A 57,671-nucleotide genomic window follows, 5' to 3' on the forward strand; every position below is an offset into this window, starting at 1 on the left:
CAACCTGGCAACTTCCGGTCAACGCACCGTCCGTCGGGCGGGATCGGCACCACGGTGTCCAACAGTCGCGAGAAGAGAAACGGGGAAGCCTGAATGTCGGACCGAGAAAAGTGGGATGCGATCGTCGTCGGTTCCGGGCTGGGCGGACTGGTGTGCGCGGCCTATCTGGCCGTCGGCGGCCACCGGGTCCTCGTCCTGGAGCAGCACGACGTCGCCGGCGGGAACAGCCATGTGTTCCGCCGCCGCCGCAAGTACGAGTTCGACGTCGGCGTGCACTACCTCGGCGACTGCGGGCCGGAGGGCATCCTGCCGGCGATCTTCGCGGGGCTCGGTCTCGACAAGCGGGTCCAGTACCGGCCGATGGACCAGGACGGGTTCGACCGCATCGTCATCCCCGGCCTCACGATGGACATGCCGGCCGGTTGGTCCGCCTACCGGGCGCGGCTGAAGCAGGCGCTTCCCACCGACGGGCCCGGCCTCGACCGGTTCGTCGACGTCATCGCCGGGCTCGGCGAGGAGATGCGGCAGGCGCTGCTGTCGCCGAACGACCTGACCATCACCGAACTCGTCGCGCGGACGCCCGTCACGGTGCAGTGGGGCCGCCGGACGCTCACCGAGCTCTTCGACCACTGCGGCCTGTCGCAGCGCGCCCGGACGGTGCTGGCCGCCCAGTCGCCGAACTACGGCATGGGCCCGGACCAGGCGAGCGTCACCATGCACGCCACGGTCACCGACCACTACGTCCGGGGCGCCTACTACCCGGAGGGCGGCGGCCAGACGCTGGCGGCCGGGCTGGTGGAGACCATCGAGGCGCACGGCGGTGAACTGCGCACCCGCTGCCGGGTCGAGCGCATCCTGGTCGAGGACGGCAAGGTGACCGGCGTCGGCCTGGAGGGCGGCGGCATCCTCCACTCCCCGCTGGTGGTCTCCAACGCGGACTACCGCCGCACCGTGCTGGACCTGGTCGGCCCCGAGCACTTCCCCCGCCGGCTGGTGGCCAAGACCACCGACGCCACGATGGGCCTGCCCTTCGCCACGCTGTACGTCGCGCTGGACATGGAGCTGCCGCCGCGCCCGAACGCCAACCTGTGGTGGTACCGCGGCGACGACATCGGCGCCTACTACGACGGCCTGGCCACCAGCGAACTGGACCCGGTGGACTTCCTGTTCGTGTCCTTCGCGTCGCTCAAGGACCCGGGGTCGCGGACCGTGTGCCCGCCGGGGCACACCAACTTGCAGGTGATGACGCTCTGCCCGTCCAGCTACGACCGCTGGGGCGTGACGAACGGTCCCGCGGACGGCGAGCGCTACCGCCGCAGGACCGTCTACAAGGAGCAGAAGGCCCGGCTGACCGAAGCGATGCTGACCGCCGCCGAGGAGGCCATCGGGCCGTTCCGCGACCACATCGTGCACCTGGAGGCCGCCACGCCCCTGACGCACGAGCGCTACACCCTCTCCACCGGCGGCACCCCGTTCGGCCTGGCGGACTGGGGTGGTTCCGGCAGCCGCCCGGACACCCGCACCTCCGTCGGCGGGCTCCACGTCGTCGGCGCCAACACCCGGTACGGCAGCGGCATCACCGGCGTCGCGGTGGGCGGCATCGCCTGCGCCTCGCAGATCCTCGGCCGCCGGCTGATGCACGAGGTCCACAGCGGCGCCGTCCTGGGCGACGCGGACCTGCTGCCCGAGCGCCCCGAGGACTGGGACCCGCTCGCCGTCTCCCGCGGTACCGGGCGCCGTTCCGCCCGCGGCCTGGCCCGGATCGGCTGACCCGGTCCGGCCTCCCGGTGCGGGCCGCGACGCCGGTCCGCACCACGCACGTTCCCAACGACGCAGCGCCCGGCGTCCTCAACGGGCGGCATCCATCGGACACTTCCCGTGAGGTGGGGCACATGAACGACCTTGCCATCGAGGCAGCAGGACTACGCAAGAAGTACGGCGACCACCAGGCGCTGTCCGGCATCGATCTGTCGGTGCCGGCCGGCACCGTCCTGGGCGTGCTGGGCCCCAACGGCGCCGGCAAGACCACGGCGGTCCGGATCCTGGCGACGCTGCTGGAGGCGGACGAGGGCCGGGCCACGATCGCCGGCTACGACGTCGCCCGCGACCCGCAGGAGGTCCGCAAGCGGATCGGCCTGGCGGGGCAGTACGCGGCCGTCGACGAGCTGCTCACCGGCCGGGAGAACCTGACCCTGATCGGGAAGCTGCACCGGCTCGGCCGCAACGGCGCCAAGGCGCGCGCCGCCGAGCTGCTGGACCGCTTCGAGCTGACCGACGCCGCGGACCGGGAGGTCAAGACGTACTCCGGCGGCATGCGCAGGCGGCTGGACCTGGCGGCCTGCCTGCTCGGCGAGCCGCAGGTGCTGTTCCTGGACGAGCCGACCACCGGCCTCGACCTGACCAGCCGGATGACGCTGTGGCAGACGGTCCGCGAGCAGGTCGCCGCCGGCGTGACCGTGCTGCTGACCACGCAGTACCTGGAGGAGGCGGACCACCTCGCGGACCGGATCGCCGTGATCGACAAGGGCACGGTGATCGCCGAGGGCTCGCCCGACGAGCTCAAGACGAAGGTCGGCGGCGAGCGCCTGGAGGTGACGGTCGCCGACCGGACCGTGCTGGCCGAGACGGCGCGGGTGCTCGGCAAGATCGCGACGGCCGAGCCGTCGGTGTCCGAGGACGACCGGATGGTGTCCGCGGCGGTGGACGCCGGTATCGACACCATCGCCGAGGCGGCCGCCGCCCTGCGCGAGGCCGGCATCAAGGTGACCGACTTCGCGATGCGCCGGCCGTCGCTGGACGACGTGTTCCTGAGCCTGACCGGCCACACCAGCACCACGACCGAGGAAGAGGAGACGGCGGCATGAGCGACCTGGCGTACGACACCATGGCGCTGACCGGGCGCCACATGCGGCACATCGCCCGCGTCCCGGAGAAGCTGATCGGCGTGACCGTCGGCCCGGTCGTGCTGGTGCTGGTCTTCGGCTACCTCTTCGGCAGCGCGATGTCGGTGCCGGGCGTGCACTACCGCGAGTACATCATGGCGGGCATCTTCACCCAGGTGATGTTCTCCGCGATCGGCACGAGCGCGGCCGGCGTGGCCGGGGACCTCAGCAACGGCCTCGTGGACCGGTTCCGTTCGCTGCCGATGTCGCGGTTCGCGGTGCTGCTCGGCCGGACCGTGTCCGACCTGCTGATGACGGCGCTGAGCTGCGTCGTGATGGCCGTGGTCGGCGCGCTCATCGGCTGGCGGGCGCACCACGGCGTGCTCAAGATCGCCGCGGGCTTCGCGCTGCTGCTGCTGCTCGGCTTCACCATGTGCTGGCTGGGCGCGCTGCTCGGTCTGGTGGTGCGCAGCCCCGAGGCGGTGAACTCGGTCGCGATGCTGCTGACGATGCCGTTCATCTTCCTGTCCAACGCGTTCGTGCCGCTGGACGGGCTGCCCAAGTGGCTGCAGGTGCTGGCCGAGTGGAACCCGATCAGCGCCGTCGTCGCCTCCTGCCGCAACCTGTGGGGCAACCAGGCGCAGGTGACCAGCCACGCGTTCCCGACGGACCACCCGGTCCTCGTCTCCTGCATCGTCCTGGGCCTGATGCTGGCCCTGGTGGTCCCGCTCACCGCGCGCGCCTACCAGCGGGCCGCGGCACGTTAGGCGTGGCGGGCCCGTCCCCGCTCCCGCGCCGGCGGCAGAAGGCCGGGCGGCCCCTGTGATCCAGGGACCGCCCGGCCTTCCGGTGTATGCGGCCGGCGCCGGCCGCCGGCGGGGTCAGGACCCGGTCGTCCCGGGCGACTGGAAGGCCGGGCCGAGCACCGTGCTCGCGCCCGCCGACGAGGGCGTCGCCACCAGGTTCTTCGCCAGGACCTGGACCTTCGACATCAGGCCGACGATGTTGTCCATCTCCTCGGGATGCCCGTCGACCATTCGCCCGAGCGCCCCCAGGAGGTTGGTGTAGGCGTCGTCGCAGAGCTGCGAGGCCCGCCGCTCGGGGGAGTCCGCCGGAAGGGCGTAGGTGTCCGCGTCGTCGATCACCGGGTACACGCCGTCCGGGTCGAAGGGGATCTCCGGGCCCTCGAAGACCCAGGCGCCCTTGGCGTTCCTGACCAGCTCGTGGCCCTTCACGATCTCCTCGAACCGGTAGTAGTGGCCGAGTTCGTGCGCCGCGGAGGTGTGCCCGATGTCGGTCGGCGTGCCCTCGCCCTGCTCGATGATCTGGTAGACGGCCAGCAGCGCGGAGCGCTTGTCGGTGATCTGGTACAGCGTCTGGGGGGCGTCGGGCCAGGACACCTGGCGGGCCGGGTCGCCGGTGAACAGCGTGCCGCCGTGGTCGAGCCGGACGATCGCCCGGGCGATCTGGTTGTAGAGCCAGCCGATCGTCTGCGGCTTGTGCTCGGCCCGGACGAACCACCGCTCCAGGGTGTCCATCGCCTTGGGGTCGGCCGACAGCACCCGGCCCCGGTGGTCCAGCCGGGCGCTGTCCGGGCTGATGACGGCGCCCTTGAACACCTCGCCGTCCACCACCGGGTACTCCGGCTGCTCGATGGCCATGAACACGTCCTTGACGTGCTCCAGGGACAGCCGGCGCAGCCTGACCTGGAGGTCGGGCAGGACCGGCCCCGGCAGCTTGCCCGGGTAGGTGGGCACCCGGGCGGGGCGCCCGATCCGCGGCGTGCCGCCCACGGCGTTCAGCAGGTTGCACACCTGCGCCATGTGCTGCATCTCCTCCAGGACCACGCCGCGGATCAGCTCGGCGATCCTGACGTTGCGGTCCGGCTTGATGGAGATCAGCGCCGCCAGGTACGGCGGGATGGTCGCGAGCTCCACCAGCGCCGCCTGCTGCAGGACCTGGCGCAGGTCGTCGACGGTGGCGATCTCGAGCAGCGGTGGGGCCGGTGCGGTGTTCAGCCAACTCACGATCATGTCTCGCTTTCCTGGGGAGAGGTCTCGGGTCACCGGCATGTGGTTGGGGGACTCCTGCGGGGCCGTCAGGGTGCGCCTGATGTAGGTGGCGTGCCGCAGCACGTGGTTGTAGTTCCCGAGGTCGAGGATGTCCCGCATGACCGGGTAGAGGTTGGCGTACTGCCGGAAGACGGGCTCCACGTCGCGCACCCACGTCGGGCGTTCCGGCGCCCGGTACACGTCGAACACCCGGAAGTGGATCTGCCCGTCCGGCTCGCCCGGGCGGCGCACCGAGCCGTAGGCCACCTGCGCGAGGTCGCCGTCGATGTAGCCGCGGGGGTTGCCGGGGTCCTGGCAGGTGAAGGTCAGCGTGGCGCGGCCGGCCGCGTCCGTCACCACCTCCTCCGGCAGGGTCAGCGCCTTGCCGGGGCTGACCGGGGTGAAGGAGATGCGCAGCCCGGCGGCCGGTTTGCCGTACCGGGTGGCGTACACCGGGGCCGAGCCCGACTCGCCCGCGCCGGTGCCCGCGTAGAGCTTCTGCACGCTCCCGTCGACGTGGATCCAGGTGGCGTCCGCGTTCTCGCTCAGCACGGGCGCCGCCGCGTCCGAGCCGTCGACGAGGGCGAGCCGGTGTCCGCCGGCGAGCGCCACCTGGTCCGGGGTCAGCCGGGCCGTCGCGATGCCCGCGTCGCGCTCGTAGAAGTCCGCGTCGCCCAGGCCGGCGAGCGGGGCCAGCACGGTCGGCTTGTCCGCGTCGTCGAGCACGGCCAGCCGCAGTTCCCCGACGTCCGTGAGCGGACCGTTGGGCTCGGTCGTCGGAACGCTGTTGCCGAGGTCGACGAAGACCGTGCCGGTCGCGTCGTCGATCCGGAAGCACGCGTCGGACAGCGGCCCGCCGTCGCCCACCTTGCGCAGCCGGCGGCCGGCCACGAACCGCTGGGGTTCGCCGGAGCGGTACGGTCCGATGGCGCCCACGATGCGTCCGAACGTCGTCCGGTCCGACGGGCCCGCGAAGCCCAGCTCCACGGAGTCCATCGCGAACCTGATGGACAGCCGGCCCTCCTCGGTGCGGGCGCGCAGCGCGGCCAGCACCGGGGAGTCGAGGTCGTCGGCCCACTCCAGGCCGGTCAGCACCGACTGGTAGGCGCCGGCCGGGTACGGCACGCCGCCGGCGCCCATCGACCGCAGCCAGATGTCCTCCACCGCCGTGGTGAGGACCTCCGCGCGCAGCACCTGGCGGCCCGACGCGTCGAGCAGCCGCGGCCGCATCGCGTACAGCTCGGTGATGAGCTGGTCGGACGGGTCGAGGTCGACGAACTTGCCGTTGGTGCGGACGTCGTCGTCGACCAGCCGGCCGCCGACCAGGCCGTCCTCGCGGGCCTCGGTGGCCCGCGTGCCGTCCGGGGAGTGGCAGCTCGTCACGCGGACGTCGGTCAGGCGGATGTCGCCCGTTCCGCCCGGGTTCCACCACCCGTTGACGTCGGGGAGCTGCATGGCGCGGGCCAGGCGGGGCTCCCAAAGGTCACTGTCGAAGTACTCCGGCGTGTTGTTGGCGGTCGGCACATCGGCCTGGAAGGTCCCCGCGAAATTCAGCCGGGGATACCCGAGATAGGACACGGCTCTCTTCTCTCCGAGCGAGCGACGGGTGTGCGCACGGACGGGCGGAGACCGGATGCCGGTCCCCCCGCGGCCGTGGTCGTTCCCGGTGGTCACGTCCCGATCGCCACCAGCACGAACGCACTCGTCGACGACCTGCGGACCGACGCGGACCGGCTCACGCGAGAGTAGGGAGAAGCGTCCCCGGCGGCCCCCGCGCTGTCCGCTAGCTGCCAGCCGCCGCGCCGCGGCGGCCGCCCGCGCCGGGCTCCGGGCCACTTGCGGTCAGCCGCCGGTGAGCGGCCGGTCGGCGCGGTGCGGCTGTGGTGCACTGCGCACCGGCGGCGGCAGTGCTTCGCCGTCGCACTGGTTCCGGCACCTTCACCAGCACCGCCGACATCCCGGTGCGCCGACGAGGAGACGACAGCAGTGAATGCCGAGCTCGGGAGAAGGACGTTCATCCGCACCGCGGCCGCCACCGGCGTCGCGGCGGCCGGCACGACGTGGGCGGCGGAGGCGGCCTCGGCCGCTCCGGGCGGCCCGAACGGCGGGGCCACCGGATCCGCCGCAGGACCGGGCGCGCACGAGAGCGCGCTGCGGGACGCCCGGATGGTGTGGTCCCAGGCGCCGCGCGACCGCTCCGGCGCGCCGTTCCTCGGCGACAACGCGCTGGCCGTGCAGGTCTTCCTGCGGCCGGACGGGAAGGCACTGCGGTTCTCCCTCGGCACCGCCGGACCCGGCTGGGACAGCGCCCCCGCCTTCCTCGATCTGGTGCCGGCCGGTGCGGTGACCTCGGTGCGGCTGGAGCTCGACCTGTGGAACGCCGAGCTCACCGGGATGGTCGGCACGACATCCGGGGCGGTGGCGGTCCGCGCCTTCGTCCCCCGCGGCCGCGGCGTGCTGCTGGTCACCTCGACCGCCGCCGGCGGCGAGCGGACCGTGCGGTACGCGACCGGCCCGGAGGGCGCCGCGGGCTCCGGAGTGACGCGGGCGGTCCGGCAGTCCGGCACCCGCGCGGTGGTCACCGCCACTGCGGGCCCCGGCGACGTCCGGGCGGCCCTGGAGGCGGGAGAGGCCGCGCTGACCGGCGACCACCGCGCCTGGTGGCACGCCTTCTACTCGCGCAGCCACCTGTCCGTGCCGGACCGCACCGTGCAGCGCTTCCACTGGCTCCAGCTCTACACCGCCGCCGCCCTGCTGTCGCCGCGCGCGCCGCTGGCGGCCAGCGCGCCCACCCTGCTCAACCGGTCCGCCCACACCGGCCTCGGCGGCGCCGCGGCCGCGGCCGCCGGCGGGGGGCTGCCGCCCGGCACCGGGCACCTCAACTGGGCCACCCCGGGGGCGGGTTCGAAGGCCGGCCCGTCGGAGAACCTGCTCCTCGCCTGGGGTGTGCCGCAGGCCTGGGACGCCTACCGGCACACGGGCGACGAGAACGTCCTGCGCGAGGTGCTGCACCCGCTGCTGCGCAAGGCCGTCGGCTTCTACGCGGGCTATCTCGTCCCGGGCGCGGACGGCCACCTCCACCTCCCGGCGACGTACTCCCCCGGCTACGGCGACGTCGTCGACGCCACCCACGACCTGGCGCTGCTGCGCTGGGCCGCCGCCGCCCTGGTCGAGTCGACCCGCCGCCTGGGCCTGTCCGATCCCGGCCTGAAGCGCTGGCAGGACGTGGCCGCGCGCCTCGCGCCCTACCACCAGGACGCCGACGGGGTCGCGGTGGGCGCCGGGGTCCGGCTGTCGCGCTCGCACGCGCGCGCCGGCCACCTGCTGTGGCTGTTCCCGCTGTACGAGAAGCGGTGGAGCCGTCCGGACGACCGCGCGCTGATGACCAGCAGCTTCGACCACTGGGCGAGCATGCGCCAGGACTGGGACGGCCGGTCCTACGCGGTCGGCGCCTCCATGGCCGCGGCCGTCCACCGGGGCGGGGAGGCGCACACGCTGCTGCGCCGTCTGCTCGACGGCGAGCCGACGGGCCTGACGGGCCTGCTGCCGAACGCGATGGGCCGCGCCAAGGACGGGACGAGCGACCTGGCGACCTCGTTCGCCGCCGGACAGGCCGTCCTGGACCTGCTGGTCGCCGGTGACCCGGACGTTGTGGACGTCTTCCCGGGCGTCCCGGACGAGTGGGCCGACGCCTCGGTCTTCGGACTGCGGGCACCCGGGGCGTTCGTGGTGGACGCCGCCCGGTCGCGGGGACGCACCGACTGGGTGCGGGTCGGCGGAGCGGCCGGCCGCACCCTGACGCTGCGTCACGGCGTCGAGGCCGACGTCGACATCCGCGTCGAGAAGGCGGGCACGAGCCGCCCGGCGGACGCCCGGAGCACCGCGCCCGGCACCTGCGTGCTGCGCCTGGACGCCGGCGAGAGCGTCGTGGTCGCCCGCCGTGGCGCGGTCCCCGGGGAGGCGGCGCAGGAGGTGCCGGCGAACGGCGGCGGACGCCACTGGGGCGGAGCGCTCTGACCGCGGGCACGCAGCGGGAATGCAGCAACCGGACAAGCTGATGGCCGAATCCGGGCGCGGCCGGAAAAACACGGCACTGTATGGGCAGACGAAATCTCTGGTTTCGCCGTCCCCGCAGAGAGTTCACCCGCCCGCGTATTCGGTTGAACTCCGGTGCGCTTCCCGCAAGTCCGCACATGGGCCACCCGGTCGACGAAATTCCCCGCTCACCGGGAGAACCGGGTGTGCCACTCTTCAGAGAGGTTTCCGGAATGATCAATTCTGTGGTAATCGTCGGCGGCGGAACCGCCGGCTGGATGACTGCCTCCTATCTCAAGGCGGCCTTCTCGGACCGCGTCCAGGTGACCCTCGTGGAGTCCGAGAAGGTCTCCCGGATCGGGGTGGGCGAAGCCACCTTCAGCACCGTCCGGCACTTCTTCGACTTCCTCGGCCTCGACGAGGCCGACTGGCTGCCCAAGGCCGCCGGCGGCTACAAGCTCGGCATCCGCTTCGAGAACTGGAGCATCCCCGGCGAGCACTTCTACCACCCCTTCGAGCGGCTGCGGGTCGTCGACGGCTTCAGCCTCGCCGAGTGGTGGCTGGAACTGGGCGACCGCAGCAAGCCGTTCGACCAGCAGTGCTTCATCACCACGGCGCTGTGCGACAACAAGCGTTCCCCGCGCATGCTCGACGGCTCCCTGTTCGTCGCGGGCCTGGACGGCACACTCGGCAAGTCCACGCTGGCCGAGCAGCGCGCGCAGTTCCCGTACGCGTACCACTTCGACGCCGACAAGGTCGCCGAGTACCTGGCCGGCTACGCCACCCAGCGCGGCGTGCGGCGGGTGCTCGACAACGTCACCGGCGTCGAGCAGGACGAGCGCGGCTGGATCACCGCGGTGCGCACCGAGGCGAGCGGCGACCTGACCGGCGACCTGTACATCGACTGCACGGGCTTCCGAGGCCTGCTGATCAACCAGGCGATGGGCGCCTCCTTCGAGTCGTTCGCCGACGTGCTGCCCAACAACCGCGCCGTCGCGCTGCGGGTGCCGCGCGAGAACGCCAACGACATGGACCCGTACACCAGCGCCATCGCCATGAACGCCGGCTGGCGCTGGAACATCCCGCTGTTCCGCCGGGACGGCACCGGCTACGTCTACTCCGACGAGTTCATCAGCCCCGAGGAGGCGGAGGCCGAGCTGCGCGCCGCCGTCGGACCCGCCGCGGACGACGTGTCGGCCAACCACATCCGGATGCGCATCGGCCGCAACGACCGGGCGTGGATCAACAACTGCGTGGCCATCGGCCTGTCCTACGCGTTCGTCGAGCCGCTCGAGTCGACCGGCATCTTCTTCATCCAGCACGCCATCGAGCAGCTCGTCCGGCACTTCCCCGACGAGAACTGGGACCCGCAGCTGGCCGCGGACTTCAACGGCCGTGTGCACCGCGTCGTCGAGGGCGTCAAGGAGTTCCTGGTGCTGCACTACAAGGGGGCGCAGCGCGAGGACACCCCGTACTGGAAGGAGGCGAAGGTCCGCAAGGCGCCCGACGGGGTGCTGGAGCGCGTGGCGACGGCGTCCTCGCACCTGCTGGACTCCGAGACGATCTTCCCGCACTACCACGGCTTCGAGCAGTACTCCTGGAACGCGATGAACCTCGGCCTGGGCATCATCCCCGAGAAGGCGCGCCCGGCCATCCGGCACATGGACCCGGCCAACGCGCGGCAGGAGTTCGCCAAGCTGAAGGCCGAGGCGGACGCGATGGTGGCCGCGCTGCCCAGTTGCTACGAATACCTCGCCAGCATCAATGACTGACGTCGAACGGACGCACCAGGTGCCCGACCGGGCCCCTGCGGTCGACTTCCGCGATTTCATGAGCACTTTCTGCACCGGCGTCGCCGTGATCACCGCCTTCGACGACTCCGGCCGCCCCCACGGCCTGACCTGCACCTCGCTGGCCAGCGTCACCCTGGAGCCGCCCACGCTGCTGGTCTGCCTGCACGTGGCGACCGGCACGCTCGGCGCGGTGCTGGAGCGCGGCGCGTTCCTGGTCAACCTGATGGACGAGACGGGCAAGGCCGCCGCCCAGACCTTCGCCTCCCGCACCCCGGACCGCTTCGACCGCGTCGCCTGGCGGCCCGCGGCGCGCTCGGGCCAGCCGTGGCTGTTCGAGGACGCGTTCGCCGCGGCGGACTGCGAGGTCACCCGCACCACTCCGGTCGGGGACCACGTCGCCGTCTTCGGCCGGGTCGTCGAGGTGACGAGCCGGCCGGGCAACCCGCTGCTCTACGGCATGCGGCAGTTCTCCGGGTGGACGGACGACCGCTCGCCCGTCTCCTGAACGCGGCAGAGCCAGGCCGGGCGCCGCGGGCCCGGCCTGGCTCCTCGTGCTCAGACCGCGCTGTCCGGCCCGGCCGGGCCGGGCGTGGCGCGGCGGCGGGACCGGCGGTGGCAGATCGCCGCCAGGAGGAAGAGGATCCCGCCGAGGGTGAAGTACAGGTCGATCGACGTGCCGGACCAGATGGTGTAGGCCGACGGGTGGGCGACACCGAGTTCCTGCTTGTAGGTGAGCCCGGTCAGGCCGTTGCGCACCAGGCCCGTGCCGCGCAGGGAGGTGTCGAGCACCCCCGAGAAGCCGCGGACCATCAGGAGGACGCCGCCGATCCAGCAGCAGGCGGCGAGCACCCAGGCGGGGACCCGCCGGCCCCAGTCCTGGTAGAGCGCGAGCGGCACCACCGTGCCCGCGGCGAACATTCCGAACACGACGACCGAGAAGATCAGTTTCGCGAGGCTGTCGACTTTCGGCTGCGTTTCCGTGGCGTCACCGAAACCGAATGTCCCGCCGCACGCCCAGTAGACGTGAAAGGCGATGAACACCACGACCCAGACGAATGCGGCCCGACCTGCTTTCCGGAGCGCATCGGACGGGGGCGGGGTGACGACCTCGGGTGCGCGTTGTGTTTTCCAGGAAATACTCATGGGACGGACTTCTCCTTGCGGGCGCGTCATCACGCGGCGGGCACGGTTAACGAATTCATGAGAACCAGCGTGGCAGGTCCGCCGGGAACGGACGTCCTACTCCTGGATGATCCGCGTCAGACCGCAGAGTTATCTTGCGGCCGCCACGCGCGGAAGGCATTTCTCCACGACGTCGGCCGCGGCCCGCGCACCGCCCGCCGCGCGCATCGCCGTCCCCAGCGCGGCCAGCCGCTCCGCCACCGCGGGGTCGGCCGCCAGGGTGTCCACCGCCTCGCGCAGCCGCCGCGGCGTCAGGTCACCGGCCGTGAGCGTCACGCCGACGCCCAGCCGCTCCAGCGCCTCCGCGTTGTGGAACTGGTCGAAGAACTGCGGCACGGCGACCATGGGCACGCCGTGGTGCAGCCCCTCCAGCGTCGAGCCCATGCCCGCGTGGGTGATGAAGGCGGAGGCCTGCGCCAGCACGCTCACCTGCGGAACCGAGTCGTGCACCTCGAAGTTCGGCGGCAGCTCGCCGAGCACGCTCCGGTCGGTCATCCGGCCGGCCGCGAGCACCACCTGCCAGGGCGAGTCGCCGAACGCCTCGGCGGACGCCCGGCAGAACTCCGGGCCCATGTCGGCCACCGAGCCGACGCTGATCAGCAGGACCGGCCGGCCGTCGGCGGGCGCCTGCCAGCTCCCGTCGTGGGCACGCTCGTCGATGCACGGCCCGACGAAGGTGAAGCGGCCCTCGTCCAGCCGGTCGGCGTCGCGCTGGATCTCCCGCGGGATGGTCACCAGGTACGCGTCGGCCCGACCGCGGTAGACGAACTCGTCGATGCCCAGGCCGACTCCGCCGGCGTCCAGGAACTCCCGGAAGGCGCGGCGGTGTTCGGTCCACGCCGGATTGCCCTCCAGTGCCAGGCTGATCAGGTCCATCTCGTCCTCGGCGTCCGGCCCGAAGACGTGCGTCGGTGAGGTGCGCACCGACGGAATGCCCCAACGCCGCGCCAGGATCTGCGCGTTGAAGGACGCGTAGTCGAAGAGGAGCAGATCGGGGCGGTCCGCCCCGAAGGCCGCCGTCTGCTCCGGCAGCGAGGCGACGGCCTCCTGGAGGAACAGGTCGGACATGGCCACCGGATCGCCCAGCGGGTAGGTCTCGCCGCGCTGCGCGGACGGCAGCACGGAGGCGCACACGACGGGTGTCGCCCCCGCCGCGGCCACCCTCGGGGCGTACTCCGCGCAGGTGGCGTAGCTGACCCGGTGCCCGCGTGCGACGAGCTCGGAGACGATGGGCAGGGTCGGGTTGACGTGGCCGGAAGCCGGGATGGAGAAGACCGCGATATGGCTCGGAGGGGGCGTCATACCGCTTGTCTACCGCCGTCCCGACGTGGGGTGTCGAGCGCCGGGACAGGTTCCTGCCAAGCCCCCCGGGCCGGACCTGCGGTCCGTCTAGCGTGGGCCGGACCCCCGCGCGGCCACGACCGCGGACGAGCCGTCGCGCACCGAAGGCGCGCACGGGACAACGAAGCGGAACGGAGGTCGATCCGGGACCATGAAAGCGGCCGAGTTCGTCAGCGCGTCCCTCGTCCTCGTCCTGTTCGTCACGGCCTTCGCCGTGGGCGCGCGCCGGCTGCTGGGCGTGCGGACCGGCGCGCTGCGCACCCTGTTCACCGGGTTCGTGGGCATCGGCGGCCTGGCCGTCTTCAGCCTGGTCATGCAGCGGCCCGAGCAGCGCGGCGTGCTGACCGGGGTGCAGGTGGGCAGTTCGCTGCTGGTCGCGATGGGCTTCCTGGCCCTCTCCGAGGTGGTCGTCCCCAGCGGCTCGGCGCGTCCCACCGTGTGGCTGCGGAGCCTGCGCTCGCGCGTCGTGCGCAGCCGCCGCTACTCGCACATCAGCTCCATCGTCATCCGGCACGGGCTGCGCCCCTATCTGCACGGCCGCGACCGGCGGTCCCCCGGCTACGGCAGCCGCGGCGACCGGCTGGCGCGACCGCTGCGGCTGGCGCTGGAGGAGGCCGGGGCGACGTTCGTCAAGCTCGGCCAGATGCTCTCCACCCGCGACGACCTGCTGCCGCCGGCGTTCGTCGCCGAACTGAGCCGGCTGCAGTCCCAGGTGACGCCCGCGCCCTGGCCCGAGGTCGCGGCGGTGCTGCACGAGGCCTACGGCCGGCCGGTCGCCGAGGTGTTCGCCCACTTCGACGAGGTGCCGCTGGCCGCGGCCTCGGTGGCGCAGGTCCACCTGGCCCGGCTGCAGTGCGGCGAACCGGTCGTGGTCAAGGTGCAGCGGCCGGGCATCCGGCAGGTGGTCGAGCGCGACCTGGACATCATCTGCCGGCTCGCCGGGACGCTGGAGGAGCGCACCCACTGGGCCGCCTCGCTCGGCATGGCCGACCTCGCCGAGGGATTCGCCCGGTCGATGCACGAGGAGCTCGACTTCCGGGTCGAGGCGAAGAACCTGGCCACCATCGGCAACGCGTGGGCGCGCCGCCCCAAGGACCCGTTCGTCCGGCTGCCCTCGGTCCACGAGCCGCTGTCCGGTGAGCGGGTCCTGGTGCTGGAGCGCCTGCCGGGCCGGCCGCTCTGCTCGGCCGGCGCCCTGCTGGAGGACCCGGGTCTCGACCGCGCGGAGCTGGCCAGGGGCCTGCTGGCGAACATGCTGCGGCAGATCATGGCCGACGGCACCTTCCACGCCGACCCGCACCAGGGCAACGTCCTGCTCCTCGACGACGGCACCGTCGGCCTGGTGGACTTCGGCTCGGTCGGCCGGGTGGACAGCCGGCTGCGGGCCGCCCTGCTGCGGCTGATCGCGCTGGTGCGCCTCGGCAACGCCACCGCGCTGTGCGACGCGCTGCTGGAAGTGGTCGACCGCCCCGAGGACCTGGACGAACAGGCCCTGGAACGCGCCGTGGGCCGCTTCATGGCCCTGCACTTCGCTCCCGGCAGCACCCCCGACTCCCAGGTGTTCGTCGCCCTCTTCCGGATGGTGGCCGCGCACGGGCTGAAGATCCCGCCGGAGATCGCCGCCGTCTTCCGGGCGCTGGCCACACTGGAGGGCACGCTGACCCGGATCTCGCCCGGCTTCGACATGGTCGCCGAGTCGCAGGACCTGGTGGCGGAGCAGCTCGTGGGCGGCGGGGCGGCCGCCGCCCGCGCCACGCTCGGCGCCGAACTCGCCGGAGCCGTCTCGGTACTGCGGCGGCTGCCCCGCCGGCTGGACCGGATCACCGGCGCGCTGGAGCAGGGCCGGCTGTTCGTGGGCGTGCGGATGTTCGCCGACCCGCGGGACCGGCAGTACGTCCGCTCGCTCGTGCACGACGTGCTGCTCACGCTTCTCGGTGCCACCACCGGGGTCATGGGCACGGTGCTGCTGAACGTCGGGCGGGGCCCGATGGTGACCCCGGCGATCAGCTTCTGCGCGTTCCTCGGCTACCACCTGCTGCTGGTCTCCGCGGTCCTCATCCTGCGCGTGCTGTTCTCCGTCTCCCGCCCCCGGCGGCAGTGACGGCCGGCCGGTGACAGCTACCTGTTGCCGGGCTTGTCGGCTCCGGTGGCCGCTGGTTTGTATGGGACGTCTCCAGCACCACCGCGATCGACGCCGAGGGGAATACCTGTGAGCAATCCATTCGAGGACGAGGACGGCTCGTTCTACGTCCTGGTGAACGACGAACTCCAGCACTCACTGTGGCCGTCCTACATCGAGGTGCCGGCCGGCTGGCGGGTGGCCTTCGGCGAGGCGCCCCGCGCCGCGTGCCTGGACCACATCAACGAGAACTGGACGGACATGCGTCCCAAGAGCCTGCAGGACGCCATGGGCTGACGCCGAGGCGGCCGCCGGCGCCATCGGCGGACGGCGGCCACCGAATTGTTCCGCTGTTCACTTTCCCGTTCACCATCCCCGCCACCCGCAATGCCGGCTACAGGAAACTGCCAAACGGGACGCCGTCTCGTTGACTCGGCCGAGGGGTGGGGGATAATCACGTCCGGCAGGCATGCGACGGCGCCGCTACCGTCCGGGACAGGGGACTTGTCCGGCGGGGCGTTCAACCGGTCCGCGGGAACCCGGTAAAGGCCGGAGTTCCCGAGATTTCGCTTGTATCAGTCACGGGGGCAACGTGGTCATCAATGCGACTTTACCTGCGCGCGTCCATACGCGTGAGGACGAGGACAACGACGGATTCGAACGGAGACTTCTGGAGGCGCGGTCCCTCATAGATTCGACCGTCATTGCTTATCGCTCCATTTCGGCGCAGCCCACCGCATCCGAGCGGGAATCGGGCCACCCCGCGAGCGACAGCCCGGTCCTGCGGCTCATGAGCGGCGCCTGCCGGCGCGTCAGCGTGACCGTGTCGGGCGACGCCGCTCAGGCCACCGAACTGGCGGCCGCGCTCGTCCGGCACTGCCGGGAGGGCGACCGTTCCGTCGCCATCCGGCTGCTGTGCACCCCCAGGGCGCTGGACACCCCGCTCGTGCGCCACATCGTGCCGCGCATCGTGAACTGCGAAGTCCGGGTCACCGAGGTCGAGCTGGACGAGGCCCTGGTGATCGACGGCCGGGTCGCCGTGGTCCGGCCGGCGCAGGAGAGCGACACCCGCAGCCGGGTGATGGAGGACCCCGCCGCGGCCAGGACGCTCGAACTGCTCCTCGCCTGCGCCTGGCGCGGAGCCGTGCTCCTGGACGACTACGAACGGCTCGGCGGCCACCTGAACGCCGAGCTGCGCCAGCGCGTCCTGGAGCGCCTCTACTCCGGGTGCACCGACGCCGACGCGGCCCGGGAGATGAAGGTCTCACTGCGCACCTACCGCCGGCACGTCGCGAAGATCATGCGCGACCTCGGGGTGAACTCGCGATTCCAGGCCGGAGTCCGGGCAGCGGAGTTCAACCTGCTGCCCGAGTGCGGCTGACCCGAACCAGCCCGCCGGCGACCCGCCGGGCTCAGCCGGTCACCCCCGGCCCCCCGGCGACCGCCAGCACCACCGCCACCACCGTCCCGACAACGCGGCGCAGGGAGCAGGGTGTGAACGACTGGACCACGACGGAACTCGACAGGGACCGCGCCCCGGGGCAGCCGCCCGGCACGGACGGCCGGCCCGGCGACATGAACGACGACTTCGAGCGGGACCTGCTGAAGGCCCGCGCGCTCATCGAGCGCACCATGGCGAACTACCGCGACCAGCTCGACAGGGACGCCCAGGTCAGCGAGATCAGACCCGGGGGCGGCCGGGTGGCCTCCTCGGCCCGGAAGCTGATCGGGGAGGCCACGCACTCGGTCGACATCCTGCTGTCCGGCTCCCCGGACGTGACCCGCGCGGTCAACACGGCCGTTGACGACCTGCTCACCGCGGACGCCGGGCACATCACCGTCCGCATGCTGTGCACCCGCCACACCCTGGACCCGCGGCTGGCGGAGCGCTTCTCCGGGGCCAGCGGGCCGCTGCGGATGCGGGTCTTCGTGATCTCCCCGCTGACCGCGGTGATCGTCGACCGCCGCAAGGCGCTCGTCTGCGCGGAGTCCGCGGTCGGCGTCCGTGCCTCGGTGATCCGGTCGGCCTCCATGATCCGGACCCTGGGCTCGCTGTCCGACACCATCTGGAAGAGCGCGACGGTCACCGGGGACCGCATCAGCCTCGGCGACCGGGCCCGCTCCGACACCGTCCGGCAGGTCCTCAGATGCCTGCGGCTGGGGCTCACCGACGACGTCGCCGCCCGCGAGCTGTCGGTCTCGGTGCGCACCTACCGGCGCTACGTGGCCGACATCATGGCGCTACTCGGGGCCAACTCCCGTTTCCAGGCGGGTGCGCACGCCTCCCAGCGGGGCCTGCTGGAACCGGCCGGGCCCGACGTTCCGGCCCCGGCGTCCTTCCCGTAGCCGCCCGGGCCGGCGCGGGCGCGGTCAGCCCGTCGCGGACGGCGCCGCCGCCGCGGCCCGGGGAGGCGGCGGCACGGCGCCGTCGGCCGGGCCCGCGGGGCCGGCCGGGGGGATGGCGCCGGCCGCGGTGCGCAGAGCCTCGAGGACGGGCCGCAGCAGCGGGTGCTCCTCGGACCCGCGGCGGATCGCGGCGAACACCCGGCGGGTGGCGACGACGCCGTCGACGGGACGCACCACGGCCTGCGACAGGTCCATGTCCCGCAGCGCGGAACGCGGCACGAGCGCGACGCCCGCACCGGCGGCGGCCAGCGTCACCACCGCCCTGAAGTCGTCGGAGAAGTGTTCCAGGCGCGGCTGGAAACCCGCGTACTCGCAGGCCAGGACCATCACGTCATGGCAGGGGTTGCCCGCGTAGGGGCCGACCCAGGGGTCCTCGGCGAGCGCCGCGACCGGCACCGTCTCGGCGCCGGCGAGCGGATGGGTGCGGGGCAGCACCGCGTCGAACGGCTCGGCGTACAGCGGCACGCGCAGCAGCCGGCGGTCGTCGGGGCTCGGCGCGCCCCGGTACTCCACGGCCACCGCGATGTCGGCCTGCCCCTGCAGCACCATCGGCAGGCTCTCGTCGCCCTCGGCGTCCCGGGCCCGGACCCGGATCCCGGGCGAGGTCAGCCGCAGCGCGGCGATGGCCGGGGCGAGCACGACCGCGATCCCGGTCGCGAAGGAGGCGACCGTCACCTCACCGGCCGCGCCGGAGGTGTACGCCGCGATCTCCGCCTCGGCACGCGTGAGCTCGGCGAGCACCGCGCTGGCATGGCTGAGCAGGATCTCGCCGACGGGCGTGAGCCGCACACCCCGCTTGTCGCGTTCCAGGACCTTGTGGCCGGTCTCCTGCTCCAGCGAGGCGATCTGCTGGGAGACCGCGGAGGGCGTCAGGAAGAGCGCGGCGGCCGCGGCGGTGACCGTACCGTGGTCGGCAACGGCCTGCAGGGTGCGCAGCCGCCGTGCATCGATCACCCGTTCATCCTGCCAGATCCGCGCGGGCGGCGACGAACGCCTCCACGGCACGGTTGACGTCCTCGGTCGAGTGGGCGGCGGAGAGCTGGACGCGGATGCGGGCCTGTCCCTGCGGGACGACCGGGTAGGAGAACCCGACCGCGTACACACCCCGCTCCAGCAGCCGGTCGGCGAGCGCGGCGGCGGCCGCGGCGTCGCCGATCATGACCGGGACGATGGGGTGGTCGCCGGGGAGGATGTCGAAGCCCTCCTCGGCCATGCGGGAGCGGAACAGCGCGGTGTTCTCGGCGAGCCGGGCGCGCAGGTCGCCGGCCGACTCCAGCAGGTCGAGCACCTTCAGCGAGGCGCCCGCGATCACCGGGGCGAGGGTGTTGGAGAACAGGTACGGGCGCGAACGCTGGCGCAGCAGGGCGACGATCTCGGCGCGCGCGGCCACGTAGCCGCCGGAGGCGCCGCCGAGGGCCTTGCCGAGGGTGCCGGTGATGATGTCCACGCGGTCCATCACGCCGTGCAGCTCGGGGGTGCCGCGGCCGCCGGGGCCGACGAAGCCGACGGCGTGCGAGTCGTCGACCATGACCATGGCGCCGTACTGGTCGGCCAGGTCGCAGATCTCCCGGAGCGGCGCGACGTGGCCGTCCATGGAGAAGACGCCGTCGGTGACGACGAGCGTGCGGCGGGCGCCACCGGCCGACGCCTCCTTCAGCCGGGCCTCCAGGTCCGCCATGTCGCGGTTGGCGTACCGGAAGCGCCGGGCCTTGGACAGCCGGATGCCGTCGATGATCGACGCGTGGTTGAGGGCGTCGGAGATCACCGCGTCCTCGGCTTCCAGCAGCGTCTCGAAGACACCGCCGTTGGCGTCGAAGCACGAGGAGTAGAGGATCGTGTCCTCCTGGCCCAGGAAGCCCGAGATCCGCGCCTCCAGCTCCTTGTGCACCTCCTGCGTGCCGCAGATGAAGCGCACCGAGGCCATGCCGTAGCCCCAGCGGTCCAGGGCCGCGTGGGCGGCGGCGACCACGTCGGGGTGGTCGGCCAGGCCCAGGTAGTTGTTGGCGCAGAAGTTGAGCACCTCGCCGGGGCGGCCGCCCGCGGTGACGTTCACGGTCGCGGACTGCGGGGTGTCGATGACGCGCTCGGGCTTGTGCAGTCCGGCGTCCCGGATGCCGTCGAGGGTGCTGCGCAGGTCCGCGCGGACGGAGTCGAACATGGAGGGCTCCCTGGGTTGTGCCGGTCGGCGGGCGCTGTGGCGGTTTCGGGTACGGACTCAGCCGGTCCGCTCCGGGCGCGGACTCAGCCGGTCCGCTCCGGGTGCGGACTCACTCGGTCCAGTCGAGGATGACCTTGCCGCCGCGGCCGCCGGCCGCGTCGGCGAACGCGGCCTCGTGGTCGCGGTAGCCGTAGCGGCCGGTGATCACCGGGCTGAGGTCGAGGCCGCCCTCGAGCAGCACCGACATCGCGTACCAGGTCTCGAACATCTCGCGCCCGTACACGCCCTTGATGGTGAGCATGTTCGTGACGATCCGGGACCAGTCCACCGGGAACTCCTGCGAGGGCAGGCCCAGCATGGCGATCCGGCCGCCGTTCGTCAGGTTGGCGACGAGGTCGCGCATGGCCTCGGGGCGGCCGGACATCTCCAGGCCGATGTCGAAGCCCTCGCGCAGGCCCAGCACCCGCTGGCCCTCGGCGACCGTGGTCTCGGCCACGTTCAGCGCCAGGCTCACGCCGATCTTGCGGGCCAGCTCCAGGCGGTCCTCGCTGACGTCGGTGATGACGACGTTGCGGGCGCCGGCGTGCCGGGCCACCGCGGCGGCCATCAGGCCGATCGGTCCGGCGCCGGTGATGAGCACGTCCTCGCCGACGATCGGGAAGGACAGCGCGGTGTGCACGGCGTTGCCGAACGGGTCGAAGATCGCGGCCACGTCGAGGTCGACGGGCACCTTGTGCACCCACACGTTCGTCGCGGGCAGGGCCACGTACTCGGCGAACGCGCCGTCGCGGCCGACGCCCAGGCCCACGGTCGCCCGGCACATGTGACGGCGGCCGGCCAGGCAGTTGCGGCACTTGCCGCACACCAGGTGGCCCTCGCCGCTGACCCGGTCGCCGACGGCGATGTCCTCCACGTCGCGGCCGGTCTCGACGACCTCGCCGACGAACTCGTGGCCGACGATCAGCGGGGTGCTGATCGCCTGCTGCGCCCAGCCGTCCCAGGCACTGATGTGCAGGTCGGTGCCGCAGATTCCGGTCCTGAGCACCTTGATCAGGACGTCACCCGGGCCGATCTCCGGCTCCGCGACGTCCATGAGCCGCAGACCCGGCTCCGCCTTCTCCTTGACCAGCGCTTTCACCGACGCGTCTCCTGTACGAGAGGAAGCCCGGGGCGGTACGGGGGGATATGAGCCGGGCGGCACCACCCTGCCTCCGCTTCCGGGGTCCCGTCCATCGATGAATTCTTAAACCGGGCATTAGGGTGGCTTCACGCCGCGCCGGCCACCGGCCCGGCGTACTCCGGGCCGGGGCGCCGAGGGCACCCGGGCGGGTCGGGAGCGCACCGCCGGGAGAAGCCGGGTGAGGGGCCGTTCGAGGGCCGGGCGCCGCGGCGTCACGGCGTGTTCACGTCACATCCAACGAGGCGCGGGACCCTGGCGGTTGCCCGTTACCGACTGGTAATACAGCGGGGGCGGCCGCACACGCCCACAGGACACCTCACCCCACAGGAGACCCTGGCATGCGCTCACCCAGCAGACGCCGCTTCCTCACCGGTGCCTCCGCCACCGCCGCGGCCGCGGCGATGTCGCTGCTCGACAGCGGGTACGCCTCCGCCGCCTCGCGGGACCGCGCCCTGGCCGCCACGGCCGCCCGGGCGGTACGCGTCGAGGGCACCACGCTGGAGCAGGCCGCCGCCGCGACCGGCACCGGCGGCTACCGCAGGCTCGCGGCCGGACCCGGCTGGCCGGTGGTCGTGCGCACCGAACTCGCGGCGGCCGGCGCCGCCCGCGACACCGCCCGCACCGGCGTCGCCTCCTTCGTGCAGTTCACCGACCTGCACCTGGCCGACACCGAGTCCCCGGTCCGGTTCGAGTACCTGGCCCGGTACATCGACTCCGCCTACCGCCCGCAGGAGGCGCTCACCGTGCGCGGCGCGTCCTCGCTCGTCGAGCGCGTCAACTCCCTTGCCGGCGGCCCCTGGACGGGCCTGCCGTTCTCGCTCGTGATGGCGACCGGCGACAACACCGACAACCACGAGCAGGTCGAACTCGACTGGTACCTGTCGGTGATGAGCGGCGGCCGCATCACCCCGAACACCGGTGACCTCACGCGGTACGAGGGCGTGCAGAACTCCGGTTCCGCGGCGTACTGGAACCCCGAGTCGCCGTACCAGGACACCTACAAGAAGGCCGGGTTCCCTCAGGTGCCCGGCTTCCTCGGAGCGGCCGGCGCGGCGTTTACCGCGCCCGGGCTGCGCACCCCCTGGTACACCACGGTCGGCAACCACGACGACTCCATCGAGGGCACCCTGCCGGACCTCGGGCTGCTCAGCTCGCTCTACACCGGCGGCGGCAAGATCGAGGGCGTGGACGACGCGACGGCGGCCCGGCTCGCCGACGCCGTCCAGCACGACCCGGCCGCCGCGGTCACCCTGCTCCTCGGCCTGCTCACCGGCGGCGCGCCGGTCCGCGAGATCACCCCCGACGCGCGGCGGGCGCCGTTCACGCCCAAGCAGTTCGCGCAGGCGCACCTGGACCCCGCCCGCACCGGGCCGGGCCCGTTCGGCCACGGCTTCACCGCGGCGGCGGCCGCCAGCGGCAAGCTGTACTACACCTTCAAGATCGCCGACGGTGTGCTCGGCGTCAGCCTGGACACCACCAACCGGGCGGGCTGGGCGGACGGTTCGATCGGCACCGCACAGCTCGGATGGCTGGAGTCGGTGCTGCAGTCGTACAGCACGCACTGGTACGACACCGACGGCAACGTGGTGCGGCGCGGCTCCCAGGACCAGTTGATCGTGCTGTTCAGCCACCACACCAGCACGACGATGGGCAACACGCTGCCCGACCCGTACAACCTGTTCGAGGGCCGGCACACCGGTGCCGAACTGGTCGCGCTGGCGCAGCGCTACCCCAACGTCGTCGCCTGGGTGAACGGCCACACGCACGCCAACCAGATCACCGCGCACGGCCACGCCGTACCCGAGCGGGCGTTCTGGGAGATCAACACCGCCTCGCACGTGGACTTCCCGCAGCACGCCCGCCTCATCGAACTCGCCGACAACGGCGACGGCACACTGTCGCTGTTCACCACGCTGGTGGAGTCCGCCGCCCCCTACGCCACCGACTTCGGCTCCACCTCGGAACCCAACCTGGCAGCCCTCTACCGCGAGTTGTCCTTCAACGACATCTACGCCACCCCCGCCGCCAAACTCGGCGCCGCCCCCGACCACAACACCGAACTCCTCCTCCCCAAACCCTTCTGACCCCAGGCGGGCCCGCGCCGGCGCTTCGTGACCGCAAGGGCGGCTCCCGCGGGGGGCGTTGGGCCTAGCCTGGGGGCGGAGGGCCGACGAGGGGAGCCGGTTCGATGCTTGCCGCGGTGCGAAGGTTCTGCGAACTGCGCTGGGTGACCCGGGTGGCGCCGAAGGTCGTGCCGCCGGTCGACCTGATGTCGCACCGGCTGACCGGCGGCCGGGTGGTGCCCACCCGGCTGTTCATGCGGACCGTCGTGGTCACCTCCACCGGCCACCGCACGGGTCTCCCCCGCCGCCACCCACTGGTCGCCCACCGCGAACCGGACGGCTCCTTCCTCGTCATCGGCTCCAACTTCGGGCAGCAGCACGACCCCGTCTGGGTCACCAATCTCACCCGCACGCCCGAGGCCACCGTCGAGTGGCGGGCGCGGACGATCCCGGTCCGCGCCCGCCGCCTGACCGCCGAGGAGAAAGCCGCCGCGCGGCCCGACATCCTGCGCGTGCTCCCCATGTACGACACCTACGCCCGCCGCGCCGCCCCCCGCGACATCCCGGTCTTCCGCCTCACCCCGACACCTCCAGACGGACCGAGCGGGACGTGGCGGAAAGGACCCGGACGGTGAGCCGGCCGAGGGTGAGGCGGCTGCCTGGGCCGCCGGAGGAGAAGAGGTCGCTTCCGTTCCCGTCGGCCTCGACGCCGACGCCGTCCGCGCCGATGGTGGTCACCCGGAAGGACGAGAAGCCGAAACGGCGCACGTCGAGGAGGACGCTCCCCGGACGCGTGACGGTCAGCACGCACGAGGCCGCGTAACAGGACGCGCCGCCGGGACCGGTCGTGTGCCGGGGGGAGGCCGTGGCCCCCGGGCCGCCGGGACCGGCCGCCGCAGTGGAACCCGCGGCACCGGCCGCCGCCGTGGACCGCGCGGGGCGGGCCTTCCCGGACGTGCCGCCGGGCGGCGACCCGCAGCCGGAGAGGACGGCGGCGGCGACCAGGCCGCCCGCCGCGAGAGCCGGGAAGCGCGGGCGGGGATGCGTCATGGAGTGCTCCGGATTCGGGAGGCGGACCTGCCGTGCTCCCTGTCCAACGGCACGACTCCCCCGGGGTCCCGCGCGCGCTCCGGCCCCCGCTCACGGCGTCAGGACGCCCCCTGCAGGTCTGATACGCTGAGCCAGCGACGTTCGGTCAGCCCGGTGTGATCATCCAATCACCCAGAGGCAACAAATATCGGTACGAAGCATGCGAGACGGTGTGCAAGAATTGTCTCGCGCAAAGCAAGGTCCTGTGGAGCAGTTTGGAGTGCTCGCCACCCTGTCAAGGTGGAGGCCGCGGGTTCAAATCCCGTCAGGACCGCTGCGGCTGGGTAGCTCAGTTGGTACGAGCGACCGCCTGAAAAGCGGTAGGTCGCCGGTTCGACCCCGGCCCCAGCCACCGCACGACGAAGGGTCCGTCCCCGCAAGGGAACGGGCCCTTCGTCGTTCCGTGATGCGGTTCCGCGATGCCCGCGGCGCCGCCCGCTCAGCGCCCGCCCGGATGCCGGTGCCGCCACCCCAGGAACACGGCCGTCGACCCCGCCGCCCAGGCCGTGAGCACCAGGAACGGGAACGCGTGCTGGTGCCCGCCGAAGTAGACCGCGGTGTGCTGCGCGTTCACCGACGCCCCCGGCGGCAGCCACCGGCCGATGAACCCGAGCAGCGACGGCAGCAGCGGCCAGGAGACCGCGCCGCCGGACGACGGGTTGCCGAGCAGCACCATCAGCCCCCACGTCGGCAGCATCGCCCACCGGCCGACCAGGGTGTTGAACATCGTGAAGACCATGCCGGAGGTGAACATGGTGAACAGCAGGATCGCCCAGGACTCCGCGAACGGCAGCCGCAGCGCTCCCAGACCCCAGTCCACGATCGCGGCGATCGCGAACCCGCCCAGCATCGAGTAGGCCAGGGTGAAGGCGATCCGCTCCGCCGGGTTCAGTCCCCGGGCGTGCACGCTGAGCTGGATCGCGCCGACGAAGCCGAGGATGACCGCGGCCAGCGAGATGTAGAAGACGGCCAGACCGCGCGGGTCGCCGCGCTGCAGCGGCTTGAGGTCCTGGACGGTGATCGGCACCCCGATCGACGCCGCCACCCTGGGCGCGGTCTCCGCCAGGAGCTGGGCGACGCTCGCCCCGGAGGCCGAGGAGACGTACAGCCGCGGATTCGGCACCGGCCCCGGCTCCTGGAGGATCGCGAAGACCCGCTGCGACTCGACCGCGTCGGCCGCGGCCGCGAAGTCGGGATAGGCGTGCAGGTCGAGCGAGGCGCCCAGCGCCTGTTCCATCGCGGCGACGAACCGCGCCCGCTGGAACTGGGACATCGGCACCCCGGTGACCGCGGTCGGGATGCTGCGCGGGGTGGGGTTCGCGAAGGCGTAGGTGTAGGAGCCGGCGAAGAGCCCGGCCGCGCCGGCGATCAGCAGCACCAGCACGCACGCCGGCAGGAAGGGGGACGCCCGGAAGGCCTTCCAGAAGCCGGGGGAGGCGTCGGCGCTGTCCATGCAGCCCACGCTAGGCGGGGCCAGCCCGGCGGACGCGCTGACAGGGCCCACCCGGGCCACGGCGGACGGGCCCCGGGCGACAGGCGGCGAAATGCGTTCGCCGCCGCTCGCCGCCGGATGCGATGCTGGACCGCGTATGTCTACGCAACCCTCCCTCGCCGATCTGGCCGGACGGCTCCCCGCGCTGATGCTGCGCGACGAGCAGCGCCTCGGCCGCCGACTCGACGGCGCGCGCCGGATCCGCAAGGCCGAGGCGCGGGCCGCGGTCCTCACCGAGATCGCCGCCGACCTCGACCGCGCCGAGCAGCGGATAGCCGCGCGCGCCGCCGCCGTGCCCGCGATCAGCTATCCCGAGGCGCTGCCGGTCAGCCAGAAGAAGGACGACATCCTGGCCGCGGTCCGCGACCACCAGGTGGTGATCGTCGCCGGTGAGACGGGCTCGGGCAAGACCACCCAGATCCCCAAGATCTGCCTGGAGCTCGGCCGCGGGCTGCGCGGCCGGATCGGTCACACCCAGCCCCGCCGCATCGCCGCCAGGACCGTCGCCGACCGGGTCGCCGAGGAGCTGCGGACGCCGCTGGGCGAGGCCGTCGGCTGGAAGGTCCGCTTCACCGACCAGGTGGGCGACTCGACACTGGTCAAGCTGATGACCGACGGCATCCTGCTCGCCGAGATCCAGACCGACCGCGATCTGCTGGCCTACGACACGCTGATCATCGACGAGGCGCACGAGCGCAGCCTCAACATCGACTTCCTGCTCGGCTACCTGGCCCAGCTGCTGCCCCGCCGCCCCGACCTGAAGGTGATCATCACCTCGGCGACGATCGACCCGGAGCGCTTCTCCCGGCACTTCGGCGACGCCCCGATCGTCGAGGTGAGCGGCCGTACGTACCCGGTCGAGGTGCGCTACCGGCCGCTGCTGGAGGAGGAGTCGCAGGACAGCGACCGCGACCAGGTCACCGCGATCTGCGACGCCGTCGACGAGCTGCAGGCCGAGGGCCCGGGCGACATCCTGGTCTTCCTATCCGGCGAGCGGGAGATCCGCGACACCGCGGACGCCCTGAACAAACGGAACCTCCGCCTGACCGAGGTGCTGCCGCTGTACGCGCGGCTGTCCTCCGCCGAACAGCACCGGGTCTTCCAGCGGCCGGGCGGCAACGCGACCCGCCGCATCGTGCTGGCCACCAACGTGGCCGAGACGTCGCTGACCGTGCCGGGCATCAAGTACGTCATCGACCCCGGCACCGCCCGCATCTCCCGCTACAGCCACCGCACGAAGGTGCAGCGGCTGCCGATCGAGCGGATCAGCCAGGCCAGCGCCAACCAGCGCAAGGGCCGCTGCGGCCGTACCTCGGACGGCATCTGCGTCCGGCTGTACGACGAGGACGACTTCCTGTCCCGGCCGGAGTTCACCGACCCCGAGATCCTGCGGACCAACCTCGCGTCGGTCATCCTGCAGATGACCGCGGCCGGCCTCGGCGACATCGCCAGGTTCCCGTTCATCGACCCGCCGGACAGCCGGAACATCAAGGACGGCGTCCAGCTCCTGGAGGAACTCGGCGCGCTCGACCCGCGGCAGAAGGACCCGCGCAAGCGGCTCACGGACACCGGCCGCAAGCTGTCGCAGCTCCCGGTCGACCCGCGGCTGGCCCGCATGGTGCTGGAGGCCGACCGCAACGGCTGTGTGCGCGAGGTGATGGTCATCGCGTCCGCGCTGTCCATCCAGGACCCGCGCGAGCGCCCCTCGGACAAGCAGCAGCAGGCGGACCAGCAGCACGCCCGGTTCCGCGACGAGACCAGCGACTTCCTGGCCTTCCTCAACCTGTGGACGTACATCCGCGAGCAGCAGAAGGCGCTGTCCTCCTCGGCCTTCCGGCGCATGTGCCGCTCGGAGTTCCTCAACTACCTGCGGATCCGCGAGTGGCAGGACATCTACACCCAGCTGCGCACGGTGGCACGGCAGTTGGGCATCGACACCGCTGAGCACAAGGGCGACGCGGCGGACCCGCAGCGGGTGCACGTCTCGCTGCTGTCCGGCCTGCTCAGCCACATCGGGCTGAAGGACGTCGCCGGTGAGGGCGGCAAGGGCACGGGCAAGAACGAGTACCTGGGCGCGCGCAGCGCCAAGTTCGCGGTGTTCCCCGGCTCGGCGCTGTTCAAGAAGCCGCCGCGCTGGATCATGTCGGCGGAGCTGGTGGAGACCTCCCGGCTGTGGGCGCGGGTGAACGCCAGGATCGAGCCCGAGTGGGTCGAGCCGCTGGCCGGGCACCTGGTGAAGCGGACCTACAGCGAGCCGCACTGGGAGAAGGACCAGGCCGCGGTGATGGCGTACGAGAAGGTGACGCTGTACGGCGTCCCGCTCGTCGCCCAGCGCAAGGTCAACTACGGGCGGATCGAGCCGGAGGTCGCGCGCGAACTGTTCATCCGCAGCGCGCTGGTCGAGGGCGACTGGCGGACGCACCACCAGTTCTTCCACGACAACCGCAAGCTGCTCGGTGAGGTCGAGGAGCTCGAACACCGCGCCCGGCGCCGGGACATCCTCGTCGACGACGAGACGCTCTTCGACTTCTACGACGCACGGCTGCCCGAACACGTAGTCTCCGGCGCGCACTTCGACTCGTGGTGGAAGCACAAGCGCCGCGAGGAACCGGAGTTGCTGAACTTCGAGCACTCCATGCTGATCAACGAGAACGCGGAGGCGGTCACCAAGGCCGACTACCCGGACTCCTGGCGGCAGGGCGCGCTGAAGTTCCGGGTGACCTACCAGTTCGAGCCGGGCGCGGACGCCGACGGCGTCACCGTGCACATCCCGCTGCAGGTGCTCAACCAGGTGGTGGCCGACGGCTTCGACTGGCAGATCCCGGGGCTGCGCGAGGAGGTCGTCACCGAGCTGATCCGCTCGCTGCCCAAGGCGATCCGCCGCCACTACGTACCGGCGCCGAACTACGCCAAGGCGTTCCTCGACCGTGCCGTGGCCGGACCCGATCCGCTGCCGGACGTGCTCGCCCGGGAGTTGCAGCGGATGGTCGGCGTACCGGTCACCGCGGACGACTTCGACCTGGCGAAGGTGCCGGACCATCTGAAGATCACCTTCCGGGTGATCGACGAGCGCCGCCGCCGGATCGCCGAGGACAAGGACCTGGGCGCGCTGAAGCTGCGGCTGAAGCCGAAGACGCGGGAGGCCATCACCAGGGCCTTCGAGCGCGCCTCGGACCCCGCGCTGGCGTCGGTGGAGCAGCGCACCGGCCTGAAGGACTGGACGGTCGGCACGCTGCCGCGCACCTTCCAGACCCGGCGGGCCGGCCAGCCGGTGAAGGCCTATCCGGCGCTGGTGGACGAGGGCGCCTCGGTCGCGGTGCGGCTGTTCGACACCGAGGCCGAGCAGGCCGCGGCGATGTGGCGCGGCACCCGGCGGCTGATCCTGCTGAACGTCCCGGTGAACCCCGCGAAGTTCGCCGCGGACACCCTGTCCAACCAGCAGAAGCTGGCCCTGTCCCGGAACCCGCACGGCAGCGTGCAGGCGCTCTTCGAGGACTGCGCGACCGCCGCGGCGGACCGCCTGATCGCGGACCACGGCGGCCCGGCGTGGGACGAGGAGTCGTACCGCAAGCTCTTCGACGCGGTGCGCACCGACCTGGTGGAGCTGACCTCGCGCAGCGTGCAGCGGGTCCAGCAGGTGCTGGCCGCCTGGCAGTCCTGTGAGCGCCGGCTGAAGGACACCACGAGCCTGGCGCTGGTCGCCAACCTCCAGGACGTCAAGGAGCAGCTGGCGGCCCTGGTGCACCCGGGCTTCGTGACGGACACCGGCCTCAAACGGCTGCCGGACCTGATGCGCTACCTGGTGGCCGTCGACCGGCGGCTGCAGCAGATGCCCACCGGGGTGCAACGGGACGCAACCCGCATGGAGAAGGTGCGCGAGATCCAGACCGAGTACGCCGAGTTGCTGGCCGCGCAGCCGCAGGGGCGCCCGGTGCCGGCCGCGATCCGCGACATCCGCTGGATGATCGAGGAGCTGCGGGTCAGCTACTTCGCGCATGCCCTGGGGACGGCGTTCCCGGTCTCGGACAAGCGCGTCTTCAAGGCGCTGGACGAGGGCTGGGCCCTCACCCGGGGCTGACCTCCCGAGCCCCTTCCGGTCCGCCTCCGCGCTCACTCCCCTTGGGTTCGACTTGGGTTCGACCGCACCGCCTGACCTGCTGTACAGTCTGTCTCGCAGCCGCGCACGAAAGTGCGGAACCGGCCGCGACACCAGGTCCTGTGGAGCAGTTTGGAGTGCTCGCCACCCTGTCAAGGTGGAGGCCGCGGGTTCAAATCCCGTCAGGACCGCAGTAGTTCGCCGAAGGCCCGGATCCCTCAGGATCCGGGCCTTCTCGCGTGCGCGGGACGCGGGGCCTCCCCCGGGTGCCGCTGTGAACCCGGGACGCCGCCGAGACCGCCGAGACCCAGCGCGGCAAACCCCAAGATCCGTACGGGCGTTCATTACCTCACTCTGAGCAAGATCCACAAGTGGCCGCCGTGTGACGGGAGTCACGCCAAGTCGTTTGAAAAAAGGGGAACCCCGGGCCCTTCCGGACACCCTCGATTTAATATGTGCAATGGCACCCCCTCTCGCAGGAGTCCCCAAGACCCCACAGACCACCCCGCTTCCCACCGCGCAGCGCCTGCCAACGCCTGCCAGCGCCTGCCAGCGCCTGCCAACACCGCCCAGGACGCACAAAAAAGGACCGCACCGGACCCGGCGGAGTCCGATGCGGTCCTGGTGGAACCAGGTACATCCATGAAGCTGAGCGTGCTCCCCGATGGCTCTCCCGTTGGGGGCGGGGAGACCACGGGGTCGGGCGGCGGGTCCGGGGTGGGGGCCCCGTCATCCGCCCAAACGGGCTGTCAGGCCTCGCTGCGCTGCTGCGGAATGCCCGCGAGCAGTGCACGGACCTCCGCCTCGCGGTAACGGCGGTGCCCGCCGAGCGTCCGGATGGACGTCAGTTTGCCGGCCTTGGCCCAGCGCGTGACCGTCTTGGGGTCGACGCGGAACATGGTCGCGACCTCGGCAGGGGTAAGCAACGGCTCGGCATCAGGGGTGCGAGCGGTCATGAGCGGCCTCCTCGAGAGAACCGAACCAACGCGGTTCTTTCCTCTAAATTCTGCACCTTGACCCACGTTGCCCGAAATGGGCGACGCGGGCCGAGTCGGTAATAGGACGAACGGCTTGTCCTCGGCACTACAACTACACCATCCGTCCAGCCGCGTCGGCCAAACCGATGGATTTGCCCTCTCAGGTGTTGAACCTCGACGGAAGCCGATGGACCATGCCATAGCGGACAGTCACACCAACGTGACGATCAGTCACAGCACAACCACCTGCAACATCCCCACCTTCGAAACGAGCCCGAGGCGGACCCGATGTCCCATTTTGGCATGACAGATGGTGATGCAGGCAAGAGTCCGGTTACGTGCTCTGCGTCACGCTTGGGCCAATACCGCCATCTCTGACGGCAGAAGGCAAGTCTGGAAGGTGAAGAGACACGGAGAGACAACACAGTGCACACAAGTCCTTCACAGACGCATGCGCCAGGCCACTCGCAGGGCACTTCCCGCGTCGCCCCGGGCACTCCCCGAGTCGACCCGGCCCGCCGTCAGTTGGAGAACTGAAGCTCCCGGACCGCCCGCCACCGGTCGGTGAGCCGCTCGTACGCGACCCCCGCGGCGGTCGAGTCGCCCTCGCGCAGGGCCGCCAGACCCTCCGCGACGTCGGCCGCCGAGTGATCCTCGGCCAGCCGCTCCGGTCCCATGGCGTGCACCAGGCCGCCGTAGTCGAGTTCGACCAGTGAACGCGGATGGAACTCTTCCAGCCAGCGGCCGACATCGATCAGCCCGTCGATCAACGGGCTCTCCTCCAGGGCGTCCTTGAGCACCCGCAGGGTCCGCGCGACCCGGCGGCGCGCCTGCACCATCGGCGTGCGGTAGCGCAGCAGCGGCTCCTTGGACTCGCCCGCGCCGGCCGGCTCGTACTCCCGCTCGTCGTCGCCGACGAGGGTGAACCAGCGCACCGGCACGTGCCAGGTCGCCGAGCGGATCCACGGCCGGGCGTCGGGGTTGCGCTCCCGCCACGCCTCATGGTCGGCCGCCGCCTGCCGCCGGACCACCGGCGGCAGCATCGCGTCGAGCACCGGCTCGGACACCAGGTCGCCCGCGTGCTCCAGCGCCATCCAGCCGCGCAGCCGGGTGCGCCACGGGCAGATGTGCGTCACACCGCCCACCACGGCCACGAACGCGTCCCGGCTCTCGTGCACCGGTACCGCGATCGGCGGCACCGGCACCAGATCGGCCAGGGACTGGCGCAGTTCGTCCTGTGCGGTGCGAACGGTGCCCGAGGCCGCGTACCGGTACCAGTGGGTGCGTTCGGGCTCAGGGAAGGCCGCCAGCGGCTCGTACACGCGCAGGTACGCCGCGTACGGGACCACCACAGCTGAACCGCCCACACCCGCTCCCTCGCCGCCCTGCAGAGCCCATGGCCGGCCCGCCGGCCGGTTCGGTACCTCGATCGTCCCACGCGGCCCGGCACCCCGGAGGTGATCCCGGCCACTGCGCCCGTGCGCCCCCCGCGTGGCCGGTCACGCCCTCTTGATCGGCCGGATCAGTGCTCATGATCGGGTCGCCAGGGCCTACCCTGAGGCCATCAAGCCCTCCGCCACCCCTTGGGGGGCGCGAGCCCCATGACTCATCACTCACTGGGACCGACTGGACTATGGGAGTCACCACCGTGACTGACGTACGACAGACCGCCGCCTCGAACGAAGGCGTCGTCGCCAAGCTGTTCCGATCGGAGCAGGGCGGGCACGAGCAGGTCGTCCTCTGCCAGGACCGCGCATCCGGCCTCAAGGCCGTCATCGCCCTCCACTCCACCGCCCTGGGCCCCGCCCTCGGCGGCACCCGCTTCTTCCCCTACGCCTCCGACGAGGAGGCCGTGGAAGACGCACTCAACCTCGCCCGCGGCATGTCGTACAAGAACGCGCTCGCCGGCCTCGACCTCGGCGGCGGCAAGGCGGTGATCATCGGCGACCCGGACACCCTGAAGTCCGAGGAGCTGCTGCTCGCCTACGGCCGCTGCGTCGCCTCGCTCGGCGGCCGCTACGTGACCGCCTGCGACGTCGGCACCTACGTCGCCGACATGGACGTCATCGCCCGCGAGAACCGCTGGACCACCGGCCGCTCCCCCGAGAACGGCGGCGCCGGCGACTCCTCGGTGCTCACCGCGTTCGGCGTCTTCCAGGGCATGCGGGCAGCCGCCAAGGCCCAGTGGGGCGAGTCCACACTCAAGGGCCGCCGGGTCGGCGTGGCCGGCGTCGGCAAGGTCGGCCACCACCTCGTCGAGCACCTGCTGGACGACGGCGCGGAGGTCGTCATCACCGACGTACGCGCGGAGGCCGTCGAGCGGATCACCGCCCGTCACCCGCACGTCACCGCGGTCACCGACGCTGAGGTGCTGGTCCGCACCCCGCTCGACGTCTACGCCCCCTGCGCGCTCGGCCACGCGCTGGACGACCCGACCGTGGGCGCGCTGACCGCCACCGTGGTGTGCGGCGCCGCCAACAACCAGCTCGCCCACCCGGGCGTGGAGAAGGACCTCGCCGACCGCGGCATCCTCTACGCCCCCGACTACGTGGTGAACGCCGGCGGCGTGATCCAGGTCGCGGACGAGCTGCACGGCTTCGACTTCGAGCGCGCCAAGGCCAAGGCCACCAAGATCTACGACACCACGCTCGCGATCTTCGAGCGCGCCAAGGCCGACGGCGTGCCGCCGGCGGTGGCCGCCGACCGCCTGGCCGAGCAGCGGATGGCCGACCGCACCCCCTCCTCCGAGTGGCTGCGGCCCTCGGCGTAGGGAAGCGGCGAGGAGTCCGTCCCGGTGTGTTCGTGGCACCGTGTGACGGGGGTTGCCGCGGGGGTCGCGAGAGGCGCCGACACGCCCTTGCGACCCCCTGGCGTGACCGAGAGCACGGCCCGATAGCAAGTTCGCGCTAGAAGAAGGTAAAATCGGGCCTGACCAGGCAGGACAGGGCCGCGATTGGCCCCTGTTCCGACGCGCGTCGTGCGGGCGACGTACCGTGCGGCGTCGGAAGCAGGTACCGTTGAGGCCCTACGGACCGGTTCTCCCCGGGAGACCGCTCCGAATTCATGAACGCGTGTCAAGACTCGGGGCCATCGAGCCCCGCCGTTGAGGGGGTCGAGCCATGGGGCGCGGCCGGGCCAAGGCCAAGCAGACGAAGGTCGCCCGCCAGCTGAAGTACAACAGCGGCGGCACGGATCTCTCACGTCTGGCCGAAGAGCTGGGCGCATCGCCGTCGAGGCCGGTTAATCCGGAGCCTGTCGAGGACGATGACGACGAGTTGGAAGACGACCCGTACGCTCAGTACGCGGATCTTTACAACGACGACGAGGACGACGAGGACGAGGACGAGTCCCAGCCCTCTTCGCAGCGTCGTCGCGCTTGACGCTGCTCACACGCTGACCCGGTCCGGTCCCCGGACCGGGTTTCGTCGTCGCTTCGGCACCGGGCCCCCGCACGCCCTCCCGGCCGCGGGGGATCCGGCCGCCGCTCAGTTCGCGTAGTCGCCGACCAGTTCCACCGCGGCCGCGCCGGCTTCGCGTGCCGTGATCTCGCCGGCCACCCAGGCCTCGGCTCCGCGGTCCGCGAGCACGGTCAGCGCGACGTCGACCGACTCCTGCGGCACCACGGCGATCATGCCCACGCCCATGTTCAGGGTCTTCTCCAGCTCCAGCCGCGCCACGCCGCCCAGCTCGCCGACCGTCCGGAACACCGCGTCCGGCGTCCAGGTCGACCGGTCGACCGTGGCGTGCAGGCCCTCGGGGACGACCCGGGCCAGGTTGTTGGCCAGGCCGCCGCCGGTGATGTGCGAGAACGCGTGCACCTCGGTGGTGCGGGCCAGCGCCAGGCAGTCCAGCGAGTAGATCCTCGTCGGCTCCAGCAGCTCCTCGCCCAGGGTGCGGCCGAACTCCGGCACCTCCCGGTCCAGCTCCCAGCCGGCCCGGTCGAAGAACACGTGCCGGACCAGGCTGTACCCGTTGGAGTGAAGTCCGGACGACTCGATCGCGATCACCGCGTCACCCATACGGATACGATCCGCGCCGAGCAGGGCGTCCGCCTCGACCACGCCGGTTCCGGCGCCCGCCACGTCGAACTCGTCCGCACCGAGCAGGCCCGGGTGCTCCGCGGTCTCGCCGCCGACGAGCGCGCAGCCGGCCAGCACACACCCCTCGGCGATGCCCTTGACGATGGCCGCGACCCGCTCCGGGTGCACCTTGCCGACGCAGATGTAGTCCGTCATGAACAGCGGCTCGGCCCCGCACACCACCAGGTCGTCCACGACCATGCCGACCAGGTCGTGGCCGATGGTGTCGTAGACGCCCATCCGGCGGGCGATGTCGACCTTGGTGCCGACGCCGTCGGTGGCCGAGGCGAGCAGCGGCCGCTCGTAGCGCTTGAGGGCGGAGGCGTCGAAGAGTCCGGCGAAGCCGCCGATGCCGCCGACGACCTCGGGGCGGGTGGCCTTGCGCACCCACTCCTTCATCAGGGTGACGGCGCGGTCGCCCGCCTCGATGTCGACGCCGGCGGCGGCGTAGCTGGCACCGGGTGTCTCAGACATGGCTGGCACTTTCGTGTCGGGTTGCTGCGGGAACCGGAGCGCGGGTCGTGCGGACACTCCCGGCGCTCCGGGACAAGGGGCGGGACCGACGGCTCACGGCCGGCGGAGGGCGTCGGCGGCGTCCGCGCCACCGGCCAGCTCGACCTCCAGCAGCTGCTTGCCGAGCAGCTCGGGGTCGGGCAGCTCCATCGGGTACTCGCCGTCGAAGCAGGCCCGGCACAGGTTGGGCTTGGCGATGGTGGTCGCCTCGACCATGGCGTCGATGGAGATGTAGGCGAGCGAGTCGGCTCCCAGCGAGGCGCCGATCTCCTCCACGCTCATCCCGTTGGCGATCAGTTCGGCGCGGGTGGCGAAGTCGATGCCGAAGAAGCACGGCCACTTCACCGGCGGCGAGGAGATCCGCACGTGGACCTCGGCTGCGCCCGCCTCGCGCAGCATCCGGACCAGCGCGCGCTGCGTGTTGCCGCGGACGATCGAGTCGTCGACGACCACCAGGCGCTTGCCGCGGATCACTTCCTTGAGCGGGTTGAGCTTGAGCCGGATGCCGAGCTGGCGGATGGTCTGCGAGGGCTGGATGAAGGTCCGGCCGACGTAGGAGTTCTTGACCAGGCCCGAGCCGTAGGGGATGCCGCTGGCCTCGGCGTAACCGACGGCGGCCGGGGTGCCGGACTCCGGAGTCGGTATCACCAGGTCGGCGTCGACCGGCGCCTCCTTGGCCAGCCGGCGGCCCATCTCGACCCGCGACAGGTAGACGTTGCGGCCGGCGATGTCCGTGTCGGGACGCGCCAGGTAGACGTACTCGAAGACGCAGCCCTTGGGCCGGGCCTCGGCGAAGCGCGAGGTCCGTACGCCGTTCTCGTCGATCGCGATGAGCTCGCCCGGCTCGATCTCGCGGACGAAGCTGGCGCCGCAGATGTCCAGCGCGGCGGTCTCCGAGGCGACCACCCAGCCGCGCTCCAGCCGGCCCAGCACCAGCGGGCGGATGCCCTGCGGGTCGCGGGCGGCGTACAGCGTGTGCTCGTCCATGTAGACGAGGCTGAAGGCGCCCTTGACCTTCGGCAGTATCCGCGCGGCGGCGGCCTCGACGGACAGCGGCGTGCCGTCCTCGTCGGTCTGCCCGGCGAGCAGCGCCGTGATCAGGTCGGTGTCGTTGGTCGCGGCGACCTTGGTGGCCCGGCCGGGCCCCTGCGGCAGCTCGGCGACCAGCTCGGCCAGCTCGGCCGTGTTGACCAGGTTGCCGTTGTGCCCGAGCGCGATCGAGCCCTGCGCGGTCGCGCGGAAGGTCGGCTGGGCGTTCTCCCACACGGACGCGCCGGTGGTCGAGTACCGGGCGTGCCCGACCGCGATGTGGCCGGTCAGGGAGCCGAGCGAGGTCTCGTCGAAGACCTGGGAGACCAGACCCATGTCCTTGAAGACCAGGATCTGGGAGCCGTTGCTCACTGCGATGCCCGCGGACTCCTGTCCGCGGTGCTGCAGGGCGTACAGCCCGAAGTAGGTGAGTTTGGCGACCTCTTCACCGGGGGCCCAGACACCGAACACGCCGCAGGCGTCCTGGGGGCCCTTCTCGCCGGGAAGGAGGTCGTGGCTGAGTCGTCCGTCACCACGAGGCACGATGACGAGTCTAGGGCAGGATCGCCCATCGTCCGAACGAGGGATCCTCGGATTCCACCGCTCTATGCGCGTAGCGCCATGGGGGACAAGGGATGTGACGTGCGTCGTGCTCGCTCGCGGAGACGGCGGGCGGCCCGGAACCGCGCGGGGCGTGCGAGTCCGGCCGGCAGCGGGGAGGGGCGGCGGGAACCCTGAGTAACCGGCTGCCGCCGGGGTGCGCGGCGTTCGGGTGGGGCCGGGCCGGGCGGCGGCTCCGGTGGGGACCCGGGGGCCGGAGGCCGGCGGGGGGCCGGCGGCCGGCGAGGGGCCGGCGGGGGGCCGGCGGCCGGCGGGTGCGCTCAGCCCATCACGGGGAGGTAGGAGCCGAGGTCCGCCCGTTCGCCGCTCGCCGCGACCTTGGCGGCGTCCAGCGCCTCGCGCCACGAGAGGCGGCCGGCGGCCAGCCGGATCCACGTCAGCGGGTCGGTCTCGACGACGTTGGGCGGAGTGCCGCGGGTGTGCCGCGGCCCTTCGACGCACTGCACGGCCGCGTACGGCGGGATGCGGACCTCCACGGAGTTGCCGGGCGCGGCGGCGGCCAGCGCGTCGGCGAGCACCCGGACCACGGCCGCGACGGCCTGCCGGTCGAAGGCGACGTCGACGCCGGTGGCCCTGGCCAGGTCGTCGCTGTGCACGACCAGCTCGACGAGCCGGGTCACCGTGAAGTCCAGGGCGCGCATCGCGGTGAACACGTGCGGGACGACGAGGTCCGCGCGCACCGCGTTCTGCTCCTGCCCGGCCAGCAGCCCGGCCTCGGCGGCGAGCGCGGCCTGCGGGTCGGGGGTGGCCGCCGCGCTCTCGCGGGTGTCCTCGTCCAGGAGGTCCGCGATGCCGGCGGTGGACCGCGCCCAGGTGTCGAGCCCGGTGACCGCGGTGCCCGGCGGCAGCGGGTCCTGCGCGAGAAGCTCCCGCACCGCGGTCACCTGCCGGACGATGTGCACGACCAGGGTGCGCACGTCCCACCCCGGCAGACCGCTGTCCGCCGCCCACTGCTCGGGTGTCAACTCCCGCACGGCGGCCTGCACATGCCCGACCTGCGCGAGCAACGCGGCCCAGGTGCGGCCGGGATCGTACGAACGGGCGCGGCGAGCGGCGGCGGAACGGCGAGCGGTCGGCATGCCCCGAGACTATCCGCGCCCGCCCGCCGGGTCCCCTCGCTCAGCTACGAGCGGACTTCACGAGCTGCAGCAGCTCCTGGGTGTCCAGGGTCAGTCCGACAGGCTCGGGCAGGGTGATCGGCTCACCGAAGACGACGGCATGCACGTCGCGGTAACACCCGTTCGAGGGCTTGCTGTGCGCGATGACCTGGCCGGCGTCCCGGTCCACGAGAACGAAGACGGGAACGCCGGCCTCCGCGTAGGCCCGCGGCTTGTCGACCCGGTCCCGCTGTGTCGTGTCGCGGTCGTACGAGGTGACCTCGACCGTCATGAGGACCCCGCCGGGCTCGGCCCAGTCGCCGGCGTCGAGGAAGTAACCGCGCGGCGCCAGGACACCGTCCGGGATGGCCCGGCCGTTGCGGTAGGTCTCGACCTTCAGCCCCATGCCCGTATAGAGGCGACTGGGTTTGAGCTGCATGCACACGTCCTGCAGCCAGGCGATGACCTCACCGTGAAGCCCGTCCGGCATGGGCTGGACCCCCAACTTCCCACCGAGGAACTCGAACCGGAGCCCTTCCTCCGCGCGCTCGGCCTCGGCAGCCAGATGCTCGAAGACGTCCAGGCTCATCTGCGCGTGATCCCGGGTCTGCGGCCGGTCGTCCACTGCGGTCACCCCGCACCTCCCTGTAGCCGAAAGCTCACGCTCAGCTGGTGATCATATAGGGTTCACGGCTGAGCGTGAGCAGGCGACTACTCGCGCCAAGTCCCTCTGCTGACAACGAGCGTAGTGGCCGCCCGGCCACGAGGGGCGGTACGTCAGGCGCGGGGGCGCTCGAAGGTGAGGAGGAGGCCCTCGACGGCGCCGGGACCTATGCGGCCCTTCACGTCGGCCGCGGTGATGGCCTTCAGCGCCCACCCCTCCTCGGCGTGCTTGTTGAGCGTCTTCTCCAACTTGTCGCTGTCGAGGGCGTCGCCGATCAGCGACTCGCGGAAGGTGACGACCTTGTACTCGAACATGCCCGGTCCTTCGCTGTGGTTGCGTTCATACGGTCATACGAACGTGGCGGGGACAGCCAACCATGAACGGAGGACGGCGAGTCAGTCACGCGGCCGTGTGGCGTTGACCCGGCGGTAGCTCCAGACGATCAGGCCGAGCAGGATCGTGCCGGACAGGATGAGGCTGGAGCCGGTGCTCCAGCCGCCGAACGGCAGCCGCGGGAACAGGCGCGCGCCCCACACGATGCCGGCGGCGATGAGTGCGAGGCCGGCGAGCACGGACCAGGCGATGCGCCACGGGGAGGCGACGCTCGCCTCCGTCGCCTGCATCGCGCGGACGCGGACCGGCGCCTCGAACCGGGACACCGCGGGGACGGCCCGGCCGAGCACGATCAGCCCGGCCAGCACGAGCAGCAGCCCGGGGCCGGGCAGCACCAGCAGGGCGAGCCCCACCAGCAGCAGGATGACGCCGACGGTGGCCAGGACCACCCGTTTGACCGGGTGCAGCGGCTTCCGCCCGTCGGGGACGTGCGGGCGCGCCGGCTGCCGCGCCTCCCGCTCACCCTCGTCCGCCCGCCGTGCCGCACTCACCCGCCCACCGTAACCGCGCCACCCCTCCCCCCGCCGCGACCGCGCCGTCCAGGTCAGCCTTCGCGGGCGGGATCACGGTCACAGGAGGGACCGGTAGGTCTGCCACGCCCAGCCGATCTTCACGCGGGGACCGACCGCCCCCGTCCAGGCGTACCGGTAGCGCCACAGGTCACCCGCACCGTCCCGAGCGACCAGGTACGGCGACCCGTCGTCCAGCCGGCCCACGCCCACCAGGGAGTTGTAGATGTTCCAGCCCGCGCCGATCCGCTGACGCGTCTGCAGGCCTCCCTGACCCGAGGTGACGTAGTTCCACAGCACACCCGCGCTGTCGCGGGCGACCAGGGATCCCGGCTCGCCGTCGGCCGCGCCGCCCATGCCGGTCATCACGCTGTAGATGCCGAACCCCCAGCCGATCTTCACTCGGGGCGCGAACACCCCTGATGATGTCGTCGCGTACAGGTACAGATCTCCCGATGGCGTACGCGCCAGCAGGTCTGCGCGACCGTCGCCCGTGAGGTCTCCCGGCGCGATCAGGGTGTTGTAGACGTTCCAGCCGCCCCCGATGAGCGTGCGGGCCCCCGAGGGCACGAACGCCTTCCCGCACTGGCCCGCGTAGCGCCACAACTGTCCGGCGGCGTTGCGCACCAGCAGGTCGTTGCACCGGTCCCCGTCCAGGTCCGTGAAGGGGACGTAGGTGGAAGTGGTGGGCCACCCCTGAGCGCCGGGACCGGCGCCGATGCCGCCCTTGCCGTTGCCGGGCCGGACGTCGAGCCTGCCGCCGGGGGTGAGCGCGAGCAGGTCGCCCGTTCCGTCGCCGGTGAAGTCCCGCCAGGCCGCCCCTCCCCTGACGGTCAACGTTCCGGCAGTCGTGGGGGTGGCCGGCGCGGCGGAGCCGTCGGCGAACGCCGCGGACCAGGAGTAGACGCCGTCGCGGACGGCGTGGCCCGCCTGGTCGGTGTAGTCCCAGACCAGCGAGGGTGTCCAGGTACCCGACACGGAGGAACCGCTGACCGTCGCCACCACCGCCCCCGTCGAGCCACGCACGGTCAGGGCCCAGGAGGTGGCCGGCCGGGACAGGACCGGGCTCCAGCGCCACGCGTCCGCCGCGGGTACCGGTCCGGGTCCCAGATCGATGTTCCCGCTGTACCAGGGGACGGAGCCGAGGACCCAGACCGGGCCCGGCGGGACGTCGATGTGTCGCAGGTGGATCTGCTGGGCGGTGTCGACGTACGCCAGGGTGCCCGACACCTTGTCGACCGACCAGGTGATGCCGGGACCCCCGGCGGCGGTGCCGGTGAAGTCGGCGAGGTCCTGGGACGTCGCGGTGCCCGTGTGGAAGTCGGTCAGGACCAGTTTTCCGGCCGCGGTGTCGTCGCGGACCAGGAAACCGTCTCCGAGCTGCGTGGTGCCCGGGGGCACGGCGATCTCGTGGCCGTCCCGCAGGTCACGGACCCCCGCGGAGGATCCGCAGGACCAGTACAGCCACAGGCCGTCCGCCTGGAGCGAGTCCGGCACGCACGATGATCCGATGGAGACGGTCTGGGTGACGCGCCCGCTCCTGAGGTCGTACGCCTGCACGGTTCCCGCAGTGGCGCCCGGCCTCCACAGCGTGTCCGCCCACAGCGCGTTCACGCCGCCGACGAACTCCCGGTCCTGGAAGCCCGGGCGCAGCCCGACGACATCCGTGATGCCGTAGGTCTTGTCGTAGAACACGGCGTAGTCGAGCGAGGCGTCGCTGATCGCGGCCCGTTGCGCCGGGTAGCCGGCCGGCTGACGGGAGTCGTCGGGGCCGACCACCGGGGGGGAGACGGTGGTGCCGCTGCCGTCCTGACGGACGAACGACCCGTCGCCGCGCCCGACGAGCGGGCCCGTGGTCGGTCCGGTCCCGAGCGTCTGCGGGTCGCCCACGGCCGGCGGACTGTCCTGGGACACGGACCGCCTGAGCGTCGAGATCTGCTCCGGCTCATCGGTGGTGTACGCGAGTTGCCCCCCGCTCACCGAGATACCGGAGACGTGGGCCGGACTGCGCAGCGCACGCACCAGGGTGGCGGCAAACGTTCCGTCGGACGCCTGACGGATGCGCTGCACACCCCAGTCGTCGACGTCGGTGCCGCCGACGACCAGCACCGTCCCGTCAGGACCGACGGCGAGGGACGACTCCTCGGACGTCCCGGCCACGACCTCCTGTGCCGGACCGCCGGCCAGGGGGACGGCGGAGACCGCGCCGCCCCAGCGCGCCGACGCCCACTGGCCGACGAGGACGTGGTCGCCCACGAGCGCGAGTGAGCCCGCGGTGCCGTTCGGGGACACCGGCAGGGAGGTCCGCTCCGAGGGACCCGCGAGGTCGTCCCGCGACACCGTGTACAGCGATGTGCAGGAGTAGTCCGAGCAGACCCCCACCCGGTCCGCGCCGACGACGTAATGCTGCAGGCTGGGCGCGGACACGTCCGCGAAGATGCGGGTCAGCGTCCCGGTCCTGAGGTCCAGGGCGTAGGCGGGGTGGGTGTTCGGATGCGCGTCCAAGTCCACGCTGGTCAGCACGGCCATGCCGGGACCGGTCGCGGACACCCCGACGCCGCCGTTGTCGTCCGGCAGGGCGCCCGTGACCGTCCGGTCCTCGACGCCGCCGTCGGTGGCGGTCAGCAGGTGGAGCGACGTGGTGTGATCCGGCCCGCCGGTGGTGGTGAGCAGGGTGTCGCCGGTGAACGCCTCTGTCCACTGCTGGCCGTCCGGCAGAGGGATCCGTGCGGTGGTCCCGGCATCCAGGTCGACCAGATCGACACTGCGGGCACCGGGGCGCTCTTCGACGGCACCCTGCGTGTGCGCGACGTACCCCCGGGGCAGCGGTCCGCCGTCCGTGTTCGTCCCCAGGTCGATCCAGTGCCGGGACCCGTCTTCGGCCCCCAGGACGTAGCCGTGCGCGCCGAAGCCATCGACGTACGACTCGTCCGCCTGCCCCCGCAAACCGGTGTGGATCACCGTCTCAGCCGGTGCCGGGCCGTCGTCGGCGCGGGCCGATGGCGGCAGCGGCGCTGCTGCGGCGGCCAGGACGGCTGCGGCCACCACCACTCCGCGGCGGACTGCGGTACTGCGGATCACGCGCTTCCCTCCCCGGCAGGGCCCGGCGCCTGCGCGCGGGGACCTGCGACCGGCCCATGACGGCCGGATACGACGTTGGGGAGGTACTCATGGCCCGAAGGCGAGCGGGCAGGCGCGTCGCGGCCCGTGCCGGCAACGCCGGCAGAAGCGGGTGGCCCCCCAGCCCTTGATCATCCCCCCAGCAGGACAGCGCACTTTAGCAGTAGCGGCGGGCGGCGGGGAACGTCACAGAACCGGCCGGCCGCGGCGATGGCCGCTCCCGCGCCCCCGGAGAGTCCGTGAAGCGGGTCCGCCCGGCGGGGGACGTGAACTCCCCGGCCGGGCGGACCTGTTGGCGCTGAACGCCGGGCGGGCTAACCCAGCAGGCTCGGGATCGCCGTCTCGTGGGCGGCACGGAGGTCCGCCAGGGGGAGGGTGAACTCGCCCTGGACGTCGATCTCGTCGCCGTCGATCACGCCGATCCGCGTGGCCGGCAGGCCGCGCGCCCCGCACATGTCGGTGAACCGCATCTCTTCCGACCGCGGCACCGCCACGATCGCCCGGCCCGCGGACTCGGAGAAGAGGAACGTGAACGCGTCCAGGCCGTCCGGGACGACCAGCCGCGCCCCGACGCCGCCGCGCAGGCACGACTCGGTGACCGCCTGGATCAGGCCGCCGTCCGACAGGTCGTGCGCCGCGTCGATCATGCCGTCGCGGGACGCGGAGATCAGGATGTCGCCCAGCAGCCGCTCGCGGTCCAGGTCCACGGCCGGCGGCAGCCCGCCGAGGTGGTCGTGGACGACCTGCGACCACGCCGACCCGCCGAACTCCTCACGGGTGTCGCCGAGCAGGTACACCAGGTGACCGGCGTCCTTGAACGCGACCGGCGTACGCCGTGTGACGTCGTCGATGACGCCCAGCACGGCGACCACCGGCGTCGGGTGGATCGCCGTCTCACCGGTCTGGTTGTAGAGCGAGACGTTGCCGCCGGTCACCGGGGTGCCCAGCGCCAGGCAGCCGTCCGCGAGCCCGCGGGTGGCCTCCGCGAACTGCCACATCACGGCCGGGTCCTCGGGGGAGCCGAAGTTGAGGCAGTCCGAGATCGCCAGCGGCTTCGCACCGGAGGCGGCCACGTTGCGGTAGGCCTCGGCCAGCGCGAGCTGCGCACCGGCGTACGGGTCGAGCTTGGCGTACCGGCCGTTGCCGTCGGTGGCGACCGCGACGCCGAGGTTGGTCTCCTCGTCGACGCGGATCATGCCGGAGTCCTCGGGCTGCGCCAGCACGGTGTTGCCCTGCACGAACCGGTCGTACTGGTCGGTGATCCACGCCTTGGACGCCTGGTTCGGCGAGCCGACGACGCGCAGCACCTGCTCGCGCAGCTCCGCGGACGTCGCGGGCCGCGGCAGCGCGTTGGCGTCGTCCGCCTGCAGGGCGTCCTGCCACTCGGGCCGGGCGTAGGGGCGGTGGTACGTCGGGCCCTCGTGGGCGACGGACCGCGGCGGCACGTCGACGATCTGGTCGCCGTGCCAGAAGATCTCCAGCCGGGTGCCCTCGGTCACCTCACCGATGACGGTGGCGATGACGTCCCACTTCTCGCAGATCTCCAGGAACCTGTCGACCTTGTCCGGCTCGACGATCGCGCACATCCGCTCCTGCGACTCGCTCATGAGGATCTCCTCGGGCGAGAGCGTCGCGTCGCGCAGCGGGACGGTGTCGAGCTCGACCCGCATGCCGCCGGAGCCGGCGCTGGCCAGCTCCGAGGTGGCGCAGGACAGGCCCGCGCCGCCGAGGTCCTGGATGCCCGCGACGAGCTTCTCCCGGAAGATCTCCAGGGTGCACTCGATGAGCAGCTTCTCCTGGAAGGGGTCGCCGACCTGGACCGCGGGCCGCTTGGCCGGGCCGGTGGACTCGAAGGTCTCCGAGGCCAGCACGGAGACGCCGCCGATGCCGTCGCCGCCGGTGCGGGCGCCGTAGAGGATCACCTTGTTGCCGGCGCCGGACGCCTTGGCCAGGTGGATGTCCTCGTGCTTCATCACGCCGACGCACAGCGCGTTGACCAGCGGGTTGCCCTGGTAGCAGGGGTCGAAGACGACCTCGCCGCCGATGTTGGGCAGGCCCAGGCAGTTGCCGTAGCCGCCGATGCCCGCGACGACGCCGGGCAGCACCCGCTTGGTGTCGGGGTGGTCGGCGGCGCCGAACCGCAGCGGGTCCATGACGGCGACCGGCCGCGCGCCCATCGCGAGGATGTCGCGGACGATGCCGCCGACGCCGGTGGCCGCGCCCTGGTAGGGCTCGATGTACGAGGGGTGGTTGTGCGACTCCACCTTGAAGGTGACCGCGTAGCCCTGGCCGACGTCCACCACACCGGCGTTCTCACCGATGCCGACGAGCAGCGCGTCGGTCTGCGGGGCCTTCTCGCCGAACTGCTTCAGGTGCACCTTGCTCGACTTGTACGAGCAGTGCTCCGACCACATCACCGAGTACATCGCCAGCTCGGCGCCCGTCGGGCGGCGGCCGAGGATCTCCCGGATGCGGGCGTACTCGTCCTCCTTGAGGCCGAGCTCCTTCCACGGCTGCGCCGCCTCCGGCGTCTGCTCGGCCTGCTTGACGGTATCGAGACTCATGCAGAGACCAACTTCTTGAGTACCGAGGTGAAGAAGCCGAGCCCGTCGGTGCCGCCGGTGCCGACGAGCGGCTCCACGGCGTGCTCGGGGTGCGGCATCAGGCCGACGACGTTGCCCGCCGCGTTGGTGATGCCGGCGATGTCGCGCAGTGACCCGTTGGGGTTGCCGTAACCGCCGGCCGCCGGGCCGCCGGTGGCGTACCGGAAGGCCACCCGGCCCTCGGCCTCCAGCTCGTCCAGGGTGTGCTCGTCGGCGGTGTAGCGGCCGTCGATGTTCTTCAGCGGGATGGAGATCTCCTGGCCCGCGGTGTAGTCGGCGGTCCAGGCCGTGGCGGCGTTCTCGACCCGCAGCCGCTGGTCCCGGCAGACGAAGTGCAGCGCGGTGTTGCGCAGCATCGCGCCGGGCAGCAGGTGCGCCTCGCACAGCACCTGGAAGCCGTTGCAGATGCCGAGAACCGGCATTCCCGCGCGGGCCTGCTCGATGATCGTTTCCATGACGGGCGAGAAACGCGAGATCGCGCCGGCCCGCAGATAGTCGCCGTAACTGAACCCGCCCGGCAGAACGACCGCGTCGACCTGCTTCAGGTCCTTGTCGCGGTGCCACAGCGGCACCGCTTCGGCGCCCGCGACACGCACCGCGCGCTGACTGTCGTGGTCGTCGAGTGTTCCCGGGAATGTGACGACGCCAATGCGTGCAGTCACGACTCCACCTTTACATTGAAGTCCTCGATCACGGTGTTGGCGAGAAACGTTTCCGCCATCTCCCGAATGCGGGCGAGGGCGGCCTCGTCGACCGGCCCCTCGACCTCGAGTTCAAAGCGCTTTCCCTGACGGACGTCGGAGATCCCCTCGAAGCCCAGTCGAGGCAGCGCGCGCTGCACGGCCTGGCCCTGAGGGTCGAGGATCTCCGGCTTGAGCATGACGTCGACGACGACGCGTGCCACTGACACTCCCGGTGGTGTGGTGCGTGAGGTTCTCTCAGCGTACCCGGTGCCAAAATCTACGCGCGTTGATATCGCCGCGGGAGACTCCGGTCCGGGATCGGGTCCGGATCACGTTTATGTATCGGCTGACGAAATGCCTGGGGAAACCCCGGCGGAAAACATAGGGTCCCCGTGCGACAGGCAGACACCTGATGCTTGCGGCAGGGCTTCTGCGGGAATTATCAGGAACGTCGGGTATCCCCGTCCCCGCCTTTTCGTGACAACACACATGTGACTCATGTGACGTCAGCACAAATGAAAACTTGTCGACACAACCGGTTGGCCCGCCGCAACCGGGCGGACCGGCTCCGGCACCCCGCCGTGACCGCCCGTCCGAGGCGGCCCCCGGGCGAGCCGATGGCCCGAGAAAGGACCGATCCCCCATGGCGCAACGCGTACTGGTCACCCTCGCCGACGACCTGGACGGCGGCGAAGCCGCGGAAACCATCGCATTCGGCGTCGACGGACAGTGGTACGAGATCGACCTCTCGACCAAGAACGCGGACAAACTGCGCACCGATCTCGCGCCTTACGTGGAGGCCGGCCGCAGGCGAACCCTTTCCGGTCGCGCCTACAAGCGCACTCCCATCGCCCCGACGCCCGCCACCGTGCGCGCCTGGGCCCAGTCCAACGGCTTCGAGGTCCCGGCCCGCGGCCGGATCCCCAAGAAGGTCTACGAGGCGTTCAACAAGGCGGGCTGACCCGCCGGTTGGCCGGCCGGTCGATCACCTGGCGACGGGCGGCGGGGCGCGCGGCACGTGCGCGACCCGGCCGCCCAGGCCGATTGGACAGCCACCCCCACCCGTCCGCTAATGTGGTGTCCACGCCGAGGACGGGGGCCGAAAAGCCCAGGTCAGCGGAGTACATGCGGGTGTAGCTCAGTAGTAGAGCGCCCCCCTTCCAGGGGGGAGGCGCAGTGTGCAATTCCTGTCGCCCGCTCTGGTCACTGGTATAGTGATCGCAGCACGTGCGGACGTGGCTCAGTTGGTAGAGCATCACCTTGCCAAGGTGAGGGTCGCGAGTTCGAATCTCGTCGTCCGCTCCACAAGGCGAAGGCCCCGGTCATCGACCGGGGCCTTCGTCGTGTCCAGGCCCGGACCCGGCCAGCGGGCGGCTCCTGGTCGCCCCCGGGCGGCTCCCCTCGCCGGGCGGCCAAAAGGCGTTCGGGCTTCGCGGACGCATCGGGTACAGTGTCTTCACGCCCTGCGGACGTGGCTCAGTTGGTAGAGCATCACCTTGCCAAGGTGAGGGTCGCGAGTTCGAATCTCGTCGTCCGCTCCACAAAGCGAAGGCCCTGGTCATCGACCAGGGCCTTCGTCGTGTCCGGGCAAGGTGCGGGCAGGGCCGACGCCGGGGCCTACTGCCAGCTGGTGCCCGTCAGCAGCTCGTACGCCTCCACGTAGCGGGACCGGGCGCGGTCCACCACGTCCGCCGGCAGGCGCGGCGGCGGCTGCTCGCTGTGGCGGTCCCAGCCCGAGGCGCCGGAGGTCAGCCAGTCGCGGATGATCTGCTTGTCGAACGACGGCTGGGACCGGCCCGGCTGCCACACGTCGGACGGCCAGAAGCGCGAGGAGTCAGGCGTGAGCACCTCGTCGGCGATGACGAGGGTGCCGTCGTCGTCGTACCCGAACTCGAACTTGGTGTCGGCGAGGATGATGCCCCGCTCGCGTGCCATGTCCCGGCCGCGCGAGTAGACCGCCAGGGTGGCCTGACGGAGCTGGGTGGCGGTCTCGGCGCCGACCTGACGCGCGACCTCCTCGTACGAGACGTTCTCGTCGTGCTCGCCCACCGCGGCCTTGGTCGCGGGGGTGAAGATCGCGGCGGGCAGCTCGGACCCGTCGACCAGGCCCTCGGGGAGCGCGAGCCCGCAGACCGTCTGGTGCTCCTGGTACTCCAGGAGGCCCGAACCGGTGAGGTAGCCTCGGGCCACGCACTCGACCGGGACCATCCGCAGCGGGCGGCACACCATGGTGCGGCCCGCCCAGTCGGCGGGGGCGCCCTCGGGCACCTCGGTGGAGATCACGTGGTTGGGGACCAGGTCGGCGAGGCGCTCGAACCACCACAGGGACATCTGGGTCAGGATCCGGCCCTTGTCCGGGATCTCGGTCGGCAGCACCCAGTCGAAGGCCGAGGTGCGGTCGCTGGCGACCATCACCAGCTCCCCGGCCGCGTTCTGGTACAGCTCGCGTACCTTCCCGGTGTGCAGGTGGACAAGCCCCGGCACCTGGACGGGCTCGGGCTTGTCGACGAATCCGGACATGGGCGGTCCTCCCCAATCGGTGGCTCGGTCCCGATTCTCGCGCACCCGCGACCGGGCGGCGCGCACGGGATGCGGCCGGCGCCGCGCGAGGACCCCGCGGACGGCCCGCCCGGACGGAACCGATGTCGCCCGGCGACCGGCGGGACGCCGCCGGAACGGGCCTCAGATGTGCTTGCAGATCCGGTCGAGGAGATTGGCGGTCGCCCGCTGGATCCGCCCGTCGACGTGACCCGGCCGGTCCAGCGCCGGGGACCAGGCGAACGTCCCGGACGCGAAGACGTACGCACCGCTCGGCGCGCGGTACAGCGACGTCTCCTGGTGGCCGCGGCGGCCGTCCGCGCCCTGGTACGGGGAGTGCGCCAGCAGGATCCGCTCGGTGGACTCCGGCAGCGGCACCCGCGGGAAGTAGTGGTCGGCCTCGCCCGCCACGAGGTCCGGGATCTCCTCGCCCTCGGCCGCGCCGGTCGCCTCCCACAGCCAGTGGTCGGCGTTGCGGACGACCAGCGGGGACGGCTGCGGAACCCGCCCCGCGTACTGCACGCCCAGCAGCAACTGCTCGGGCCGGCCCTGGTCCCGCCACAGCGCGGTCCGGCCCGGGGCGGCGCCGCGGCGCTTGCGGCACGACAGCAGCCGGTCCCGGTCGCCGGCCGGCGAGGGCGCCAGGTCGACCTGCCAGTACATGGTGTTGGCGGACAGGAACACCAGCGAGGTGCCGGCCTCCCGGGCGGCCTCCGCGGCCCGGCGCATCGGCGGCGACCAGTACTCGTCGTGCCCGGGGAAGACCAGGCCCCGGTAGCGGGACGGATCCACACGGCCCGCGTGCAGGTCACGGGCGTCGGCGTAGGCGAGGTCGTAGCCGTAGCGCTCGGCGAAGCGCACGAAGTCGTAGGCGTGGCCGATGTGCAGGGGCAGCCCCGCGCCGGCGTAGGGGCGGTCGAAGGACACCGTGGTGGCCGCCTCCTCCTCGCCGAGCAGCCGGCCCTCGCCGTCCCACGCGTGGTACAGGCTCGCGCCCGTGCGGCCGTCCTCCGGATAGAGGTTGTACGCCTGCCAGGTGACGTCCGGCAGCAGGAGGAGCAGATCGGCGCGGGCCGTCAGGTCCCGGACGGTGAACGGGACGTGGCTGCGGAAACCGTCCGCCGTGGTCAGCACCGCCACATAGGCGCCGGGCTGCCAGGACGGCGGGACCTGCAGCCGCCACGACTGCCACCAGTGGTGGCAGGAAACGGTCCGTCCGGCGGCCAGCGGCGTGGGCTGCGCGATACCGGCCAGCCGCGGGCTCGCACTGACCTGCTGCGCGCCGTCCCCGCCGTAGTGGCCGATGCGGTAGACGTCCACCGTGTACTCCTGCGGCGGGTCGACCGTGATCCGGAAGTCGATCGCCCCACCCGGCTCGACCGCCCCTTCGGTGGCGAACCCCTTGATCTGCCGGCGTACGTCGTCCGCGGTACGCGGACCCGGCAGATGCGGCTTGCTAGGCGACTTCCCGCTGCTCACGGCCAGGTCGACGTACCAGGGAACGACCTGCCCGTCGTCGTCCAGGTACTGCGACGCGCCCCGCAGCCACGGCAGGGGGCCCTGCCCGAACGGGTCCGACGCACCGTGCGCGAGCGCCCCCGACTCCCACCGGCGGATCTGTCCGACACCCATCGCGCCCCTCCCTCCCGCGCTCCGCGTCGCGCTTCCGCGAGCGGCGGAGCAAGGATGCGGCTTTCCTACAGCACATCACACAAAGCACCACGGCGGTCACCGTTCGTGGCGTTTTCCGGGGCCAATTTGCCTACGCAGCGCGTGGTTTCGGCCATGGCCGCCGTCACGGCGCCGCTGCCACGCGGCAGGAGACCGCGGCTAGGACCGGTCGGGCCGGCCCTGGTCGAGGCGCAGCTCGACATCCAGGGGGATCCCGGTGGCCGCGAGCCACTCCCGCAGCGACGCCGGGTCGCCGTGCTCCACCAGTCCCAGCACGGGCCCGGCCAGATCCGTGCGGCGGCTCCCGGCGACCAGCAGGGCCGGGCCGTCGAGCCAGTCCAGGCCCGGGCGGGCCCCCGCGGAGTCCAGGGCGGCGCAGCACACCACCGCGGCGACGTGGTCGGCGAGCAGGTCACGCCCGGTCCGGCGCGGCACCAGCTCGTCCACCAGCCCGGTACCCCCGGCACCCCCGGCGGCGCCCAGCGCGGCCGCCCGGCCGACCGCGGCGTCCAGCCGGGCGGACAGCTCCTCCGCGCGGCCCGGCGGCGACACACGGTCCAGCACCGCCGCCAGCGTCACCCGCCCGCCGGTCTCCCCCACCAGCACCCCCCTCCCGCGCCCGTACACCGGCGACAGCGCCGGGGCGACGGACAGCGGATGCGTCTCGCTCAGGACGCGTATCAGGCGCGCCGCGTCCGACCGCCAGATCCGCTCCACGACCTCCTCGGGATAGCGCGCCCAGCTCACCGGCGCCCAGCCGCCGCCCGCACGCTCCGGTCCGGCGTGGAACAGCCTCGCGGCCAGCAGCGAGACGGCCTCGTCCACGACGCCCGGCTCCTCCAGCAGATCGCACGCCGGCCGCTCGCCCAGCCGCGACTCGAAACCTTCCGCGAGCCGGTCACGCCGGGACAGGTCGGTGAGCGCGGCCACCACGCCCGCGTCCAGCCGGGCAGGCCAGCGCCCCATGCGCCACGCGGGCAGCGCGACCCGGGTCAGCAGCCGGTCCCAGCCCGCGTACGCCAGGCCGACCTGCTCCTGGGCGACGATCCGCAGCCCGTAGTCCACCGCCTGCGCCCGCTCGGAGGCGGCCGCGGCGACCCCGCGCTCCATCTCGCCCGCGTGCACCCGGCAGCCGCGCAGCAGCAGCCGGACCGTCCAGCCCAGCAGGGCGTAGGCGGGACGCAGCGGTGCCCAGCGCCCGGCCGCCGCGATGCCCGCGGCGGTGTCGAGCCCGCGGACGAAGCGCCGCGCGGCCGCTATCTCCGGATCGGCGGCGGCGCCGGTGCCGGCCACCACGGGCGCCAGCAGCGCGCGCAGTTCGGCGATGCGCATCCACCACAGGAACGGCGAGCCGATCACCAGCACGGGCCCCGGCAGCCGGCCCGGCCGTCCGTCGCCGGGCTCCAGCCAGCTGTCGCAGTCCGGGGTGAGCTCTATCGCCTCGGGCGCCGGTACGTGCAGCCGCTCGGCGAGGTCCCGCACCATCCGGTACAGGTCGGGAGCGGCCGACTCGGTGACCGGCACGGTGGGCGCGGGCGCCGGCTTGGCCCGCAGCATCACCGCGGCCATCGCGGCCGCCGCCGCGAGCACCACGCACGCCACCGCGGTCACCCCCCAGCGTGCGGCGTCCCACCCCTGGCCGAGGCGGCCGGTGGCCGACGCGACGTGCAGCACGACGGCCGCGGCGGCCGGCAGCAGGGCGGCGCCGAGTGCGGCCCCGCGGATCCGCAGCACCGCCAGCGCGCGAGCCCGCGCGAAGGCTTCCCCTGCTTCTCCGGCCATCGGCGGTTCACCCCCAGCGCCAGTGGTGACCGCCCCGGTGACGGCCTCTTCCCCACTGTCGCACCGCCCACCGACATCGCAATGCCGTACGGCTGATTGCCGCAATGTCCTGCGGTGCGTCTGCGGGGCACCATAGTTGGGCCCCGCCGACCGGTCAGCCGTATGGCCGAGCCATCACTCCTTGGAGTGTCTTTTCAGCCGCCCCGGCCCCCCGTCGCCACGTGCGCCACCATCGCGCCTCGTCGCGCCCCTTTAGGAGCTTGCCCGGGAACGAGAGGGAAGGGGGGTACCCCTGTACTGCCCCTGCGGCACTCGTCGCTGCCAGGGGGTGGGGAGGAAGCGATCCCCGCAGGAATGTGCATCCGCCCGACCAACTGACCGGAAGTACCCGTCATGCACAGTCCGAGGAGACGCTTCCGGACTGCCCCCGACAAGTGGACGAACGGCAAGCGACAACAGGGGCGCGAGGTCCCCCGGACTTCGTCCGGGGGAAGTGCCCCCAGCGCGAGCAGCCCACCACCGGCCGCAAAGCCGGGAACGCACCGCAAGGGGCACCCCGGAAGCCGTTACCCGGGGACCTCAGGCGGAGCCGGCGGAGCCGGCACTGGCGGCTGCCGCAATATCCCCGCGATGGTGCCCACCGTCCAGCCCGATCCGCCCCACCGCCGCGTACACCCGCTCGCGGGCCACCGCCAGATCCGGCCCCGTCGCCGTGACGGACAGCACCCGCCCGCCGGCCGACACGACCCGCCCGTCGTCCTCCCGCCGCGTCCCCGCGTGCAGCACATACGCGTTCTCGTCCGCGACCTCCTCCAGCCCGGTGATCGTGTCACCGGTCCGGGGGGTGTCCGGGTAGTTGTGCGAGGCGATGACCACCGTCACGGCGGCGCCGTCGCTCCAGTGAAGTTCGGGGAACGCCGCGAGCTGCCCGGTCGCCGCGGCCCGCAGCAGCGGGGCCAGCGGGGTGCGCAGCCGGGCCAGCACGACCTGGGTCTCGGGGTCGCCGAAGCGCGCGTTGAACTCGATGACCCGCACGCCGCGCGAGGTGATCGCCAGCCCCGCGTACAGCAGGCCCGCGAACGGCGTGCCGCGGCGCCGCAGTTCGTCGACCGTCGGCTGCAGCACGGTGCGCTCGACCTCGGCGACGAGGTTCTGGTCGGCCCACGGCAGCGGCGAATAGGCGCCCATGCCGCCGGTGTTGGGGCCCTCGTCGCCGTCGAGTGCGCGCTTGAAGTCCTGGGCGGGCTGCAGCGGCACGACCGTACGGCCGTCGGTCACCGCGAAGAGCGACACCTCGGGGCCGTCCAGGTACTCCTCGATCACCACGCGGCCGGTGGGCTCCCCGCCGTCGCCGGCAGGCCCGACGCAGGCCAGCGCGTGCGCCCGGGCCGCGTCGATGTCGGAGGTGACGACGACGCCCTTGCCGGCCGCGAGACCGTCGTCCTTGACGACGTACGGCGCTCCGAACGCGTCCAGCGCCGCGTCGATCTCCTGCGCGGTGGTGCACACGTACGAGCGGGCGGTCGGCACGTTGGCCGCGGCCATCACGTCCTTGGCGAAGGCCTTGGAGCCCTCCAGCGCGGCGGCCTCACGGGAGGGGCCGAAGCAGTCGACGCCGCGCTCGCGGACCGCGTCCGCGACCCCGGCGACCAGCGGCGCCTCGGGACCGACGATCACGAAGTCCGCGCCGAGCGAGACGGCGAGGTCCGCGACCGCCGGGCCGTCCAGGATGTCGACGGGGTGCAGTTCGGCGACCTCGGCGATCCCGGCGTTGCCGGGCGCGCAGTGCAGCGACGTCACGTCGGGGTCGAGGGACAGAGAGCGGCACAGGGCGTGTTCGCGGGCACCGCCGCCGATGACAAGGACCTTCACGCGCACCAGGGTAGTGGGCGGCGTGTGCCGTGCCCGCCGTCACTCTTTCGAGCGATCGCGGAAATGCCTCCATACCCGATCAGGCGGCCCGTACGGGCACACTTCCGGTCATCACCGTCCCGGCCTCAGCCGTTCGGCGGTAAGAAGAGAGCTTCACACCGGGCCGGTGGGCCGAGCCGTCAGGTCGTGTGTCATCCCAGGGAGTGCGCAGTGAGCAGCCAGCCGGACCAGTTCCCCGAAGAGGCCCCTCGTGAGGAGCCCAGGCGGCGGGCGCTGCACCACCAGCGGGAGGACCTGCGGGCGCTGCCGTTCCCGCTGGGCGACTGGGGTGAGCCGGCCGAGCGGCTGGCGCAGCTCTACCGCTGGGCGGAGGACGGCGCGCTGCGCACGGCCGACTGGTACCTGGCCGACCGGGTCGTCAAGCGCCGTGCCGCGCGGTCGCTGCGGACCGCGGCGGCGTGCCTGGTCACGGCCGGTGCGGTGCTGCCGCTGATCGAGCTCGCGCACGGCCCGGAGACCGCGGCCGTGTGGGGCTACACGGCCCTGCTGCTCGCGGCGGTGTGCGTGGCCGTCGACAAGGTGTTCGGGCTGACCGCGGGGTGGATGCGGGACATGGCGACCGCGCAGGCGGTGCAGCGGCGCCTGGAGGTCCTGCGGTTCGACTGGGCGTCGGAGAGCGTCCGGGAGGTGCTGGGACCCACCGAGGGGACGGCCGCGGAGGCCGCCGAGCGCTGTCTGACGATCCTGCGTCGCTTCTGCGAGGACGTCGCGGACCTGGTGCGCATGGAGACGGCGGACTGGATGCTGGGTTTCGGCGCCCAGGGCGCCGCCGCGCCGCTGCGTACGCAGTCCGCGGCGTGGTGGCCCTCCCGGCAGGAGCCGACGGCCCCTCGCCTGGCCCACCCCAGCACCCGGCCCAACATGCCCCGCCAGCGCCCCCCGGAGCACCCCCGGTAGGCCCGGGGGTGCCGGAGCGCGAGAACACGCGGGAACACGCGGGAACACACGAGAACCGCGGGACGGAGACAGGGCAGAAGCGGATCAGCTGAAGACGATCATGGAGCCCTGGCCCAGGGAGCGGGTGGCGGCGGCGTGCAGGCCGAGCCAGACGTGGTGCTCGCGGGCGAAGGGCCCGTCGGTGGGCCGCGGCGGGGTGACGGCGGGTTCCTCCAGAGTGGTGTGGCGGTCCGGCGGCGCCGGCGCGGCCGGCGGGTTGGCCGGGTCGATGCCGATGGCCGACGCCACGAACTCCAGCTCGCGCAGCAGCCCGTGGCTGGAGCCCAGCGGGCCGCCGCCCTCCAGCAGTTCGTCGTTGACCACGGGCACCGGGAAGTCCAGCGGGACGTACGCGCCCGCGTGGTCGTAGTGCCACACCAGATGGGAGCGCTGGGCCGCGCCCTCGAACATCTCCAGCAGCTGCTCGTAGTCGCCGCCGAGCGCGTCGACCGGCGTGACCTCCAGCCCCTGGAGGCGCAGCAGATAGGCGCGGCGCAGGAAGTGCAGCGCGTCGTAGTCGAAGCAGGCGACCGGCGCGACGTCGCCCGACAGACCCGGCATGTAGCTGTAGACGGGGATCGGCGGCTGTCCGGCCTCGCTCAACGCCTTGTCGTAGCGGGCCAGTTCCTCGGAGAAGGGGTTTTCCGGGCTGTGGCAGAGCACGTCCACGAGTGGCACCAGCCACAAGTCGCAGGCCACGAACACTCCATCCGGTCGGGGGCGTACAGCGTAGTTGGCCCGGACCTCTCACGTCAGCGCCGCCACGGCCGCGCTCAGGGGTGTGCGGGGGTGAGCTTCTCCACGAGAGCGCCTGTGTGCGTGCTGTGGTCGAGGGTGAGGCGGCGTGCCGCGGCGGTGTCGCGGGCGGCCACGGCGTCGACCAGCGCGACATGGTCGGCCCAGCACACCCCGGCCAGGTCCGGCACGGCCCGCAGGTGGGGCACCGCGTAGATCCAGGTCTGCACCCGCAGCCGGTCCAGGAACTCGTTGATGTGCGGGTTGCCGCCGATCGCGGTGAGCTCGCGCCAGAAGCGCAGGTCGCAGCCGATGAGCACGTCCAGGTCGCCGGCCCGGGCGGCGCGCGCCGCGGCCTCGGCCCGGCGCCGCACGGACGCGATGGCCTGCGGCGGCAGCTCCCCCATGCCGTGCTCGGCCATCATGCGGAAGGCCGCCTCGATCACGAAGACCCGCGCCTCGGCGAGCGACCGGAAGTCTTCCGCGGTGAACCGCCGCACCTGGAAGCCGCGGTGCTGCTCGACCTCCAGCAGGCCCTGCGCGGCGAGGTCCACCAGCGCCTCGCGCACGGGCGTGGCGGAGACGCCGTAGTTCTCGGCGATCTGCTTGACGCTGAAGTGCCGGCCGCTCTCCATACGGCCGGTGAGTACCTCGTCGCGCAGAGCGTCGGCGATCTGCTGGCGCAGGCTGCTGCGCCGCACCGGCGGTCCGCCGTCCTCCGGCATGCGCTCGTCCTCTCGCCCGATCGTCGTACAGACTCATGACCGTACGAACCGATGGCCGTACGGATGACCCCGCACACGATAGGCGAGCGGCGGCGCGGGTGCGGGACGGTCAGCCCGCCGCCGCGACCGTGTGGCGGTCGGCGACGGCCAGCGCCTGGTCGAGCAGCTCCAGACCCTCCTTGGCCTCCGCCTCGGTGATCGTGCAGGGCGGCACGACATGCGTCCGGTTCATGTTGACGAACGGCCACAGGCCGGAGCGCTTGCAGGCGGCGGTGAACTCGGCCATCGGGGTGTTGTCGGCCCCCGCGGCGTTGTACGGCACCAGGGGCTGGCGGGTGATCTTGTCCTTCACCAGGTCCAGCGCCCAGAAGACGCCCATGCCGCGCACCTCGCCGACCGACGGGTGGCGCTCGGCGATGGCCCGCAGCCCGGGGCCGAGCACGGTCTCGCCGATGAACGCGGCGTTCTCGACGATCCGCTCCTCGCGCATGGCGTTGATGGTCGCGACCGCGGACGCGCAGGCCAGCGGGTGCCCGGAGTACGTCAGGCCACCCGGGTAGGGCCGGGTGGCGAAGGTCGCGGCGATCCGCTCGGAGATGGCGACGCCGCCGAGCGGCACATAGCCGGAGTTGACGCCCTTGGCGAAGGTCAGCAGGTCGGGCACGGCGTCCCAGTGGTCGGCGGCGAACCAGCGCCCGGTGCGGCCGAAGCCCGCCATCACCTCGTCGAGGATGAAGACGATCCCGTACCGGTCGCACAGCTCGCGGACCCCGGCGAGGTAGCCGTCCGGCGGGACCAGCACGCCCGCGGTGCCGACCACGGTCTCCAGCAGGATCGCCGCGATGGACTGCGGCCCCTCGAAGGCGATGAGCTGCTCCAGGTGCTCCAGGGCGCGCCGGCACTCCTCGGCCTCGTCGGCGGCGTGGAACTGCGAGCGGTAAAGGTAGGGGCCCCAGAAGTGGACGACGCCGGCCGAGGCGGTGTCGGAGGCCCAGCGTCGCGGGTCACCCGTGAGGTTGATCGCGGCGGCCGTCGCGCCGTGGTAGGAGCGGTAGGCGCTCAGCACCTTGGGGCGGCCGGTGTGCAGCCGGGCCATCCGCACCGCGTTCTCCACGGCCTCGGCCCCGCCGTTGGTGAAGAAGATCTTGTCGAGGTCGCCCGGCGTCAGCTCGGCGAT

Annotated in this window: 44 protein-coding genes and 6 tRNA genes (1 of these 50 running past the window's edge); 23 read left to right on the top strand and 27 right to left on the bottom strand. The window is 72.3% G+C overall.

What is annotated here, in order from left to right:
• Positions 1-93: 93 nt before the first annotated feature.
• From K7862_RS07100 to K7862_RS07110, 3 genes are all read left to right on the top strand, one after another.
• Complete coding sequence (locus K7862_RS07100; protein WP_222961576.1) at positions 94-1,770, top strand: phytoene desaturase family protein; 1,677 nt, start codon at positions 94-96, stop codon at positions 1,768-1,770.
• A gap of 122 nt (positions 1,771-1,892) precedes the next feature.
• A complete protein-coding gene (locus K7862_RS07105) occupies positions 1,893-2,864 on the top strand; it encodes an ATP-binding cassette domain-containing protein (RefSeq protein WP_222961577.1) in 972 nt (323 codons plus the stop codon).
• Positions 2,861-3,649 (top strand): ABC transporter permease, encoded by a 789-nt coding sequence (locus tag K7862_RS07110; protein ID WP_222961578.1) that lies wholly within the window; start codon positions 2,861-2,863, stop codon positions 3,647-3,649. Before K7862_RS07105 ends, K7862_RS07110 begins: the two co-directional genes overlap by 4 nt.
• 114 nt (positions 3,650-3,763) lie before the next feature.
• On the opposite strand, the gene K7862_RS38180 is transcribed toward K7862_RS07110, so the two are convergent.
• Positions 3,764-6,511, bottom strand: a complete 2,748-nt coding sequence (locus K7862_RS38180; protein ID WP_222961579.1) for a ferritin-like domain-containing protein — start codon at positions 6,509-6,511, stop codon at positions 3,764-3,766.
• 408 nt (positions 6,512-6,919) lie between these two features.
• Between K7862_RS38180 and K7862_RS07120 the strand changes: the two genes are divergently transcribed.
• The 3 genes from K7862_RS07120 (at position 6,920) to K7862_RS07130 (ending at position 11,266) form a co-directional block, all read left to right on the top strand.
• A complete protein-coding gene (locus K7862_RS07120) occupies positions 6,920-8,950 on the top strand; it encodes a glycosyl hydrolase family 95 catalytic domain-containing protein (RefSeq protein ID WP_222961580.1) in 2,031 nt (676 codons plus the stop codon).
• A 251-nt stretch (positions 8,951-9,201) separates the two neighbouring features.
• Positions 9,202-10,740 carry a tryptophan halogenase family protein gene (locus tag K7862_RS07125; RefSeq protein ID WP_222961581.1) on the top strand — a complete coding sequence of 513 codons (1,539 nt, stop codon included), beginning with the start codon at positions 9,202-9,204 and terminating at the stop codon, positions 10,738-10,740.
• A complete protein-coding gene (locus tag K7862_RS07130) occupies positions 10,733-11,266 on the top strand; it encodes a flavin reductase family protein (RefSeq protein ID WP_222961582.1) in 534 nt (177 codons plus the stop codon). Before K7862_RS07125 ends, K7862_RS07130 begins: the two co-directional genes overlap by 8 nt.
• 50 nt (positions 11,267-11,316) lie before the next feature.
• Here K7862_RS07130 and K7862_RS07135 read toward each other — a convergent pair whose 3' ends face one another.
• Both K7862_RS07135 and K7862_RS07140 read right to left on the bottom strand, forming a co-directional pair.
• Complete coding sequence (locus tag K7862_RS07135) at positions 11,317-11,904, bottom strand: DUF3995 domain-containing protein (RefSeq protein WP_222961583.1); 588 nt, start codon at positions 11,902-11,904, stop codon at positions 11,317-11,319.
• 129 nt (positions 11,905-12,033) lie between these two features.
• Positions 12,034-13,245, bottom strand: a complete 1,212-nt coding sequence (locus tag K7862_RS07140; protein ID WP_222961584.1) for a macrolide family glycosyltransferase — start codon at positions 13,243-13,245, stop codon at positions 12,034-12,036.
• A gap of 190 nt (positions 13,246-13,435) precedes the next feature.
• Here K7862_RS07140 and K7862_RS07145 point away from each other — a divergent pair, with 190 nt between their 5' ends.
• The 4 genes from K7862_RS07145 (at position 13,436) to K7862_RS07160 (ending at position 17,749) form a co-directional block, all read left to right on the top strand.
• Positions 13,436-15,385, top strand: coding sequence for an ABC1 kinase family protein (locus K7862_RS07145; protein WP_222961585.1), 1,950 nt, complete (start codon positions 13,436-13,438; stop codon positions 15,383-15,385).
• Between the two features lie 108 nt (positions 15,386-15,493).
• Entirely contained in the window at positions 15,494-15,700 is a 207-nt protein-coding gene (locus tag K7862_RS07150; RefSeq protein WP_222961586.1) for an MbtH family protein, read from the top strand.
• 493 nt (positions 15,701-16,193) lie between these two features.
• Positions 16,194-16,784, top strand: coding sequence for a helix-turn-helix transcriptional regulator (locus K7862_RS07155; RefSeq protein ID WP_222961587.1), 591 nt, complete (start codon positions 16,194-16,196; stop codon positions 16,782-16,784).
• 113 nt (positions 16,785-16,897) lie between these two features.
• The gene (locus K7862_RS07160) at positions 16,898-17,749 is read left to right on the top strand and encodes a helix-turn-helix transcriptional regulator (RefSeq protein ID WP_222961588.1); all 852 of its coding nucleotides are present in this window, start codon (positions 16,898-16,900) and stop codon (positions 17,747-17,749) included.
• 24 nt (positions 17,750-17,773) lie between these two features.
• Here K7862_RS07160 and K7862_RS07165 read toward each other — a convergent pair whose 3' ends face one another.
• From K7862_RS07165 to tdh, 3 genes are all read right to left on the bottom strand, one after another.
• On the bottom strand, positions 17,774-18,763 hold the full coding sequence (locus tag K7862_RS07165; protein WP_222961589.1) for a LysR family transcriptional regulator: 990 nt from the start codon (positions 18,761-18,763) through the stop codon (positions 17,774-17,776).
• A gap of 4 nt (positions 18,764-18,767) precedes the next feature.
• Positions 18,768-19,967 carry a glycine C-acetyltransferase gene (locus tag K7862_RS07170; protein WP_222961590.1) on the bottom strand — a complete coding sequence of 400 codons (1,200 nt, stop codon included), beginning with the start codon at positions 19,965-19,967 and terminating at the stop codon, positions 18,768-18,770.
• Positions 19,968-20,076: 109 nt separating this feature from the next.
• Positions 20,077-21,105 (bottom strand): L-threonine 3-dehydrogenase, encoded by a 1,029-nt coding sequence (tdh, locus tag K7862_RS07175; protein WP_222961591.1) that lies wholly within the window; start codon positions 21,103-21,105, stop codon positions 20,077-20,079.
• Between the two features lie 380 nt (positions 21,106-21,485).
• Between tdh and K7862_RS07180 the strand changes: the two genes are divergently transcribed.
• Both K7862_RS07180 and K7862_RS07185 read left to right on the top strand, forming a co-directional pair.
• Complete coding sequence (locus K7862_RS07180; protein ID WP_222961592.1) at positions 21,486-23,231, top strand: TIGR03767 family metallophosphoesterase; 1,746 nt, start codon at positions 21,486-21,488, stop codon at positions 23,229-23,231.
• A 116-nt stretch (positions 23,232-23,347) separates the two neighbouring features.
• The gene (locus K7862_RS07185; protein ID WP_222961593.1) at positions 23,348-23,845 is read left to right on the top strand and encodes a nitroreductase family deazaflavin-dependent oxidoreductase; all 498 of its coding nucleotides are present in this window, start codon (positions 23,348-23,350) and stop codon (positions 23,843-23,845) included.
• Here K7862_RS07185 and K7862_RS07190 read toward each other — a convergent pair.
• Positions 23,787-24,260, bottom strand: a complete 474-nt coding sequence (locus K7862_RS07190) for a hypothetical protein (RefSeq protein WP_222961594.1) — start codon at positions 24,258-24,260, stop codon at positions 23,787-23,789. The two genes, K7862_RS07185 and K7862_RS07190, sit on opposite strands and share 59 nt — an antisense overlap.
• Before the next feature lie 238 nt (positions 24,261-24,498).
• Here K7862_RS07190 and K7862_RS07195 point away from each other — a divergent pair.
• Positions 24,499-24,573 (top strand) — tRNA-Asp (locus K7862_RS07195).
• Positions 24,574-24,577: 4 nt separating this feature from the next.
• Positions 24,578-24,651: transfer RNA gene (locus K7862_RS07200), tRNA-Phe, on the top strand.
• An 87-nt stretch (positions 24,652-24,738) separates the two neighbouring features.
• Here K7862_RS07200 and K7862_RS07205 read toward each other — a convergent pair.
• Positions 24,739-25,752 carry an ABC-2 transporter permease gene (locus K7862_RS07205; protein ID WP_222961595.1) on the bottom strand — a complete coding sequence of 338 codons (1,014 nt, stop codon included), beginning with the start codon at positions 25,750-25,752 and terminating at the stop codon, positions 24,739-24,741.
• A gap of 136 nt (positions 25,753-25,888) precedes the next feature.
• On the opposite strand from K7862_RS07205, the gene hrpA reads away from it, so the two are divergent.
• Together hrpA and K7862_RS07215 are read left to right on the top strand one after the other, a co-directional pair.
• Positions 25,889-29,869 carry an ATP-dependent RNA helicase HrpA gene (gene hrpA / locus K7862_RS07210; protein WP_222961596.1) on the top strand — a complete coding sequence of 1,327 codons (3,981 nt, stop codon included), beginning with the start codon at positions 25,889-25,891 and terminating at the stop codon, positions 29,867-29,869.
• A 134-nt stretch (positions 29,870-30,003) separates the two neighbouring features.
• A tRNA-Asp gene (locus tag K7862_RS07215) sits at positions 30,004-30,078 on the top strand.
• A 558-nt stretch (positions 30,079-30,636) separates the two neighbouring features.
• On the opposite strand, the gene bldC is transcribed toward K7862_RS07215, so the two are convergent.
• Both bldC and K7862_RS07225 read right to left on the bottom strand, forming a co-directional pair.
• Positions 30,637-30,843: a developmental transcriptional regulator BldC gene (gene bldC / locus K7862_RS07220; protein ID WP_003949541.1), complete on the bottom strand. Its 207-nt coding sequence runs from the start codon at positions 30,841-30,843 to the stop codon at positions 30,637-30,639.
• Positions 30,844-31,385: 542 nt separating this feature from the next.
• Positions 31,386-32,231, bottom strand: a complete 846-nt coding sequence (locus tag K7862_RS07225; protein WP_222961597.1) for a DUF8083 family protein — start codon at positions 32,229-32,231, stop codon at positions 31,386-31,388.
• Between the two features lie 266 nt (positions 32,232-32,497).
• On the opposite strand from K7862_RS07225, the gene K7862_RS07230 reads away from it, so the two are divergent.
• Positions 32,498-33,634: a Leu/Phe/Val dehydrogenase gene (locus tag K7862_RS07230; protein WP_222961598.1), complete on the top strand. Its 1,137-nt coding sequence runs from the start codon at positions 32,498-32,500 to the stop codon at positions 33,632-33,634.
• A gap of 349 nt (positions 33,635-33,983) precedes the next feature.
• Positions 33,984-34,244, top strand: coding sequence for a DUF3073 domain-containing protein (locus K7862_RS07235; RefSeq protein WP_222961599.1), 261 nt, complete (start codon positions 33,984-33,986; stop codon positions 34,242-34,244).
• A 105-nt stretch (positions 34,245-34,349) separates the two neighbouring features.
• Here the strand turns inward: K7862_RS07235 and purM are convergent, their stop codons facing one another.
• The 10 genes from purM to purS all read right to left on the bottom strand — a co-directional run bounded on the left by purM (position 34,350) and on the right by purS (position 46,396).
• Positions 34,350-35,417, bottom strand: coding sequence for a phosphoribosylformylglycinamidine cyclo-ligase (gene purM, locus K7862_RS07240; RefSeq protein WP_222961600.1), 1,068 nt, complete (start codon positions 35,415-35,417; stop codon positions 34,350-34,352).
• A 93-nt stretch (positions 35,418-35,510) separates the two neighbouring features.
• The gene (purF, locus tag K7862_RS07245; RefSeq protein WP_222961601.1) at positions 35,511-37,028 is read right to left on the bottom strand and encodes an amidophosphoribosyltransferase; all 1,518 of its coding nucleotides are present in this window, start codon (positions 37,026-37,028) and stop codon (positions 35,511-35,513) included.
• Positions 37,029-37,366: 338 nt separating this feature from the next.
• Positions 37,367-38,185 (bottom strand): maleylpyruvate isomerase family mycothiol-dependent enzyme, encoded by an 819-nt coding sequence (locus K7862_RS07250; RefSeq protein ID WP_222961602.1) that lies wholly within the window; start codon positions 38,183-38,185, stop codon positions 37,367-37,369.
• Between the two features lie 40 nt (positions 38,186-38,225).
• Positions 38,226-38,837 carry a Uma2 family endonuclease gene (locus K7862_RS07255; RefSeq protein WP_308011889.1) on the bottom strand — a complete coding sequence of 204 codons (612 nt, stop codon included), beginning with the start codon at positions 38,835-38,837 and terminating at the stop codon, positions 38,226-38,228.
• Positions 38,838-38,980: 143 nt separating this feature from the next.
• Entirely contained in the window at positions 38,981-39,181 is a 201-nt protein-coding gene (locus K7862_RS07260) for a DUF4177 domain-containing protein (protein ID WP_222961603.1), read from the bottom strand.
• Between the two features lie 81 nt (positions 39,182-39,262).
• The gene (locus tag K7862_RS07265) at positions 39,263-39,751 is read right to left on the bottom strand and encodes a PGPGW domain-containing protein (RefSeq protein WP_443611927.1); all 489 of its coding nucleotides are present in this window, start codon (positions 39,749-39,751) and stop codon (positions 39,263-39,265) included.
• 78 nt (positions 39,752-39,829) lie between these two features.
• Positions 39,830-42,850, bottom strand: a complete 3,021-nt coding sequence (locus tag K7862_RS07270) for an FG-GAP-like repeat-containing protein (protein WP_222961604.1) — start codon at positions 42,848-42,850, stop codon at positions 39,830-39,832.
• A gap of 353 nt (positions 42,851-43,203) precedes the next feature.
• Positions 43,204-45,453: a phosphoribosylformylglycinamidine synthase subunit PurL gene (gene purL / locus K7862_RS07275; RefSeq protein ID WP_222961605.1), complete on the bottom strand. Its 2,250-nt coding sequence runs from the start codon at positions 45,451-45,453 to the stop codon at positions 43,204-43,206.
• Positions 45,450-46,154 carry a phosphoribosylformylglycinamidine synthase subunit PurQ gene (gene purQ, locus K7862_RS07280; protein ID WP_222961606.1) on the bottom strand — a complete coding sequence of 235 codons (705 nt, stop codon included), beginning with the start codon at positions 46,152-46,154 and terminating at the stop codon, positions 45,450-45,452. The genes purL and purQ overlap by 4 nt, the downstream gene beginning before the upstream one ends.
• Positions 46,151-46,396: a phosphoribosylformylglycinamidine synthase subunit PurS gene (gene purS / locus K7862_RS07285; RefSeq protein WP_222961607.1), complete on the bottom strand. Its 246-nt coding sequence runs from the start codon at positions 46,394-46,396 to the stop codon at positions 46,151-46,153. Before purS ends, purQ begins: the two co-directional genes overlap by 4 nt.
• Before the next feature lie 422 nt (positions 46,397-46,818).
• Here purS and K7862_RS07290 point away from each other — a divergent pair, with 422 nt between their 5' ends.
• The 4 genes from K7862_RS07290 (at position 46,819) to K7862_RS07305 (ending at position 47,716) form a co-directional block, all read left to right on the top strand.
• On the top strand, positions 46,819-47,136 hold the full coding sequence (locus K7862_RS07290; RefSeq protein ID WP_222961608.1) for a histone-like nucleoid-structuring protein Lsr2: 318 nt from the start codon (positions 46,819-46,821) through the stop codon (positions 47,134-47,136).
• 166 nt (positions 47,137-47,302) lie between these two features.
• Positions 47,303-47,374, top strand: a tRNA-Gly gene (locus K7862_RS07295).
• 30 nt (positions 47,375-47,404) lie between these two features.
• Positions 47,405-47,480, top strand: a tRNA-Gly gene (locus K7862_RS07300).
• Between the two features lie 160 nt (positions 47,481-47,640).
• Positions 47,641-47,716 (top strand) — tRNA-Gly (locus K7862_RS07305).
• 76 nt (positions 47,717-47,792) lie between these two features.
• On the opposite strand, the gene K7862_RS07310 is transcribed toward K7862_RS07305, so the two are convergent.
• The 4 genes from K7862_RS07310 to purD all read right to left on the bottom strand — a co-directional run bounded on the left by K7862_RS07310 (position 47,793) and on the right by purD (position 54,038).
• Positions 47,793-48,695: a phosphoribosylaminoimidazolesuccinocarboxamide synthase gene (locus K7862_RS07310; protein ID WP_222961609.1), complete on the bottom strand. Its 903-nt coding sequence runs from the start codon at positions 48,693-48,695 to the stop codon at positions 47,793-47,795.
• Positions 48,696-48,857: 162 nt separating this feature from the next.
• Positions 48,858-50,345: a N,N-dimethylformamidase beta subunit family domain-containing protein gene (locus tag K7862_RS07315; protein WP_222961610.1), complete on the bottom strand. Its 1,488-nt coding sequence runs from the start codon at positions 50,343-50,345 to the stop codon at positions 48,858-48,860.
• Between the two features lie 198 nt (positions 50,346-50,543).
• Positions 50,544-52,166 (bottom strand): hypothetical protein, encoded by a 1,623-nt coding sequence (locus K7862_RS07320; RefSeq protein WP_222961611.1) that lies wholly within the window; start codon positions 52,164-52,166, stop codon positions 50,544-50,546.
• Positions 52,167-52,745: 579 nt separating this feature from the next.
• Positions 52,746-54,038: a phosphoribosylamine--glycine ligase gene (gene purD, locus K7862_RS07325; RefSeq protein ID WP_222961612.1), complete on the bottom strand. Its 1,293-nt coding sequence runs from the start codon at positions 54,036-54,038 to the stop codon at positions 52,746-52,748.
• Between the two features lie 210 nt (positions 54,039-54,248).
• Here purD and K7862_RS07330 point away from each other — a divergent pair, with 210 nt between their 5' ends.
• Positions 54,249-54,995: an SLATT domain-containing protein gene (locus K7862_RS07330; RefSeq protein ID WP_308011890.1), complete on the top strand. Its 747-nt coding sequence runs from the start codon at positions 54,249-54,251 to the stop codon at positions 54,993-54,995.
• An 84-nt stretch (positions 54,996-55,079) separates the two neighbouring features.
• On the opposite strand, the gene K7862_RS07335 is transcribed toward K7862_RS07330, so the two are convergent.
• The 3 genes from K7862_RS07335 to K7862_RS07345 form a co-directional block, all read right to left on the bottom strand.
• Positions 55,080-55,733, bottom strand: coding sequence for a putative DNA-mimic protein (locus tag K7862_RS07335; RefSeq protein ID WP_222961614.1), 654 nt, complete (start codon positions 55,731-55,733; stop codon positions 55,080-55,082).
• A 74-nt stretch (positions 55,734-55,807) separates the two neighbouring features.
• Positions 55,808-56,494, bottom strand: a complete 687-nt coding sequence (locus K7862_RS07340) for a GntR family transcriptional regulator (RefSeq protein ID WP_222961615.1) — start codon at positions 56,492-56,494, stop codon at positions 55,808-55,810.
• A gap of 109 nt (positions 56,495-56,603) precedes the next feature.
• A protein-coding gene (locus tag K7862_RS07345) for an aspartate aminotransferase family protein (protein ID WP_222961616.1) crosses the window boundary here: on the bottom strand, positions 56,604-57,671 show its 3' portion. Its footprint extends 339 nt past the window's final position; 1,068 of the gene's 1,407 nt are visible here — the last part of the coding sequence; the start codon falls outside the window, past its right edge; it ends in the stop codon at positions 56,604-56,606.

Source organism: Actinacidiphila acidipaludis, from assembly GCF_019890725.1.
Taxonomy (GTDB): domain Bacteria; phylum Actinomycetota; class Actinomycetes; order Streptomycetales; family Streptomycetaceae; genus Actinacidiphila; species Actinacidiphila acidipaludis.

Bases quoted from the DNA above. Each gene is read 5' to 3' on its own strand.
- K7862_RS07100 (WP_222961576.1), top strand. From the start codon at position 94: ATGTCGGACCGAGAAAAGTGGGATGCGATCGTCGTCGGTTCCGGGCTG.
- K7862_RS07105 (WP_222961577.1), top strand. From the start codon at position 1,893: ATGAACGACCTTGCCATCGAGGCAGCAGGACTACGCAAGAAGTACGGC.
- K7862_RS07110 (WP_222961578.1), top strand. From the start codon at position 2,861: ATGAGCGACCTGGCGTACGACACCATGGCGCTGACCGGGCGCCACATG.
- K7862_RS07125 (WP_222961581.1), top strand. From the start codon at position 9,202: ATGATCAATTCTGTGGTAATCGTCGGCGGCGGAACCGCCGGCTGGATG.
- K7862_RS07130 (WP_222961582.1), top strand. From the start codon at position 10,733: ATGACTGACGTCGAACGGACGCACCAGGTGCCCGACCGGGCCCCTGCG.
- K7862_RS07135 (WP_222961583.1), bottom strand. From the start codon at position 11,904: ATGAGTATTTCCTGGAAAACACAACGCGCACCCGAGGTCGTCACCCCG.
- K7862_RS07140 (WP_222961584.1), bottom strand. From the start codon at position 13,245: ATGACGCCCCCTCCGAGCCATATCGCGGTCTTCTCCATCCCGGCTTCC.
- K7862_RS07145 (WP_222961585.1), top strand. From the start codon at position 13,436: ATGAAAGCGGCCGAGTTCGTCAGCGCGTCCCTCGTCCTCGTCCTGTTC.
- K7862_RS07155 (WP_222961587.1), top strand. From the start codon at position 16,194: ATGAGCGGCGCCTGCCGGCGCGTCAGCGTGACCGTGTCGGGCGACGCC.
- K7862_RS07170 (WP_222961590.1), bottom strand. From the start codon at position 19,967: ATGTTCGACTCCGTCCGCGCGGACCTGCGCAGCACCCTCGACGGCATC.
- K7862_RS07180 (WP_222961592.1), top strand. From the start codon at position 21,486: ATGCGCTCACCCAGCAGACGCCGCTTCCTCACCGGTGCCTCCGCCACC.
- K7862_RS07190 (WP_222961594.1), bottom strand. From the start codon at position 24,260: ATGACGCATCCCCGCCCGCGCTTCCCGGCTCTCGCGGCGGGCGGCCTG.
- K7862_RS07205 (WP_222961595.1), bottom strand. From the start codon at position 25,752: ATGGACAGCGCCGACGCCTCCCCCGGCTTCTGGAAGGCCTTCCGGGCG.
- hrpA (WP_222961596.1), top strand. From the start codon at position 25,889: ATGTCTACGCAACCCTCCCTCGCCGATCTGGCCGGACGGCTCCCCGCG.
- bldC (WP_003949541.1), bottom strand. From the start codon at position 30,843: ATGACCGCTCGCACCCCTGATGCCGAGCCGTTGCTTACCCCTGCCGAG.
- K7862_RS07230 (WP_222961598.1), top strand. From the start codon at position 32,498: ATGGGAGTCACCACCGTGACTGACGTACGACAGACCGCCGCCTCGAAC.
- K7862_RS07235 (WP_222961599.1), top strand. From the start codon at position 33,984: ATGGGGCGCGGCCGGGCCAAGGCCAAGCAGACGAAGGTCGCCCGCCAG.
- purM (WP_222961600.1), bottom strand. From the start codon at position 35,417: ATGTCTGAGACACCCGGTGCCAGCTACGCCGCCGCCGGCGTCGACATC.
- K7862_RS07250 (WP_222961602.1), bottom strand. From the start codon at position 38,185: ATGCCGACCGCTCGCCGTTCCGCCGCCGCTCGCCGCGCCCGTTCGTAC.
- K7862_RS07260 (WP_222961603.1), bottom strand. From the start codon at position 39,181: ATGTTCGAGTACAAGGTCGTCACCTTCCGCGAGTCGCTGATCGGCGAC.
- purL (WP_222961605.1), bottom strand. From the start codon at position 45,453: ATGAGTCTCGATACCGTCAAGCAGGCCGAGCAGACGCCGGAGGCGGCG.
- K7862_RS07290 (WP_222961608.1), top strand. From the start codon at position 46,819: ATGGCGCAACGCGTACTGGTCACCCTCGCCGACGACCTGGACGGCGGC.
- K7862_RS07310 (WP_222961609.1), bottom strand. From the start codon at position 48,695: ATGTCCGGATTCGTCGACAAGCCCGAGCCCGTCCAGGTGCCGGGGCTT.
- K7862_RS07315 (WP_222961610.1), bottom strand. From the start codon at position 50,345: ATGGGTGTCGGACAGATCCGCCGGTGGGAGTCGGGGGCGCTCGCGCAC.
- K7862_RS07320 (WP_222961611.1), bottom strand. From the start codon at position 52,166: ATGGCCGGAGAAGCAGGGGAAGCCTTCGCGCGGGCTCGCGCGCTGGCG.
- K7862_RS07340 (WP_222961615.1), bottom strand. From the start codon at position 56,494: ATGCCGGAGGACGGCGGACCGCCGGTGCGGCGCAGCAGCCTGCGCCAG.